At 68.8% G+C, this 55,174-nt stretch carries 55 protein-coding genes and 2 pseudogenes (1 of these 57 cut by a window edge); 32 read left to right on the top strand and 25 right to left on the bottom strand.

Annotated elements, in window-relative coordinates:
• A protein-coding gene (locus tag AB0F41_RS07395; protein WP_357421909.1) for a helix-turn-helix domain-containing protein crosses the window boundary here: on the bottom strand, positions 1-1,165 show its 5' portion. The gene continues 68 nt to the left of window position 1, outside the view; only the first 1,165 of its 1,233 coding nucleotides appear in the window; it begins with the start codon at positions 1,163-1,165; its stop codon lies off the left edge, out of view.
• Positions 1,166-1,305: 140 nt separating this feature from the next.
• On the opposite strand from AB0F41_RS07395, the gene AB0F41_RS07390 reads away from it, so the two are divergent.
• Together AB0F41_RS07390 and AB0F41_RS07385 are read left to right on the top strand one after the other, a co-directional pair.
• Positions 1,306-1,611: a hypothetical protein gene (locus tag AB0F41_RS07390; protein WP_357421907.1), complete on the top strand. Its 306-nt coding sequence runs from the start codon at positions 1,306-1,308 to the stop codon at positions 1,609-1,611.
• Complete coding sequence (locus AB0F41_RS07385) at positions 1,584-1,742, top strand: hypothetical protein (protein WP_357421906.1); 159 nt, start codon at positions 1,584-1,586, stop codon at positions 1,740-1,742. The genes AB0F41_RS07390 and AB0F41_RS07385 overlap by 28 nt, the downstream gene beginning before the upstream one ends.
• Before the next feature lie 26 nt (positions 1,743-1,768).
• Here AB0F41_RS07385 and AB0F41_RS07380 read toward each other — a convergent pair whose 3' ends face one another.
• Both AB0F41_RS07380 and AB0F41_RS07375 read right to left on the bottom strand, forming a co-directional pair.
• The gene (locus AB0F41_RS07380) at positions 1,769-2,554 is read right to left on the bottom strand and encodes a glycerophosphodiester phosphodiesterase family protein (RefSeq protein WP_357421904.1); all 786 of its coding nucleotides are present in this window, start codon (positions 2,552-2,554) and stop codon (positions 1,769-1,771) included.
• Between the two features lie 146 nt (positions 2,555-2,700).
• Complete coding sequence (locus AB0F41_RS07375; protein WP_357421903.1) at positions 2,701-3,999, bottom strand: NtaA/DmoA family FMN-dependent monooxygenase; 1,299 nt, start codon at positions 3,997-3,999, stop codon at positions 2,701-2,703.
• A gap of 331 nt (positions 4,000-4,330) precedes the next feature.
• On the opposite strand from AB0F41_RS07375, the gene AB0F41_RS07370 reads away from it, so the two are divergent.
• Entirely contained in the window at positions 4,331-4,729 is a 399-nt protein-coding gene (locus AB0F41_RS07370; protein ID WP_357421901.1) for a PPOX class F420-dependent oxidoreductase, read from the top strand.
• A 137-nt stretch (positions 4,730-4,866) separates the two neighbouring features.
• Here the strand turns inward: AB0F41_RS07370 and AB0F41_RS07365 are convergent, their stop codons facing one another.
• From AB0F41_RS07365 to AB0F41_RS07340, 6 genes are all read right to left on the bottom strand, one after another.
• Positions 4,867-5,259: a hypothetical protein gene (locus AB0F41_RS07365; protein ID WP_357421900.1), complete on the bottom strand. Its 393-nt coding sequence runs from the start codon at positions 5,257-5,259 to the stop codon at positions 4,867-4,869.
• A gap of 10 nt (positions 5,260-5,269) precedes the next feature.
• Positions 5,270-6,760 (bottom strand): hypothetical protein, encoded by a 1,491-nt coding sequence (locus AB0F41_RS07360; protein ID WP_357421899.1) that lies wholly within the window; start codon positions 6,758-6,760, stop codon positions 5,270-5,272.
• Positions 6,757-7,092, bottom strand: a complete 336-nt coding sequence (locus tag AB0F41_RS07355) for a WXG100 family type VII secretion target (protein WP_357421897.1) — start codon at positions 7,090-7,092, stop codon at positions 6,757-6,759. Before AB0F41_RS07355 ends, AB0F41_RS07360 begins: the two co-directional genes overlap by 4 nt.
• 26 nt (positions 7,093-7,118) lie before the next feature.
• Positions 7,119-7,448: a WXG100 family type VII secretion target gene (locus AB0F41_RS07350; RefSeq protein ID WP_357421896.1), complete on the bottom strand. Its 330-nt coding sequence runs from the start codon at positions 7,446-7,448 to the stop codon at positions 7,119-7,121.
• 228 nt (positions 7,449-7,676) lie between these two features.
• Complete coding sequence (locus AB0F41_RS07345) at positions 7,677-9,329, bottom strand: GMC family oxidoreductase N-terminal domain-containing protein (protein ID WP_357421895.1); 1,653 nt, start codon at positions 9,327-9,329, stop codon at positions 7,677-7,679.
• 96 nt (positions 9,330-9,425) lie between these two features.
• Positions 9,426-9,791 carry an ADP-ribosyltransferase domain-containing protein gene (locus AB0F41_RS07340; RefSeq protein WP_357421894.1) on the bottom strand — a complete coding sequence of 122 codons (366 nt, stop codon included), beginning with the start codon at positions 9,789-9,791 and terminating at the stop codon, positions 9,426-9,428.
• Positions 9,792-9,970: 179 nt separating this feature from the next.
• Between AB0F41_RS07340 and AB0F41_RS07335 the strand changes: the two genes are divergently transcribed.
• Entirely contained in the window at positions 9,971-10,507 is a 537-nt protein-coding gene (locus AB0F41_RS07335) for a hypothetical protein (RefSeq protein WP_357421893.1), read from the top strand.
• Between the two features lie 32 nt (positions 10,508-10,539).
• Here AB0F41_RS07335 and AB0F41_RS07330 read toward each other — a convergent pair whose 3' ends face one another.
• Both AB0F41_RS07330 and AB0F41_RS07325 read right to left on the bottom strand, forming a co-directional pair.
• Positions 10,540-10,935 (bottom strand): nitroreductase family deazaflavin-dependent oxidoreductase, encoded by a 396-nt coding sequence (locus tag AB0F41_RS07330; protein ID WP_357421892.1) that lies wholly within the window; start codon positions 10,933-10,935, stop codon positions 10,540-10,542.
• Complete coding sequence (locus AB0F41_RS07325) at positions 10,932-11,894, bottom strand: LysR substrate-binding domain-containing protein (protein WP_357421890.1); 963 nt, start codon at positions 11,892-11,894, stop codon at positions 10,932-10,934. Before AB0F41_RS07325 ends, AB0F41_RS07330 begins: the two co-directional genes overlap by 4 nt.
• Before the next feature lie 116 nt (positions 11,895-12,010).
• Between AB0F41_RS07325 and kdgD the strand changes: the two genes are divergently transcribed.
• The 9 genes from kdgD to AB0F41_RS07280 all read left to right on the top strand — a co-directional run bounded on the left by kdgD (position 12,011) and on the right by AB0F41_RS07280 (position 22,093).
• Positions 12,011-12,937 (top strand): 5-dehydro-4-deoxyglucarate dehydratase, encoded by a 927-nt coding sequence (gene kdgD / locus AB0F41_RS07320; RefSeq protein WP_357421889.1) that lies wholly within the window; start codon positions 12,011-12,013, stop codon positions 12,935-12,937.
• Positions 12,938-12,981: 44 nt separating this feature from the next.
• Positions 12,982-14,589, top strand: coding sequence for an aldehyde dehydrogenase (NADP(+)) (locus AB0F41_RS07315; RefSeq protein ID WP_357421888.1), 1,608 nt, complete (start codon positions 12,982-12,984; stop codon positions 14,587-14,589).
• Between the two features lie 216 nt (positions 14,590-14,805).
• Positions 14,806-15,657, top strand: coding sequence for an ABC transporter permease (locus AB0F41_RS07310; RefSeq protein WP_357421886.1), 852 nt, complete (start codon positions 14,806-14,808; stop codon positions 15,655-15,657).
• A 20-nt stretch (positions 15,658-15,677) separates the two neighbouring features.
• Positions 15,678-16,706, top strand: a complete 1,029-nt coding sequence (locus AB0F41_RS07305) for an ABC transporter substrate-binding protein (RefSeq protein ID WP_357421885.1) — start codon at positions 15,678-15,680, stop codon at positions 16,704-16,706.
• Between the two features lie 35 nt (positions 16,707-16,741).
• Positions 16,742-17,521 carry an ABC transporter ATP-binding protein gene (locus tag AB0F41_RS07300; RefSeq protein WP_357421883.1) on the top strand — a complete coding sequence of 260 codons (780 nt, stop codon included), beginning with the start codon at positions 16,742-16,744 and terminating at the stop codon, positions 17,519-17,521.
• 61 nt (positions 17,522-17,582) lie between these two features.
• Positions 17,583-19,232 (top strand): aminopeptidase P family N-terminal domain-containing protein, encoded by a 1,650-nt coding sequence (locus AB0F41_RS07295; RefSeq protein WP_357421882.1) that lies wholly within the window; start codon positions 17,583-17,585, stop codon positions 19,230-19,232.
• Positions 19,233-19,340: 108 nt separating this feature from the next.
• Positions 19,341-19,832: a RidA family protein gene (locus AB0F41_RS07290; RefSeq protein WP_357421881.1), complete on the top strand. Its 492-nt coding sequence runs from the start codon at positions 19,341-19,343 to the stop codon at positions 19,830-19,832.
• A gap of 121 nt (positions 19,833-19,953) precedes the next feature.
• Positions 19,954-21,147 (top strand): FAD-dependent oxidoreductase, encoded by a 1,194-nt coding sequence (locus tag AB0F41_RS07285; protein ID WP_357421880.1) that lies wholly within the window; start codon positions 19,954-19,956, stop codon positions 21,145-21,147.
• A gap of 10 nt (positions 21,148-21,157) precedes the next feature.
• On the top strand, positions 21,158-22,093 hold the full coding sequence (locus tag AB0F41_RS07280) for a sigma-70 family RNA polymerase sigma factor (protein WP_357421879.1): 936 nt from the start codon (positions 21,158-21,160) through the stop codon (positions 22,091-22,093).
• Positions 22,094-22,155: 62 nt separating this feature from the next.
• Here the strand turns inward: AB0F41_RS07280 and AB0F41_RS07275 are convergent, their stop codons facing one another.
• The 3 genes from AB0F41_RS07275 to AB0F41_RS07265 all read right to left on the bottom strand — a co-directional run bounded on the left by AB0F41_RS07275 (position 22,156) and on the right by AB0F41_RS07265 (position 23,836).
• Positions 22,156-22,785: a hypothetical protein gene (locus AB0F41_RS07275; protein WP_357421878.1), complete on the bottom strand. Its 630-nt coding sequence runs from the start codon at positions 22,783-22,785 to the stop codon at positions 22,156-22,158.
• A 109-nt stretch (positions 22,786-22,894) separates the two neighbouring features.
• A complete protein-coding gene (locus tag AB0F41_RS07270; RefSeq protein ID WP_357421877.1) occupies positions 22,895-23,260 on the bottom strand; it encodes a hypothetical protein in 366 nt (121 codons plus the stop codon).
• Between the two features lie 147 nt (positions 23,261-23,407).
• Complete coding sequence (locus AB0F41_RS07265; RefSeq protein ID WP_357421876.1) at positions 23,408-23,836, bottom strand: hypothetical protein; 429 nt, start codon at positions 23,834-23,836, stop codon at positions 23,408-23,410.
• A gap of 154 nt (positions 23,837-23,990) precedes the next feature.
• On the opposite strand from AB0F41_RS07265, the gene AB0F41_RS07260 reads away from it, so the two are divergent.
• The 6 genes from AB0F41_RS07260 to AB0F41_RS07235 all read left to right on the top strand — a co-directional run bounded on the left by AB0F41_RS07260 (position 23,991) and on the right by AB0F41_RS07235 (position 27,801).
• On the top strand, positions 23,991-24,650 hold the full coding sequence (locus tag AB0F41_RS07260) for a DUF998 domain-containing protein (protein ID WP_357421875.1): 660 nt from the start codon (positions 23,991-23,993) through the stop codon (positions 24,648-24,650).
• Positions 24,651-24,710: 60 nt separating this feature from the next.
• On the top strand, positions 24,711-25,082 hold the full coding sequence (locus AB0F41_RS07255) for a YciI family protein (protein WP_357421874.1): 372 nt from the start codon (positions 24,711-24,713) through the stop codon (positions 25,080-25,082).
• Positions 25,079-26,344: a sigma-70 family RNA polymerase sigma factor gene (locus AB0F41_RS07250; protein ID WP_357421873.1), complete on the top strand. Its 1,266-nt coding sequence runs from the start codon at positions 25,079-25,081 to the stop codon at positions 26,342-26,344. Before AB0F41_RS07255 ends, AB0F41_RS07250 begins: the two co-directional genes overlap by 4 nt.
• Before the next feature lie 85 nt (positions 26,345-26,429).
• Positions 26,430-26,759, top strand: a complete 330-nt coding sequence (locus tag AB0F41_RS07245; RefSeq protein ID WP_357421872.1) for a metalloregulator ArsR/SmtB family transcription factor — start codon at positions 26,430-26,432, stop codon at positions 26,757-26,759.
• Positions 26,759-27,478 (top strand): cation transporter, encoded by a 720-nt coding sequence (locus AB0F41_RS07240; protein ID WP_357421871.1) that lies wholly within the window; start codon positions 26,759-26,761, stop codon positions 27,476-27,478. Before AB0F41_RS07245 ends, AB0F41_RS07240 begins: the two co-directional genes overlap by 1 nt.
• An 8-nt stretch (positions 27,479-27,486) precedes the next feature.
• A complete protein-coding gene (locus tag AB0F41_RS07235) occupies positions 27,487-27,801 on the top strand; it encodes a hypothetical protein (RefSeq protein ID WP_357421870.1) in 315 nt (104 codons plus the stop codon).
• 7 nt (positions 27,802-27,808) lie between these two features.
• On the opposite strand, the gene AB0F41_RS07230 is transcribed toward AB0F41_RS07235, so the two are convergent.
• Complete coding sequence (locus AB0F41_RS07230; RefSeq protein ID WP_357421868.1) at positions 27,809-28,381, bottom strand: helix-turn-helix domain-containing protein; 573 nt, start codon at positions 28,379-28,381, stop codon at positions 27,809-27,811.
• A 106-nt stretch (positions 28,382-28,487) separates the two neighbouring features.
• Between AB0F41_RS07230 and AB0F41_RS07225 the strand changes: the two genes are divergently transcribed.
• Entirely contained in the window at positions 28,488-29,411 is a 924-nt protein-coding gene (locus tag AB0F41_RS07225; protein WP_357421866.1) for an NmrA family NAD(P)-binding protein, read from the top strand.
• 29 nt (positions 29,412-29,440) lie between these two features.
• Here AB0F41_RS07225 and AB0F41_RS07220 read toward each other — a convergent pair whose 3' ends face one another.
• Positions 29,441-30,370 carry a TIGR03564 family F420-dependent LLM class oxidoreductase gene (locus AB0F41_RS07220; protein WP_357421865.1) on the bottom strand — a complete coding sequence of 310 codons (930 nt, stop codon included), beginning with the start codon at positions 30,368-30,370 and terminating at the stop codon, positions 29,441-29,443.
• Positions 30,371-30,547: 177 nt separating this feature from the next.
• Between AB0F41_RS07220 and AB0F41_RS07215 the strand changes: the two are divergent.
• The 3 genes and pseudogenes from AB0F41_RS07215 to AB0F41_RS07205 form a co-directional block, all read left to right on the top strand.
• Positions 30,548-30,697, top strand: a pseudogene (locus tag AB0F41_RS07215) (amino acid ABC transporter permease); the annotation flags it as partial.
• A gap of 7 nt (positions 30,698-30,704) precedes the next feature.
• Positions 30,705-30,962, top strand: coding sequence for a hypothetical protein (locus tag AB0F41_RS07210; RefSeq protein WP_357422062.1), 258 nt, complete (start codon positions 30,705-30,707; stop codon positions 30,960-30,962).
• 4 nt (positions 30,963-30,966) lie between these two features.
• On the top strand, positions 30,967-31,497 hold the full coding sequence (locus AB0F41_RS07205) for a GNAT family N-acetyltransferase (protein ID WP_357421864.1): 531 nt from the start codon (positions 30,967-30,969) through the stop codon (positions 31,495-31,497).
• Here the strand turns inward: AB0F41_RS07205 and AB0F41_RS07200 are convergent.
• Positions 31,445-32,383, bottom strand: a complete 939-nt coding sequence (locus AB0F41_RS07200; RefSeq protein ID WP_357421863.1) for a hypothetical protein — start codon at positions 32,381-32,383, stop codon at positions 31,445-31,447. The genes AB0F41_RS07205 and AB0F41_RS07200 overlap by 53 nt on opposite strands.
• A gap of 193 nt (positions 32,384-32,576) precedes the next feature.
• A complete protein-coding gene (locus tag AB0F41_RS07195; protein ID WP_357421862.1) occupies positions 32,577-33,743 on the bottom strand; it encodes an FAD-dependent oxidoreductase in 1,167 nt (388 codons plus the stop codon).
• A 196-nt stretch (positions 33,744-33,939) separates the two neighbouring features.
• Between AB0F41_RS07195 and AB0F41_RS07190 the strand changes: the two genes are divergently transcribed.
• From AB0F41_RS07190 to AB0F41_RS07175, 4 genes and pseudogenes are all read left to right on the top strand, one after another.
• Positions 33,940-35,379, top strand: a complete 1,440-nt coding sequence (locus tag AB0F41_RS07190; RefSeq protein ID WP_357421861.1) for a WGR domain-containing protein — start codon at positions 33,940-33,942, stop codon at positions 35,377-35,379.
• 138 nt (positions 35,380-35,517) lie between these two features.
• Entirely contained in the window at positions 35,518-36,834 is a 1,317-nt protein-coding gene (locus tag AB0F41_RS07185; protein WP_357421860.1) for an NtaA/DmoA family FMN-dependent monooxygenase, read from the top strand.
• Between the two features lie 160 nt (positions 36,835-36,994).
• Positions 36,995-38,020 carry a choloylglycine hydrolase family protein gene (locus tag AB0F41_RS07180; protein WP_357421858.1) on the top strand — a complete coding sequence of 342 codons (1,026 nt, stop codon included), beginning with the start codon at positions 36,995-36,997 and terminating at the stop codon, positions 38,018-38,020.
• Positions 38,021-38,137: 117 nt separating this feature from the next.
• Positions 38,138-38,365: pseudogene (locus tag AB0F41_RS07175) on the top strand (response regulator transcription factor); the annotation flags it as partial.
• Here the strand turns inward: AB0F41_RS07175 and AB0F41_RS07170 are convergent.
• Together AB0F41_RS07170 and AB0F41_RS07165 are read right to left on the bottom strand one after the other, a co-directional pair.
• Complete coding sequence (locus tag AB0F41_RS07170; protein ID WP_357421857.1) at positions 38,306-39,625, bottom strand: MFS transporter; 1,320 nt, start codon at positions 39,623-39,625, stop codon at positions 38,306-38,308. The pseudogene AB0F41_RS07175 and the gene AB0F41_RS07170 sit on opposite strands and share 60 nt — an antisense overlap.
• Positions 39,597-41,669: a heavy metal translocating P-type ATPase gene (locus AB0F41_RS07165; RefSeq protein WP_357421855.1), complete on the bottom strand. Its 2,073-nt coding sequence runs from the start codon at positions 41,667-41,669 to the stop codon at positions 39,597-39,599. Before AB0F41_RS07165 ends, AB0F41_RS07170 begins: the two co-directional genes overlap by 29 nt.
• A gap of 106 nt (positions 41,670-41,775) precedes the next feature.
• On the opposite strand from AB0F41_RS07165, the gene AB0F41_RS07160 reads away from it, so the two are divergent.
• Positions 41,776-42,138: a metalloregulator ArsR/SmtB family transcription factor gene (locus AB0F41_RS07160; RefSeq protein ID WP_357421854.1), complete on the top strand. Its 363-nt coding sequence runs from the start codon at positions 41,776-41,778 to the stop codon at positions 42,136-42,138.
• Positions 42,139-42,147: 9 nt separating this feature from the next.
• Here AB0F41_RS07160 and AB0F41_RS07155 read toward each other — a convergent pair whose 3' ends face one another.
• The 5 genes from AB0F41_RS07155 to AB0F41_RS07135 all read right to left on the bottom strand — a co-directional run bounded on the left by AB0F41_RS07155 (position 42,148) and on the right by AB0F41_RS07135 (position 45,209).
• Positions 42,148-42,690, bottom strand: coding sequence for a YaeQ family protein (locus AB0F41_RS07155; protein WP_357421853.1), 543 nt, complete (start codon positions 42,688-42,690; stop codon positions 42,148-42,150).
• A 174-nt stretch (positions 42,691-42,864) separates the two neighbouring features.
• On the bottom strand, positions 42,865-43,299 hold the full coding sequence (locus AB0F41_RS07150; protein ID WP_357421852.1) for a type II toxin-antitoxin system VapC family toxin: 435 nt from the start codon (positions 43,297-43,299) through the stop codon (positions 42,865-42,867).
• Positions 43,299-43,559 (bottom strand): type II toxin-antitoxin system CcdA family antitoxin, encoded by a 261-nt coding sequence (locus AB0F41_RS07145; RefSeq protein ID WP_357421851.1) that lies wholly within the window; start codon positions 43,557-43,559, stop codon positions 43,299-43,301. Before AB0F41_RS07145 ends, AB0F41_RS07150 begins: the two co-directional genes overlap by 1 nt.
• A 276-nt stretch (positions 43,560-43,835) precedes the next feature.
• A complete protein-coding gene (locus tag AB0F41_RS07140; RefSeq protein ID WP_357421849.1) occupies positions 43,836-44,498 on the bottom strand; it encodes an MspA family porin in 663 nt (220 codons plus the stop codon).
• A 66-nt stretch (positions 44,499-44,564) separates the two neighbouring features.
• Positions 44,565-45,209 carry an MspA family porin gene (locus tag AB0F41_RS07135; RefSeq protein WP_357421848.1) on the bottom strand — a complete coding sequence of 215 codons (645 nt, stop codon included), beginning with the start codon at positions 45,207-45,209 and terminating at the stop codon, positions 44,565-44,567.
• Positions 45,210-45,858: 649 nt separating this feature from the next.
• Between AB0F41_RS07135 and AB0F41_RS07130 the strand changes: the two genes are divergently transcribed.
• The 4 genes from AB0F41_RS07130 to AB0F41_RS07115 all read left to right on the top strand — a co-directional run.
• The gene (locus tag AB0F41_RS07130; RefSeq protein ID WP_357421847.1) at positions 45,859-46,836 is read left to right on the top strand and encodes an iron chelate uptake ABC transporter family permease subunit; all 978 of its coding nucleotides are present in this window, start codon (positions 45,859-45,861) and stop codon (positions 46,834-46,836) included.
• A 107-nt stretch (positions 46,837-46,943) separates the two neighbouring features.
• Positions 46,944-47,936 carry an iron chelate uptake ABC transporter family permease subunit gene (locus AB0F41_RS07125; protein ID WP_357422054.1) on the top strand — a complete coding sequence of 331 codons (993 nt, stop codon included), beginning with the start codon at positions 46,944-46,946 and terminating at the stop codon, positions 47,934-47,936.
• Between the two features lie 54 nt (positions 47,937-47,990).
• Positions 47,991-48,821, top strand: a complete 831-nt coding sequence (locus AB0F41_RS07120) for an ABC transporter ATP-binding protein (RefSeq protein ID WP_357422053.1) — start codon at positions 47,991-47,993, stop codon at positions 48,819-48,821.
• A gap of 180 nt (positions 48,822-49,001) precedes the next feature.
• The coding region (locus tag AB0F41_RS07115; protein WP_357421846.1) for an amino acid adenylation domain-containing protein at positions 49,002-55,174 on the top strand (6,173 nt) is incomplete at its 3' end.

Below are 55,174 nucleotides of genomic sequence, written 5' to 3'. Positions count from 1 at the left end.
CCGTGCGCATCATGTGCCCGACCAGTTCGCGGACCGGCGTCAACGTGCGAACGTGCTGTGGGGCCGCGTGCTCGGCCCGCAGTAGCGCGTACAACGCGTCTCTGTGATTTCGCTGCATCGCGTGCGCTCGGCCGATTTCGACGAAGTACTGAGCCCGCCGACCCTCGTTGGGCAGTTCGGATGGGTCGAGGCCCGGGGCGAGTTCGAGCACCTGGCCCGGCTCGCGTCGTTCGATTGCCGCCGACATCCGCCAGAGCGTGACATTGGCCGGGCCGAACGACTCGTTGCGTGCCTCGGAAGTATTCGGGCGGGCTTCGGTGAGACGGCCCGCTTGCTCGGCCGCCTCGGCAAGGTGCGGTTCAGGGTCGCTGCCCATGGTGGCGGCCACCATGGACGCTTGCAGGTGGAGCATTCCATAGGTTTCGATCTCGCCCGCCGTACGGACGTCGGCCGCGATCCGATCGGCCGTTCCCATTGTGGTCGCCAATGCGGCGGGCAGTGCGCCGGGGCGGGACAACATGATCTGTCCCTGGCTGAAGGCAGCTGCGGCGAGTTGGGCCGGAGCGGCGATTCGACGTGCGGCGCGGTCGGCTTCTTCGGCGGCGCTCCAGGCGAGCGCGTGATATCCGCGTGCTCGCAACGCCGAGGCCACGCCGTAGGCCACGGTGCCGAAAACGTCATAGGCCCGCTCGGCGTTGCTGCTGTCCGCCTCGTGAACGTGCCGGTATGCGTCGGTGAGCATCGGCGCGAGCATCGGGCCGATGGCGGCGTAATCACAGTCGTTACGCAGCTTGGTGACTGTGTGCGTGAGCCTGGCCAGTTCATCGAGCGGACGCGGCGGGCGAGTGTCGGTGACATTGCCTCGCGCCCACAGCACGGTCTCGATATCCGGAACAGCCGCGTGGAAACCGGCCGTGGCCGGGTCCAGTTTCTCCTGTTCTTGGCTGCCGGTCAGATCTCCGATGGTTACTCCGAGCGCGGATGCCAGCGCGAGCAAGGTCCTACGGGAGTCGATCGGCCGTAGCCCGGTCTCGAATTTCGCGATGGCACTGCGGGATAGCCCGGCGCGGTCGGCAAGGACTTGTTGTGAGATTCCGCGCCGGGCGCGGATGGTGCGCACCTGACGGCCGACGTAGCGGTCGTCCTCTGGCTGGAAATGGCTCATACCTCCACTGTTCCACAGAGGAACAGGTTGCGGCGGTTGAGCTGTCAAGGTTCCCAACCGCGCCCGCCGCCGGGTGCGTATGCCTCGGCGGCGGGTGCAAGCCAACGAAAACGCAGGGGACAGGGACAGGGGAAAACCTGATGCGATACCGGCCGACCGCACTTGGATATGTGGATCTGGATGCCAGCACGGCTCTGGCTTGGGACCGGGCGCAGGTTCAGCGCTTGGCGCGTCATCTCGGCTATCTGGTGGTCTGGCCCGATCTATCGTCGGTGCTCCCGCTGTTCGATCAGGTTCGCGCTGCCGACGTGGACGCGGTGGTCATGCCCGGTCCGCACCATCTCGGCCCGATCGAGTTGAACAGGGTTATGGACGTCGCCGATGTGGAGACGGTGCTGCCCCGCTTGTCTTTCGCGCGATGGTCACTGGTGAGGCCCGGACAGTGATCGTGCTGGGGTACATCGTCGCGATCGGCGTGCCGTCGGCGGTGCTGGTGTGGGCGCTGGCGTGGCCGGAATCGAAAGCCCGCCAGACCGCCGACAGTCGAGAACAGCACGACGGCCTCGAAGAGCGTTGATGCCGCACCTTCTTGGAGGTTCGGCATCAGCGCAGGATGTCCAGTAGCAGTTCCGGCAGGTCGGTGAGTATGCCTGTCACGCCGATGTCGATGAGTCGCCGGAGATCGTGTTCGGGGGTGTCGGCGCTGATGTCGCCGAGGAGGGTGTCCGCGCAGGTCCATACCGGCACTCCGCGCGCGATGATGTTTTCGACGAGCTGAGCGCCGGTGTGGTGGTCGGTCAGCAGCCAGGCCGGCCAGAGACGGACGAGGTTGACACCGGCGTCGATGAACGCCGCGATATCCGATGGGTCCGGCGGGAGGTCGGTTCGTCCCGGGACGAGCGCCAACGTGCGCAGGCGCGGATCGAGCCGTTTGAATTCGTGCAGGTCGTCGACCGTGCGCGGACCGAGGATCACCCTGTGCGAGGCATCGTAATGATCGGTCAGCGCGACGATTTCCTGCTTGGCTTCCGGTGGGCAGTCCTTGATATCGAGCAGCAGCTGCGTCCGATGTCCTCGCAGCGCCTCGAGTACTTCGCGGTAGGTCGGCACCCGCTCTGCGCTGAAGGCCGAACCGGCGAGCGAGCCTGCGTCGAGAGCCTTGATCTCGGCCGATGTCAGGTCGGCGACTCGGCCGTGACCGTTGGTGGTCCGATCCACCGTGTCGTCGTGCATTACGACGAGATGCCCGTCGGCAGTGACTCGGAGGTCGATCTCGATCGCGTCGACGTCGAGTGCGATCGCGCCGTGGAAGGCTGCCAGTGTGTTCTCCGGGAGGCCGGGCACGAGTCCTCGGTGCGCGACGACGGTTACTCCGGTCGATGTAGGCACTCGCCGAGTCTGACATTTGCCGCCCGATGCTGCCGAACACCGGCGTCCAATTCATGCGGATGGGGCCGACGACCTACACGCTACGAAGTCTGGGCAGCCCGCCATCCCGAGGAACGCTGGGTTCCGGCCCACGCAAAGTAACGGGCTCAGAAGCGTTGGCGTAGGGGGAGGTCGGTGGGGGTGCTGCGGTAGATGCCGCGGTCGATGAGGCGGGGGACCACCTCGTCGATGAATTCTCGGATGGCTGTCGAACCTGCGGAGAACATCAGGTTGAAGCCGCCGACGTTGCCGTCCTCGTGCCAGGTCGCGAAATCTGCGACCAAGTCGTCGTAGGTGCCCACGAATTTGCGGTGGGTCGCGCCGCCCCGGCCGACCGCCTGGGCGACGACATCGCGCACGGTGACGCCCGGGTGTTCCTGGGCCCAGTTGTAGAGGCCGACGTAATTGCCGAAGGTGCTCTTGATCGTCTGCTCGACGTCTTCCGGGCGGGGGAGCAGGTGGGTGGGGAACGGGTCGTCGATATCGCCCAGTGGTAGTTCGATGCCGAACTGCCCCAGTGCGGCTGGTGCGAGGGGTGCCCAGTCGACGTAGCTGTCGAGTTCTCGGAGTTTCTCCTCGGCCTCTTCGGTGGTGCGGCCGAGGTAGGGGATCAGCCCGGGGATGGCGGGGACGGTGCCCGGGGGCCGGCCTTCGTCGATGAGGGCTTTGTCCAGGGTCTGGCGGTAGGTGGCGGCGCTCGCGCGGGTGGAGGAGTTGGTGAACACCATCTCGGCGTGTTTTGCGGCGACCTTGATGCCGGGTCCCGAGCCGCCGGCCTGCGCAATGAGCGGGCGTTGCTGTCGGCTGGGGGCGATGTTGAGAGGTCCGGCGACGTTGAACAGCGGTCCGTGGTGGTTGATCGGTTCGGCGTAGAAGCGGGTGCGGCCGTCGGGATCGGGACGCGCGGATCGGTTGTCCCACAGTGCTCGCAGGACCTGGAGGAACTCGTCGGCGCGGTGATAGCGCGCTTCGCGGGAAAGGTGCTCTTGCAGGCTGTAGTTCTGGGCGAACCGGTCGATCACCGAGGTGACCGCGTTGTATCCGGCGCGGCCGTCGGAGGCCTGGTCGAGCGAGGCCAGCAGGCGGGCCAGGTTGTAGGGGTCGTAGAACGTTGTCGACGCTGTCGCGATGAGGCCGACATGCTTGGTGTGCTGGGAGATCGCGGTCAGGGCGGTGATGGGTTCCGCCGGTCCGCCGTCGAAGGCGGGGGAGCCCTGCATGCCGGGGATGTCGCCGACGAACAAAGCGGTGAACAGGCCCTCGTCGCCGAATGCGCCGTATTCCAGCAGACGCTCGAACGTGCTGCGCTCGGGAACGCCGTGGGCTCGTTCGTATCGATAGGCGCCCTGGTGCAGGTTGAGGTCGTTGGCCACCAGGTTCAGATGCAGATAACGTCGCTCCGCCATCGGGAGGCTCCTGTCGTAGAACTTGCTCCGAGGGTATGCGCACCGTCGGGGTTTCGGGTGGGCTTGCCCTCGGGCCGGCGACTGCTCGGGCGCAGTCCACCCAGCTGTATCCGGCATGTGCGGCTTGCTGATTCGAACACGATCCTGTGGCCGCGATCAGGAGTCTAGCAACGCTAGACAAGATAGCGAGGCAAGTGTTACTGTTGCTCCAGTATCTAGCGACGCTAGAAACGAGGGAAGCCGGAGGTTCGGAAGCCGCGCTTTCCGTACCCATGACTTCCGGCTGATCGCCGGGCGCACCTGATATCGAATCCACCGAGGAGTAATCGACATGACCTTCACCAGCAATGAACAGCAGTTCCTCGCGGCGGCCGGAATCGGGCGGCTGGCCACGGTGTCGCCCGACGGTGTGGTGCAGAACAACCCGACCGGCTACCGGGTGAATGCCGACGGCACGATCGACATCGGGGGCATGCGGATGCGTGGCAGCCGGAAGTACCGCAATGTCGAGGCGGGCAGCCGGGTGTCGTTCGTCATCGACCAGCAGGTTTCCCTGGAGCCCTATGTGATTCGCGGCATCGAGGTACGCGGCACAGCCGTGGCGCTCGACGACGAGGAGCCGCCGTTCCCGCCCCAGGAACGCGCGGTCATCCGCATTCACCCCGAACGGGTCATCTCCTGGGGTATCGACGGCGGATCCTTCGACTTCACCAGTCGCGGCGCGGAGTAGCCGGGCAGCGTGGGCGATTTCAGGAGAACGGCCGGCGCGTTGGCAGTTCGGCTCGCACCGCAGACGCGGGAAGCGATCTCAGGCGGCTCACGCTGTGAGATCGACTCGACCACTCCGCGCCGGTGTCCCGCGGAGGGTTATTGCGGGCCTCCCTCTCGGGTAACCCGGTTGTACACCAGGTCATAGACTCGAGTACCCGCGTTGTCGTACCAGCCGTCCGGGCCCCGCGTGTAGACGATATCGCCGGCGCCGTTGTACCAGTGGTCCGCATCTTGGCGCCAGCCGGTGGTTTCGGGGGTCAGCATTTCCCGGGCGCGGGCCTGGAGCTTCTGCAGCGTTTCGGGGTCGATATCGTCGATCGTGGCGTGGTTCGGGTCTGCGTCGTATGCGGCGCGGCGGTTGCGCTTATCGGCGTTGAACTGGTCGAATATGGCCTGGTTACGAGCGTATTCGTTGCTGTTGAGGTAATCCTCGGCGCCGGACATCGGTGTGCGTCCCTTCTTGATGCGGCCGATAAGTCGTTCGAACAATGGAACCACCCTAGATTTCGGTCATTTGAATGATGACTCTGCCGTCCGGGCCGATGATCTTGTTGTGCACCATGAACGGTGTCCCGGACCCGAACAGAACTTCGTCGTCGAGTCCGGAGTGTTCCCCGACCGGCTTGCCGGTCTTGCTCACGATCTGGAACTCGACATTCTGTCCGTCGGCGAACGCCTTGTTGGTGCCGTCGGGTTTCATCGAGGTGGACATGAACCCGTTTTCGGTGACCGGACTGCCCGGCTCGTAGCGGGCCAGCTCTTCCGGGGACAAGGTGATGTGGCGCACCACCGGACCCTCGTGCGGGGCGATCTTGGCCAACGCCTGGTTGAGCGCGTTGGCCTGCTGCTGTTCCTCCGGGGTCAATCGTTCTCCGCGGTAGAGCAGTTCGTTCAGCGTCGTGCCGTCAGGGCGGGTCTTCATCTGCCCCAGTTGCAGAGCCTTGACGTCTTCGGGGGTCAGTGACCAGTTCGTTCCGGTGGGCCGGTACCCGCCCGGCGCCTTCTTGTTGATCATCTGCCAGATCTGGTCCATCCGCTGTTTGTGGGTGGACCAGTCCGGAAGGTCTTTCATCCCGCGACCCAGCCCGCGCAGCTTGAACAGGGCGATCAGCGGTTTGATCTTCGGGCCGTACTTCGCACACAGGGCGGCCAGCCGGGAGGCGGTGACACCGGCGGCGACCACGCCCGCGGCGCCGAAGGTGACCAGGCTCGCGGCGATGGTGACCGCGGCCCCGACCGCTGCCTCGACAGCGGCGTCGATGGCGAACTGGATCAGGAAGCCCTCGATGTCCTTCCGCATCTGGACCAGTTCGTCGTGGTGTTCACCGGTGGTGGTGGCCATCGCGCCGAATCCGGCCGACGTTTCGGTGGCCGCGGCCGACAGGGCTTTCAGGTCGTCGTCGATATGGTCGAGTTCGGGCGCGGTGATCGGCGCGAACATGGCCGCCACGCGGTCGATTTCGGCCGCGAGCCCGGACACGGCGGGTTCGGCGGCGATCTCGCGCCAGATCGCCGCGACCGTCCACAGTTTGTCCGTGTCGCCGTCGGGGACGGTGATGCCGATTTCGTCGAGTAGCCCGATGCCGTCCTCGATCAGGCCCTCCCCGGGCCCGCCGGACGAGGGCAGCGGCGGCCGGCAGCCCGCCCCGAACGCCAGCCCCGGATACGCCGGTTCGGTGGGCGGTGGGCCGGGATTCATATCGGCGTTGTGGTCGCCGAGGGCATGCAGATAGCCCAGTTCACGCAGGACGTTGCCGTAGCCGTTGACGTTGTTGGCTATCGCCTTGACCTGTACCAGCAGGTCGCCGGCTTTGCTGTCGTAGGCGGCCGCCCAGGTTCGGGCCTCCTCGTAGGAGCCGCACATGGATTCGCCGGAATCGGCCAGTTTCGACCAGTGTTTGTCGACCGCGAGATAGTAGTCGTCGGCCGCTTTCAGCAGTGCGGTCGAGGCTTGCTGGTAGACGTCCGTATCGACGTCGAGCAGCGTCACTGCGTGCTGCCCGCGGGAGCCGGGCCGCGATCGAGGCGGGCCAGGATCACCGCACAGGTGGTGGTGTAGGAGTCGTGGGCGGCTTTGCTCGCGGCCTCCATGGTGGCCAGCCCGTCCCGCATTTTCTGGGCGCCGGCGTTCCAGGTGTCCATGGCGGTGCGGGCGGCCTCGGCGGTTTCGCCGGTCCACGGCCCCGCCGTGCCGTCCCCGTTGTGCAGCGCGTTCATCCGTTCCTGCAGCTGGACCAGCTTGTCCTCGGTGAACCCGAGCAGGCCTCGCAACTGGGCGTTGAGCGCATCCAGCGCGTCGGTGTCCACACGGTGATGTGACATGGGGCGTGTACCTCTTGATTCGCGTATCAGATGTTGAGCGAGCTCGGTCGTGGTTCGTTGGCGGCCAGCTCGTCACGCAGCGACTCGTCGACCTCGGCGAACTCGCCGGACTGCACACCGAGCAGTTCGGCCATTCCCTCCAGCGACGACAGCAGTTGCACCGCGCCGGCGCTGGCTTCCCGCCATCCGTCGGTGAAACTGGCCGCGGCCGGGCCCGACCAGTAGCCGGCCATCCCGTCTATCTCGGCATCCATGCGAATGAACCCGTTGCCGAGTGTGTCGGCAACCTCCGACAGGAAGGTGCCCGCATCGGCCATTGCCTTCGCATCCGTGGAAACCGGAACAGAGTCAGGCATACATCCCCCGTTGTCGTCGTGTCATAGCGCTGCCAATCCTCACAAATAGACCGACGCGCCGCGAGCCGGGTCGGTTCCGCGTATCCGGCGAATACGACAGCGGCCCGCACCGGATCGGTGCGGGCCGCGGGGTATCGGGCCGTTCAGTGCCGGTGCGCCACTGTGCGAATCCTCATGCCGGAGACGCGGAGGCCGGCGCATTCGATCCGGCTCGAATGCGGTCGCCGTTCACCGGTTCGCGCCGCCGAGGATGATCTCCGCGGCCTTCTCGCCGATCATGAAGCACGGCGCGTTGGTGTTGCCGCCGGTGATGCTCGGCATGATCGAGGCATCGACGACGCGCAGCCCCTCGATGCCGCGCACCTTCAGCTCGGGGTCGACGACGGCACGCTCGTCCACTCCCATCCGGCAGGTGCCGACACCGTGGTAGACCGAAGTCGATCGCTCCTTCAAGGCGTTCCGGAGCTCCTTACCGTTCGGGATCGAGGGGCCGGGGTGGATCTCGGCCTGCACACCGCCCCCGAAGATCGGCGACGCCATGATCTCGCGGATCATCTCGGTGCCCTGCGCGAGCACCTCGACGTCGTTCGGATCGGTGAGATACCCGTAGTCGATCAGCGGCGCGGCCGCCGGGTCGGCCGAGGCGAGCCGGATCGTGCCGCGGCTCCTGGGATAGATCATCGTGGAAAAGACCGTCAGCCCCGGACGCGGGTCGGGCGTGTGCCGGATCGGCTCGTCCTGGTTGGGGCTCGGGTAGGTCCACGGCAGGGCGTGCAACTCGATGTCCGGGACGTCGGTGGCCAGGCTGCTGCGCACGAAGCCGACCGATTCGAAGACCGAGTTGTCCAGGAACGAGCCGCCGCGGAAGACGTCGCGGGCGACGCCCTTGGCGAAGGTCCACGCGTTGCCGCGGTAGGCGACGCCGGGGATGTGGAAGGACAGGGGGTGGAAGAGGTGGTCCTGCAAGTTGTCCCCGACCGGCAGGTCCGCGATGGTCTCGATGCCGAGCGCGCCGAGATGGCCGGCGGGCCCGATACCGGAGAGCATCAGCAACTGCGGGCTGTTGATGAAGCCGGCGGAAAGGATGACCTCCTTGCCCGCGGCGACGAAGCGCCGGGTGCCGCCCTTCCTGCCCCGGTCGATCACCTCGACACCGGTCGCGCGGCCGTTCTCGATGACCACCCTGGTCACGTGGACCTCGGTCTGGAACTCCAGGGTGTCCGGGGCGAGGTGGTGCACGTAACCCCGCGTGGAGGAGTAGCGCAGGCCGTCGGCAGCGTTCTGCTGCATCCGGGCGATACCCTCCTGCTCGGCGGCGTTGTAGTCGTCGAGGATCTTGACGCCGAGGGTTTCGGCGGTGGCCTGGATGAACTGCAGGGTCGCTTCCTGCGGCCTCTTGTTGCGGGTGATCTTGATCGGCCCGCCGGCGCCGCGGAACTCGTTCGCACCGTCCTCGAAGTCCTCGTAACGCTTGAACGCCTCGTTGACCTCGTCGGCCGACCAGCCGGTGTTGCCCTCGGCGGCCCAGGAGTCGTAGTTGGCGCGGTTACCGCGGACGTAGACCATGCCGTTGACCGAGGAGGAGCCGCCGCCGACCTTGCCTCGCGGCGCCGGCATGCGGCGCCCGTCCAGACCCGGTTGCGGCACCGAGCGGTAGCCCCAGTCGAAGAACTTCTCGAGCTTGGGCTCGGCGTGCATCGGGCCGATCATGCCGGGCTTCTTGGTGAAGTACCCGTGCATGCCCTTGTCGTCGGACTTACCGGCCTCGAGCAGGATCACGGTCGCGCCCGACCGGGCGAGCCGTCCCGCGACGATCGCTCCGGAGCTGCCGGATCCGACGACGACGTACTCGGCTTCGTTACTGGGCGCACGCTTGGCCATGGTGATTCATCCTTCCCTCGGAGAGGGACCGGGTGTTGGGAACCGGCTGTGGCAACTGTAACGCGTTCTAGTTTCTTGCGGGCGGGGATCGGTGCGTCAGTTCGGGCGTTCGACCATCGTGATATCGGTCCGGCGCCAGTGCTGGTTGTACTTCACCTTGACGACCTCGAATCCGGTGCCGGGTGGGAACAGCACTTCCTTCTCATGTGGTTTCGCCGAGTATCCGCCCAGCCGTTTCCCGGTACTCGACCGGATCTTGAAATGTGTATTTCCTCCGAAGGCCCGGCTCTTGCTGCGGCTGGTGCTGGTGAACGCGGCTTCGGTGACGATGCTGCCCGGCTTGTAGCGCGCGAGCGCGTCGTCGGAGAGGTGGGCGCCGCGGAAAACGGTGCCCGAGTAGTTGCGCAGTTTGGCGATGGCCGATCGGAGATCGTCGGCGAATTGCCTGTCTGCCGGGCTCATCGTCCCCGACCGCAGTCCTCTGTTATTCGCCGGGCGCGGTGTGACCGCGGGTGCGGGTTCGTGGTGCAGAATCGAGCCGATCGTGCCCGATCGCCTGGGCCCCGATCGTGCCCGATCGCCTGGGTTACAGCGGTGGCCGGCCGGATCCGGCGGGGCTGCCCGACCGATGGAAGGGGCCGATGGACGCCGACCCGTACGCGCTGCTGCATCGTCCGCTGTTCTCGCGACGCACACCACTGGATCGCGGTAATGCGGCGAGCCGGATCAGTGCCTATATCTACGGCAATGTCCTGGTGCTCACCGCGCTGGTGCCGGTGGTGACCTCGGAGAAACATGTCGGGATCCTGGTGGTGCTGGGAACGGCGGCGTCGACGTTCGTGGCGCACAGTTTCGCCGAGGCGGTGGGGGACAGTGTGCGAGAAGGCCGGACGCTCACGGTCGCGGACAGGTGGCGGGCACTGCGCAATTCGGTGCCGATCCTCAGTTCCGCGGTGCTTCCGTGCGTGATCCTGGCGACCGGGCTGCCGGGGTGGCTGGACCCGCGGACCGCGCAGGTGTTCGCGGAGGTGGCGGTGCTGTTGCGGATCGGGGGGATCGTGTTCGTGATCCGGCGGCTGAAGGGTGAACCGCCGACCCGGGCGTCGGTGCTGTCGGCGGTACTGCTCACGGTGGGCGCGGCGGCGGTGGTGATTGTGAAGGTCGTGCTCACGCACTGACTTCGCGATCTGTGGCACCCGCCGCGAGGCTGCTATTCCACGTCGAAGACGATGGTCCCCGCGATTCGGTTGCCGATACGCGCGAGGCGTGGCGTCTCGGCGGTGGCTTCGCGGGGTGGTACGACCCGGGGATTGCGGACGGTGACGGTCTTGCCGCGGTAGTGGACGCGGGCCTGCCCCGCGGCGACGATATTTCTCGCCCAGTCGGTCTCGCCGTGCAGCAGTACGACTGCCATCACCCTGTTTCTGTGGAAGAGGCTGACGGGGGTTCGGTAGCGGGTGCCGGATTTCCGGCCGATGTGCTCGACCACCGCGAAGCCGGGCAGGGACGGCGCGAGGCGCCGCATGAGGGGGTTGAGGTATCGGTCGCCGAGGCGATCCGCCCATTTCGGAAAGTAGTGCGGCAGCGAACCTTCGGTGTGCGTCATCTCGATGAGCCTAGAAGTGGGTGGTCGGCGGTACATCCGTCCCTGGGCGGAGATTCGTGATGCCGGATGCCGGCGGCCACCTCCACCACCAGATCGCGCACGGCATGCAGGGCCGGGTTGTCGTCATCGGCCCGCCATGCGGCGACCAGCTCGACCGGCTCGCCCTCGATACCCTCCACCGGGCGCAGCACCACGCCGTCCAGCCCGAACGCCTCGGCGGCACGTGGCACCAGCGCGAGCCCCAGTCCCGCGCGGACCAGGGCCAGGATGGTGTGCACCTGACTCAGATGCTGCACGTACCGGGGCGCGATCCCGGCGCCCCGGAAGACGCCGACGAGTACCTCGTAGAAGTAGCGCGCCTCCGCGGGCGAGTACATGACGAACGGTTCGTCGTCGAAATCCCGGACATGGGGGATCGACTCCCGGGTCGCCAGCGGGTGCCCGGTGGGGATGGCGGCCAGTAGGGGCTCGCGGTGCAGCGGATGGTGCGAGAGTTCGCTACCGCGCACCGGCGGTCGTACCAGGACCAGATCGAGTTCCCCGGCGCGCAGCTCCTCGAGCTGGGTACCCGACACCCGCTCCCGCAGCACCAGGTCGACACCGGGGAGCCGGGTGCGGGCGGCGGCGACGAAGGCGTCGAGGACGGAATGCGCCGACGACGCCGTGAAACCCATTGATACCGTGCCGATTTCACCTTCGGGTACGCGCCGCACCGTGAGCGCCGCCTGCTCCGACAATCCCAGGATTCTCCGGGCGTCGCCGAGGAAGGCCTGCCCGGCGGTGGTGAGCCGGACCGCGCGCCCGGTGCGATCGAACAACTCGACCCGCAGTTCGCGCTCGAGTAGCTGGATCCGCCGGGACAGCGGCGGCTGGCTGATCGAGAGACGTTCCGCGGCCCGTCCGTAGTGCAGGGTCTCGGCGACGGCGACGAAGCTCTCCAGCTGGTTCAACGTAAACACCGATTCATAATAGGTATCGGTAGATGCAGAAACAGTGTTGGACAGGTATCACTCCCGATTCTTACGGTGGTCGCAGTCACAAACGCACAGTTGCCACCCCGCAGGAGGAGAACCCGATGCCCGCCTTCACCCCGACCGAACTCGCTCGGCAGCTCGGCTCCGGTCTGCTGTCGTTCCCGGTCACCCACTTCACCGGGGATCTGGAGTTCGACGAGCCCGCCTACCGGGAGAACATCATCCGCCTCGGCAAATACGAGGTCGCGGGCCTGTTCGCCGCGGGCGGCACGGGTGAGTTCTTCTCGCTGACCCCGAAGGAGGTGGGCCGGGTGGTGCGTGCCGCCGTCGAGAGCGCGCCGAAGGGCACCCCGATTCTCGCGCCGGCCGGATACGGCACCGCGCAGGCGGTGGAGATGGCGCGCGACGCCGAGGCGGCGGGAGCCGACGGCCTGCTGCTGTTCCCGCCCTACCTCACCGAGGCCTCGCCGGGTGGTCTGCGCGACCATGTGCGCGCGGTCTGCGCGGCCACGTCGCTGAGCGTGGTGGTCTACGCGCGGGCCAACGCGGTCTACACCCCGGGCATCCTGGCCGAACTCGCGGACACCTGCCCCAACCTGATCGGATACAAGGACGGTATCGGCGACCTGGAGTCGATCACCCGGATCCACTCCCGCCTCGGCGACCGCTTCGTCTACATCGGCGGGCTGCCCACGGCGGAGACGTTCGCGCTGCCGTATCTGGAGCTGGGGGTCACGACCTACAGCTCGGCGATCTTCAACTTCCTGCCCGAGTTCGCCCTCACCTTCTACGGTGCCGTGCGGGCCGGGGACCGGGCCACCGTGCGCCGCCTGCTCGATGAAATCGTGCTGCCCTACACCGCGATCCGCGATCGCAAGGCCGGCTACGCGGTCAGCGTCGTGAAGGCCGGAATGCGGCTGACCGGCCACGATGCCGGTCCGGTGCGCCCACCGCTGACGGACCTGGACGAGGCCGAGATGACAATGTTGTCGGACGTGGTCGAGAAGTCGCGCTCCGTCACCCGCTGAGCCCGGCCCGATATATCGCCACGATAATGCAGAAGGAGACCCCCGTGTCCGATCGCTCGACGACCCATCCGGCAGGAGCCCTGGTCCTCGGAGCCGAGCCCGTAGCGGGCGTCGGCGAGGAGGTGCGCTCCGCCGATCCCCGTACCGGCGCGCCGCTCGAGCCGGCCTACCGGGCGGCTTCGGTCGAGCAGATCGACCGGGCCTGCGAACTGGCCGAGGAGGCGTTCGCGTCGTTCCGTTCGACGACCGCCGAACAGCGGGCCGGGTTCCTCGAGCGGATCGCCGAACTGCTCGATGACCGCCGGGATCTACTGGTCGAACGCGCTCATCTGGAGACCGCGCTGCCGGTCGCGCGCCTCACCGGTGAGGTCGGCCGTACCAGCGGTCAGCTGCGGTTGTTCGCCGCCGAACTGCGGGCGGGGACCTGGCAGGGCGCCCGGATCGACCCCGGCCGGTCCGGTGCCACCCCGCGGGCCGATATCCGGCAGCGCCGGGTCGCGCTGGGGCCGGTCGTGGTGTTCGGGGCGAGCAACTTCCCCTTGGCCTTTTCCACCGCGGGCGGCGATACCGCCTCGGCGCTGGCCGCGGGCTGCCCGGTGATCGTCAAAGCGCATCCGGCGCATCTGGGTACCGCGGAACTGGTGGCTCGGGCGATCGCGGACGCGGTGGCCGATACCGGTATGCCGGCGGGAACGTTTTCGCAGCTCGTGGGCATCGGGAACGATATCGGCACGCGGCTGGCCGCCGATCCGCGGATTCGCGCGGTCGGGTTCACCGGCTCCCGGCGCGGTGGGCTGGCACTGGCGGCCGTCGCCGCGGCGCGGCCGGTGCCGATCCCGGTGTACGCGGAGATGAGCAGTATCAATCCGGTGCTGCTGCTGCCCGCGGCGCTGGCGGAGCGCGGCGCCGAACTCGGTGCCGGGTTCGCCGGATCGCTGACTCTGGGCGCGGGCCAGTTCTGCACCAACCCCGGGCTGGTGCTCGCCGTCGAGGGTCCGGGCCTGGACGCGTTCGTCGACGCGGCGGCCGGTGCGGTCGCCGCGAACGCGGGTGCAGTCATGCTCACCACCGATATCGCCGGACATTACGACGCCGCGGGTACGGCGCTGGCCGCCCGTGACGGTGTCGGCCAGGTGGCCTGCGGCGCGCGGCCCGACGGCGCGGCCGCCGCGGCGGCGCGGTTGCTGACCGTCGACGGGTCGCGGTTCCTCGCGGAACCGGAGTTGCAGGCGGAGGTGTTCGGCGCGACCTCGCTGCTGGTCCGCTGCGCGGATACCGCCGAGCTCACCGCGGCCGTGGGGATGCTGGAAGGCCAGCTCACCGCGACCGTGCACGCCGCGGACGCCGACCATCCGCTGGCCGCGGCGCTGCTGCCGCTGCTGGAGGAGCGGGCCGGGCGCATCCTGTTCGGCGGCTGGCCCACCGGTGTCGAGGTCGGGCACGCGATGGTGCACGGCGGGCCGTTCCCCGCGACCACCGATGCGCGCACGACGTCGGTCGGGACCCTCGCGATCGAGCGTTTCCTGCGACCGGTCGCCTACCAGGACGTACCGTCCGCGCTGCTGCCCGCCGAGGTGCGTGACGACAATCCGCTCGGTGTGTGGCGGCGGGTCGACGGTGAACCCGGACGCGACGCGCTGCCCGCCGACTGACCGTCGCCCGGGCGGCGCCCACCTGCGCCCGGCCGCTCTTTCCGATCCCGAGGTTTTCATGACACTTCCACCACCACATACGGCTCATCGGCGCACGCTGCGTGAGTTCCCGGGCCGCGTCACGCCGTGCGCTGTCCTCAGCCCGTATTCACCGGTCGCCTGCTTTCGCCCAGGCGCTGTCCGCGCATCGCGCACCTGTTGATCGGAGTCACCACCATGGCCTCGCCCGAAATCACCTCGGACCCGCCGCGTCCGTATTCCGCCGAGCCGGGAGTCCGCACCCAGGCGCCGTCCCGCCCGAAAATGCTGAATCGCGATTCGCTGGTGACCGGCGCGAAAGCGGTCGCCGGGATCGTCGGCCTGTTCGCCGTCTGGCAACTGCTGGTGGTGCTTTTCGATCCGCCGGAATTTCTGCTGGTGGGCCCGATCTCGGCGTTCCAGGAGCTGTTCGCGCGGCCCGAGTACTTCGCGACCAACACCTTCGTCACCCTGCAGGAAGCCCTGGCCGGATTCGCGCTGGGTACCGCACTCGGTGTGCTGTGCGGGGCGACGCTGCACTATTCGCCGACGATCCGCAGCTTCCTGTATCCCGCGCTCGTCGCCATCGACACGATCCCCAAGGTCGCGCTGGCGCCGCTGTTCATCGTGTGGTTCGGATTCGGATTCGAGTCCAAGGCGTTCGTCGCCATGGCGATCGCGTTCTTCCCCTTGGTGATCAACACCTATGACGGCCTGAGCTCGGTACCGCACGAACTGCAGGAGCTCGCGCGGATCAACCGGGCGTCGCAGTGGAAGAAGATGTCGAAGATCGAGATGATCTACGCGCTTCCCGCGATCTTCTCCGGCGCGAAGATCTCCATCTCTCTCGCCGTCGGCGGCGCGGTGGTCGGTGAATTCATCGCCGGGTCCAAGGGCCTGGGCTATGTCATCCTCCTCGCCAACAGCCAGGTCGACCTGCCGTCGATGTTCGCGGCGTTCATCGTGCTGGCCGCCATCGCGCTGGCACTGTTCTTCCTGGTCGATCTGGCGGGACGCAAATTGATTCCGTGGAAGAACCACGCGAAATGAGCACGGGATCGGAGATTCGGATGCGCACACCCAAGCGCAGACTGGCCGCGATCATCGGGGCGCTGGTATTGGCGGTGGCGCTGCCGGGCTGCGGGACCGGCGGCGGCGAGAACTCGATGACCCTCATGATGGACGTCGGGTACCTGCCCAAACACGCGCCGTTCTTCGCGGCGGTGGACCGCGGCTTCTTCGCCGCCGAAGGTATCGACCTCACCATCATGCCGGGGTCGGGCTCCACCAACACCGTCACCTCCGTCGAGACCGGCCGGGTCGATGCCGGATTCGCGGACTTCGGTACCACGGTCATCAACCAGGGCCGGGGCGCCGCGGTGAAACAGATCAACCTGCTGCAGGCCCGGTCCGCCTACGCGGTCGTGGGTCTCGCGGACAGTGGGATCAAGGACTGGGACGATCTGCGGGGCCGCACGCTGGCCACCGAGGGCGCCGGCGCGATGACCGCGATGTGGCCGCTGGCGCTGAGCCGGCTGGGGCTCACCGACAAGGATGTGAACCTCGTCCATGCCTCCAGCGGTTCGAAGATTCCGGGTCTGATGGCCGGGCAGTGGGATGCCAATCTCGCTCTCTACATCTCCGACGAACCCGCCATCGACGCACTGGATCGGGAGGCCGTGGTGCTGAAATGGTCCGATCTCGGTATCGACCTCTACGGCAACGGGATCGTCGTCTCCGACGACAAGCTCCGCGGCGACCCCGACCGGGTGCGCCGGTTCAACCGGGCCATGCAGAAGGGTTTCCTCTGGTCGTGTGCCCATCCCGAGGAGGCGGCGCAGGACTTCCAGCGGGAGGTCACCGGCTACGAGATTCCGACCATCGCGCTGGCGATCCGCGAACAATGCTCGCTGAATTGGCACGCCGACGAATCGGTGGACGAATTCGGAGTCATGGACGACGCGGGCGTCGGGAAGGTACTCGACGTGGCCCAGCAGTTCCTCGGCCTGAAACCCAACAGCGGACTCACCCCGCACGACATCTACAGCAACGATTTCCTCGAACCGCTGCATCGCGGCGTGGAAATCGCAGCCCCGTAACGATCCAAGCCCCATAACAGGCGGTGGAGGGCCCCATGAACAACGAATACGCCATCTCGGTCAACGGTGTCGGAATGACCTACCGGTCCCGGGACGGTCACGACAACACAGTGCTCGAAGGACTGGACTTCCATGTGAAGCCGGGACAGTTCGTCTCCATCGTCGGCCAGTCGGGCAGCGGGAAGACCACGCTGCTCAAGACGATCTCCGGGCTCCAGCAGCCCACCGCGGGCGAGATCCTGGTCAAGGGCCGGCCGATCAACGACGGGGTCGAGGACATCGCGATGGTGTTCCAGAGCCCGGTCCTGCTGCCGTGGCGCAACAACATCGACAATGTGCTGCTGCCGCTGGAGTTCCGGGGCACCCGGACCGAGGATTCGCGCCGCTACGCCCAGGAACTGCTGGAGATGGTCGGGCTCGGCGACCGCGCCAAGCGGTACTCCTACGAGCTCAGCGGCGGGATGCAGCAGCGGGTCGCGATCTGCCGCGCCCTGGTGTCGCGGCCGGAACTGCTGCTCATGGACGAACCGTTCGGCGCGCTCGACGCGATGACCCGCGATTCGATGAACTTCGAGATCCAGCGCATCTGGCAGGCCGCGGGATGCAGCGTCCTGTTCGTCACCCACAGCATTCCCGAGGCGGTCTGGCTCGGCGACCGGGTGGTCGTCGTGGGCGGGCGGCCGGGCCGGATCGTCGCCGATATCACCATCGACCTGCCGCGGCCCCGGGGCAAGGAACACCGGTTCTCGAAGCAGTTCTCCGACTACACGACAGAGATCGAATCCCATATCGGAGTGATCGCCGGCATCAGCTGATATCCCGACGCCCGACTCCGACACCGATTCCCGTATCGAATCCCGACACCGAAGGCACGAAATGCTGAGTATCACCGCCGACGCCGGCCAGGTAGTCCAGACCTACGGGCTGGACGCGCGTAAGAGCCTGCTCTTCTCCGCGATCCGCCTCGACTCCTATCCGCTCGTGGCGCCGCTGATCGCGCGGACCGGCGAGCAGGAGTATCTGCTGGTCCGCCAGCAGGAGCAGGGCAACGCGCTCTCGGCCGGGGTTCCGAAGGACAAGATCAAGTTCTATGCGCCGTGGGTGACGATCGATCCCCGGGTCGTCGCCGACACCCCGGCCTCGCCGTCGCTGACGACCCTGGTTCAGGAAATCGCCGAGGGCGAGACCGTGAATCTGGCGGCCGACGTCGCGTACTGCCACTATCGTGCGCTGGCCGGAGCTGTCGACCTGATCGCCGCCGACCAGGCGCCCACGCCGGTGATCGCATACGAGATCGACCAGGACGAGGTCCGGGCACGGTTCGCCGGATGGCGTGCGACGGGTATCGCCACCGCGCGGCGAGTGATCGAGGGCGTCGCGCACCTCACCGGCCTGGAAGCGGAGTTCACCGCCGCCGAGGACACCCGCTACACCGCCCTGCGCGCGCTGGTCGCCGACCGTTCGCTCGACGCGCTGCTGCTCGCGGCGCCCCCGAACTTCACCGAGGTGACCGGGTTCGCGCAGCCGGAGGGCGCCGTCGCGCTGTGGCTCGCCGAATCCGGGAAGCTGCTGGTGCTGGCGCCGGAGAACACCGCCGGTATCGACGGCGTCCGGGACGGTCGTTACCCGTCGGTGGGTGCCGCCGTCCGCGAACTCGCCGCCGGCCTCCGGGTGGGTGTCGAGGACGAATGGATCAGTGTCGGTCTGGCCCGTGAACTCGAACGCGAAAATGCCGAGCTGGTACCGGTTTCCCACGATCTCGGGCACTGGCGCGATATCCGCGACCACGAGGATCTCGGCTTCCAGGTGGTGGCCGCGCGGGCCAGCGTGTTCGCCATCGAAGAGGCGCTGGCCTGGGCGGAGGCGGGGCTCGAGGCCGGTCGCGAGTTCACCGAACTCGATATCTACGCGGTGTATCTCGACAAGATCGAGGAATTCCGGACGGCCAACGAGGTCCCGTTCGGTGTCGAGGCGTACTTCACCAACCTGCATTCCTCCAACCGGATGCTCTTCCCCGGACCGCCGGTCGATTTCCCGATCAACGCCGAGACCACCTGTATCCAGCTGGACGCCGGGGTCCGGGTGGTCGTGGACGGGGTCGTCGTCGCCACCTCCGATATGGCCCGCTCGCTGCCCCGTACTCCCGCGGCGAAGGAGGCCTACGCCTTCTTCTTCGATGTGGTGCGGGAGGGCATCATCGGGCAACTCGCGCCGGGCGTGCTGTGCGAGGACGTGCACGAGGGCACACTGCGGTATCTCGCGCCGCATCTCGACCGGATGGTCGAGATCGGCATGCTCGGCACCGATATCGACTTCGATACCGAATACCGCAAGCGCAATGTCGGGCACCTCATGGGCAAACAGGAATCGTTCGCCAATGAACTGCGGCCCGGATACAAGCATGTCCTGCACGTCGGTTCGTACGGGGCGGCCGAGATCCCGTGGCGCTACGAGAACGCCGCCATCGGCACCGAGGACCTCTGGTACATCGGCCGGGATCGCACCTACATCGTCAGCAAGCGCTGAAAATCTGTGTCCGACCGGCCTTTCCGGCGGCGGCGACATGACCCGTGCGTGGCCGTGTCACCGCCGCCGGTCCAAGCCGTGCCCCAGAACTACCGGAGCGGAGCAACAATGACCGAAACCACGACGACCGTCGGCACCGGGTCCGATATCCGAGACCGTCTCGCGGCATCGAACCTGGAACTACCCCGCCTCGGCGCACCCAGGTACGCCTACGAGGCGACCACCCGATGGGGTGATCAGCTCTGGGTGTCCGGGCAGATCTCGCGGACCGCGTCCGGGGAGATCCTGGGCGGCCGGGTGGGGGAGACCGCGACCGTCGAGGAGGGTATCGCCGCCGCCGAGATCTGCGCGCTCAACCTGCTGGGACGTATCGACGACGCGGTCGGCCTGGAGAACGTGGCCCGGGTGCTGAAGCTGAACATCTGGGTGGCCGGTGCGGCGGATTTCGTGGACCAGCCGACGGTGGCCGACGGTGCGTCGCGGCTGCTGCGCGCCGTGTTCGGGGAGGCGGGTGGACATGCCCGGACCGCCCTGCCCACCCAGGTGCTGCCGCAGGGCGCGCTCGTGGAACTGGACGCCACGGTGGCCCTTCGCGAGTGACTCACGTCACATAATGCTCCTGTCATGGATTCGGCTGCCATCTCGTTCAGAGTGCACGCGAAGAGTTCAGAGGGCACGTGAACAGCGTTCAGAGTGCACGCGAACAGACAGGAGCAACGTCATGAGGCACCGCATCATCGTTCTCGGAGCCGGATACGCCGGGGCCTTCGCCGCCGGTAACCTCGCCCGCCGCCTGCACCCCGGCGAGGTGGAGATCACCGTCGTCGACGCCGAAACCGATTTCGTCGAGCGGCTGCGCCTGCACCAACTCGCGGCCGGTCAGCAGTTGCGGCGCTACGCACTGGCGGACATGTTCGCCGGGACCGGGATCCGGCTGCGGACCGCGTACGTCACCGGGGTCGACGCCACCGACCGGACCGTCACCGTGACGGACAGCGGACGGACCGAGAAGCTCGAATACGACACCCTCCTCTACGCGCTGGGCAGCACCGTCGCCGACCACGGCGTCCCGGGGGTGGCCGAGCACGCCTTCCATGTGACGGGCCGGCCCGCGGCGCTGCGGCTGCGAGCGCGACTGGACGAACTGGACGAGCACGGGACGGTGCTGGTCGTGGGCGGGAACCTGACCGCGATCGAGGCCGCCACCGAATTCGCCGAATCCCGGCCCGGCCTGCGGGTCGAACTGGCCACCAGCGGTGAGCTGGGCGGTTGGCTGAGCCCGCGGGCGCGGCGGCATCTGCTGGGGGCGTTCGATCGGTTCGGGATCACGGTGCACGAGCACGCGACCGTGACGCGCGTCGACGCGGCCGGTGTGGTGACCGCCGACGGAACCGTGATCACCGGCGATGCCACGGTGTGGGCGGCGGGGTTCGGCGCCCATCCGCTGGCCGCCGCGAGCGGGCTCGCCGTCGAGGAAACCGGGCGGATCACCGTCGACCGGATGATGCGGTCGGTATCGCATCCGGAGGTCTACGCGGCGGGCGACAGCGCCTTTGTGGTCGGTGAGAACGGCCTGCCGCTGCCGATGTCGTGCGCGTCGGCGGGGTTCACCAGTATGCAGGCGTCGGCCGCGATCATCGGTGACCTGACCGGACGGACGATAGGCCGTACCGCCCTGCTCTATGTGGGTAACCACATCAGCCTCGGCCGCAAGGACGCTGTTGTCCAGGCGGTCGGCAAGGACGCGCGGTCGACATCGTGGTCGCTGCGTGGCCGGCCCGCCGCGCGGTTCAAGGCGGCCGTACTGGGCACCGGCCCCTGGAGTCTCGCCCACCCGACCTGGGGTCTGCCGGTGCGCAGGCATCGTCTGACCGCCGCGTCGGCCCGCACCGGCCAGGCGGTCGTGGCGGTTTAGGGTTACGCATATGGACACCGCCACCGTGGCGCGTTTCGAGGCCGGCCGGGCCCGGCTGGCCTCGTTGGCGTACCGCCTGCTCGGGTCGGCCGCCGACGCCGAAGATGTGGTGCAGGACGCGTTCCTGCGCTGGCAGGCGGCCGACCGGGAGTACATCGAGACCCCGGAGGCGTGGCTGACCAAGGTGGTCACCAACCTGTCGCTGGACCGGTTGCGTTCCGCGCAGGCGCGGCGGGAACGGGCGGCCGGCGCCTGGCTGCCGGAGCCGCTGCTCGACGGCGACCCGATGCTGGGTCCGGCCGAAACCGCCGAACAGCGCGAATCGGTGACATTCGCGGTGTTGCGGTTGCTCGAGACGCTCGGACCGGTGGAGCGGGCGGTGTATGTGCTGCGGGAAGCCTTCTCGCACAGTCATGCCGAGATCGCCGAAATCCTCGAGATCACCGAATCGGCGAGCCAGCAGCACGCCCACCGCGCCCGCCGCCGGATCGCCGCCGGACGCGACACCGCCGAGATCGACCGCGCGGCCGCGCGCCGGATCGTCGAAGCATTCGTCGCCGCGGCCGCCTCGGGGCGCACCGAACAGTTGGTGGCGTTGCTGACCGACGACGCCACCGCGCTCTCCGATGGTGCCGGTCTCGCCGAGACGCTGCGCCGGATCCCGACGCCGGAAAAGATCGCCGCGGTCACCCGCGCGGGATTCGTGCCGACCCCGGCGAAACGACGGCTGGTCGGTGCCCCGCTGTCGATCTACGCCGCCGTGGTCAACGGGGCACCCGCCGTGATCGCCGCCACCGCGCAGGGGGTCGCGGGGGTGGTGGTGCTGGAGGTTCGGGACGGCAAGATCGCCTCGATATCCGGGATGGCCTCCCCGTCCCGGACCGGCCGCGTCAACGAACAATGGCTGCGCGGCGAACATCCCGATCCCGTCGTCGAATCCTGGTGACGCGGGTCGCGGCGCACCGCCCCCTCGGCGCCGGCATGTCATGGATCGGTGGTGGGACCGATCTATGCGGCGCAGCCGATTTCGCGGCCCGCGGCAGCGGGAACGCCGTGCCTGTTCACGCAGTCGAGACCCTCCCCGACATCGATCACGCGCCAGTGCGTGTGCCCGTCCTGCTCGGAGTACTCGAAGAGATACATGACCGGGTGGAGAGTGCCTTCCGGATAGGACATCGCCGAGGCGAAGGTGCCGCTGCACCGGGCCTGTTGGAGATCGGCCAGGGGATACCGGGGCATCCCGGTCATCCGCAACGTGGTGATCAGATACTCGCGGGTCACCTCGGCACAGGGATCGGTCACCGGCGCCGTGGCCGGTGGTTCGGCTGCGGCGGGTGGTTCGGGCGCGGCGGGTGGTTCGGGCGCCGGTGCCGCGGCCGGTGGTGCGGGTGCGGCGGGTTGGCCGGGCGCCGGTGCGGCGGCCGGTGCTTCGGGCGCCGGCGCGGCAACGGGTCCGGCGCCCTCGGCGGCGGGTACCGGGGCCGGCGCTGCGGAGGCCGCGCTTTCGGCCCGGGTAGCTGTGGCCGCAACGGTGCCCGGCACCGACGTCTCCGGGTCGGATTCGCCTTCACCGCCACATGCGGAGACGGATAACACGAGGGTGGCCGCCACGGCGGCGAGTAGAGCGGTTCGGTTCACAGTATCTCCCTGATAGGGCCCAACCTCGGGGCAGCGGCAACGAGAGCGACTGTGCGAGTGCCGGATTCGAATGAGTCGTGCGGTTGCGGGCGGATGCCGCGGGGGTGCTTCAGTCCCGATAGACCCGCACGTAGGCGTTCGTCGCCGTCCCGATGCTCATCGGGCCCAGGCACGAGGCCGTGCCGTGTCCGGAGGGGCCGAAGGAACCGCTCCACGAACCCTGGTACGGGCCGACGGCCATGAGCGGAAACGCATTGGGCACGCCGTGTAGGCCGAAACATTCGACGATCAGGGTGTACTCCCGTCCCGGGGGTCCTTCGTCGTGGCAGGTCGCCGCCGCGCCGACCAGGTCCCGCGTGACAGCACAGTCCTGCGGTGCGGCGTGGGCGGCCCCGGCGCCGGCAACCGTGGCGAAACCCGATACCACGGCGGCGGCAAGAACGGTCCGTGCGGCGACTGTTGTCGTCCTTCTCATACGAAATCCCATCTCCCACTTTGCTTCACTGTCGCTGGACCATCGATCGCCCATCGTCCGGCGTTACGAACCGAGGGCCGATATGGCTTGCGCCACTTGCCCGGGCCCGACGGCTCATGGCCGCCGGTGGCCCGGGACGGGCATTGCTCAGAGACGGGTCATGGTCGAGGAGTAGCCACCGCCGCCGGGGTAGACCCATTCGCCGGTGACAGTGGTGCCGGCGGCATCGAAGGTGCCCCGGTAGTAGGCGGGGCCGCCTTTGGCGCCGGCCCAGATGGTGAGGGTGTCGCCGGTGAGTTCGTAGACGTAGTCGAAGGTGTTGCCGGTCGAGTCGTAGTACCGGGAAGCCACATCGGGGCCGGTGGGTTCGCCGAACGGGCGCAGGTTGCCGATCACTTCCATACCGGTGACGGGTTCGCCGTACTGGGTGAGGTCGATGTGCTGGAGCAGGAAGAACCGGCCGGGCATCCATTCGTAGCGCACGGTTCCTTCCGCGCCGCCGCTGACCCTCCAAGTGCCGGTCAGGCGGTCGAGGGCCTTCAGTTCGGGGGTGGGCTGCTGCGGGGTGTCGTTCATTTCGTCCTCCTGTGGGGGTTGGTCACTGTGACCTCGGAACCGGCGGGCGGCCTTCGACCGGATTCATATGTGATCTGAATCACTGATCAGAGTGTCGAGATCTGCGCGGTGGCTCCGAGGTAGCGGTGCGAACCATTTCCGAGGAAGGAATCCGATGACCAGATCAGCCACTACCCTGGCCGCCACCGCCACCGCCCGTGCTCCCTACCGGGCCACCGAGGGCCTACTGCTCGCGGGCGCTGCCGCCGGGCCGGTGTTCTTCGCCTCGGCGATCACTCAGATGCTCACCCGCGAGGGCTTCGACATCACCCGGCACCCGATCAGTCAGCTCGCCACCGGCGACCTCGGCTGGATCCAGATCCTCACTTTCGTCACCGCGGGGGTGGGCGCACTGGCCCTGGCCGCTGGTATCGGCCGCACGCTCACGGAAGGAACCGGGCGGCGGGCGCTGCCCGTTCTGGTGGGAATCTTCGGAATCGGGCTCATCGCGGCCGGGGTGTTCACCATGGACCCGGAGAACGGGTTTCCGGCCGGCACCCCCGACGGGCCGGTGGCCCAGATGTCCTGGCACAGCGTCGCGCACTCGGCCGCCGCTGCCGTGGCCTTCACCGCGCTCGCGATCGCGGCCCTGGTGCTGTGTGTGCGGTGCGCTCGCCGGCGACTGGTGGTACCCGCCGTGGGGAGTGCGGTGGCCGGGCTCGTCCTGCTGGTGCCGATAACACCCGAATACATGAGTGTCCAGATCGCGATCAACGGTCTGGTCGCCTTCACGTGGACCACTGTGCTGGCGCTGACGTGCCGCCGCGCCGTCTGAGCGGACCCCGGCCGGACACCGGTTACCGTAACGACAACCCCCACCACCTCGGAGGACACAGTGAAATATCTGCTGCTCGGCTACACACCGGCCACCGGGTGGGACGCCGCGACCGCCGATACGCCCTCGGCGGAGGCGCTTGCGGCGTTCGCCACCTATCAGCAGCTGGAACAGGAGCTGACCGCTTCCGGCGAGCTGGTTTCCACCGAGGGCCTGGGCCACCCGGCCGTCAGTACGACCGTCCGCAAGACCGCCGACGGCGTGGTGGCGACCGACGGGCCTTTCGCGGAACTGAAGGAGGTACTGGCCAGCTTCGCCGTGATCGATGTCGCGGGACATGAACGGGCCGTGGAGATCACTGCCCGCATCGTCGAGGCGCTCGGTGAACCGATCGAGATCCGCCCGATCATGGGCGCGGACTTCACCGCGTGACATCGCAGATCGAGGATCTGCTGCGCGCCGAAGCGCCGCAGGTCCTCGGTGCGCTGGTCCGCCGGTTCGGGCGCTTCGATATCGCCGAGGACGCGGTGCAGGAAGCGTTGCTGGTCGCCGCCGGCAGGTGGGAGGCCGAAGGTGTCCCCGACGACCCGCGCAGTTGGCTCATCCGTGTCGGCTACCGGCGAATGGTCGATCTGCTGCGCTCCGACCGGGCTCGTCGCCGCCGTGAGCTCGAAACCGGCGCCGCCGAGCTCGCCATGGCCGAACCCGCGCGTGCCGTGCAGGGCGACGGAATCGACGACAGTCTCACCCTGCTCCTGCTGTGCTGCCACCCCGCACTCGGCCACACCTCCCAGGTGGCACTGACCCTCCGCGCGGTCGGCGGTCTGACCACCGCCGAGATCGCGCACGCCTACGGCACGTCCGAGGCCACCATGGGCACTCGGATCAGCCGCGCCAAACAACAACTCGCCAAGGCGGGCGCCCGGTTCACCCTTCCCACCGATACCGACCGCGACAGCCGGACAACAGCGGTCCTGCGCGTGCTCTACCTCATCTTCAACGAGGGGTACACCGCCACCACCGGCGTCGATCTCACGCGCGTGGACCTCACCGCCGAAGCCATCCGGCTGACCAGAATGCTGCACGCCACCCTTCCGGGCGACGCCGAAGTGACCGGCCTGCTCGCCCTGATGCTGCTCACCGAATCCCGCCGCGCGGCGCGTACCGACGCGGGCGGACTCATTCCCCTCGCCGAACAGGATCCGAGCCGGTGGAACCGTGAAATGATCGATGAGGGAACCACGCTCATCGACAGTGTCTGGAACCGGGCCCCGGCCGGTCCCTATCAACTCCACGCGGCGATCGCCGCGGTACACGCCGCCGCCGGGCCGGGTCACACCGACTGGCCCCAGATCGCGATGCTGTATCTGTGGCTCGAACGCCTCACGCCCACACCGCCCGTTCAGCTCGCCCGCGTGGTCGCCGTCGCCCACGCCCACGGCCCCGCCCGGGGCCTGGCCCTGCTCGACGACCTCAACCGGCGCCATCACCTCGATCGAGACCCCCTCACCCGGCAACGCGAACATGCCGTCCGCGCCCACCTCCTGCAGCAAACCGGTGACCAGGCCACGGCGGCCGAACTCTTCCGCCGCGCCGCCGACCTCACCGGGAATCAGGTCGAACAGCGCTACCTGCACCGCAAAGCCGATCAACTCGACCGGCCACAGCCGCCGACTGCCCGGCGAACTCGATAACCGGCCACCGGAGGTGTATCCGGCCCGGCCCGGGTCTTGAATGTTCATCATTTTCTGAATACAGATTCTGATGTACTGTCTGGGTATGGAGACCGCTGTCCACACCGACGCACTCGCCCGATTCGGCCACGCCCTGTCCGACCCGACCCGGACCCGGATCTTGCTGAGCCTGCGGCGGGCTCCGGGGTATCCGTCGGAGCTGGCCGCCGAGATCGGCGTGACCCGGCAGATCCTGTCCAACCACCTCGCGTGCCTGCGCGGTTGCGGACTCGTGGTCGCGATACCCGAAGGCCGGCGCAGCCGCTACGAACTCGCCGACGCCCGGATCGCCGCGGCGCTGGGGGATCTGCTGGGGTTGGTGCTGGCGGTGGATCCGGCGTGCTGCCCGGATGCCGGAACCGAAGGCTGCTGCTGATGGCGGCGCCGCTCGGTATGCCCGCTGCGGTGGCGGCCGGCCCCGGCCCGGCCCGGAAGTCGGTGCTGACGCGGCGGATCCGCTGGTTCGTCGCCGCGACCATCACCTACAACGTCATCGAGGCGGTCATCGCGCTCACCGAAGGGGCCCGGGTCTCCTCGACCGCGTTGATCGGGTTCGGCCTGGACTCGGTGATCGAGGTGTCCTCGGCGGCCGCGGTGGCGTGGCAGTTCGCCGGCCGCGACCCGGAGGCGCGGGAGAAGGCCGCACTGCGGATCATCGCGTTCTCCTTCTTCGCGCTCGCCCTGTACGTCACCGTCGACTCGATCCGGGCCCTGTCCGGGCTCGGCGAAGCCCGGCACTCGGCGATCGGTATCGGGTTGGCCGCGGCGAGTCTGGTGATCATGCCGGTGCTCTCGGCCGCCCAGCGCCGGGCCGGACGTGAACTCGGATCCGCCTCCGCGGTGGCCGATTCCAAACAGACCCTGCTGTGCACCTACCTCTCGGCGGTGCTGCTGACCGGCTTGTTGCTCAACAGCCTGTTCGGGTGGTCATGGGCCGATCCGCTCGCCGCACTGGTGATCGCCGCGATCGCGGTCCGCGAAGGAATCAACGCCTGGCGCGGGGACTCCTGCTGCCCTCCTCCGGCCGCGTTCAGCCGGGACAATTCCACCGCCGACGACTGCGACTGCTGCGAACCGGCGGGCCGTCTTGATTGACTGGGGGTATGAGTGAGAAGCGTTCGAGTGCGGTGCGATCGACCGTGCTCGCTACCACCCTGTTCGGATTCGTCTGCGGGATCGCGGTGCTGGCCGTGGCCGCCGTCTGGTGGAAAACCGGTCCGGATTCGGTGAGTTGCTACTACGCGACCTATGACCCGGACCCGGCGTTCGACCCGTTCGACGGGATGGTCGGGAAGATGTGGCCGACCCGGTGGTTCTGGGCCGGGCTGATCGTGGCGCCCACGGTGGTGGGCGCGCTGTCCGGTCTGGCCGCGACCCGCTTCGGTATCCGCCTGCACCGGGTGCCGCACGCGGCGTGAGTGAAATCTACGAGCGGCCGAGCGGGGCCAAGCCTGATACCGCCAGCTGGAAGAGCCGGTCCGCCCGGCCGGAATGGTCGGGGTAGGGCTCGGTGGCCAGGGTGATTCCGACGATCAGCGTGATGAGATCCGCGACGGTGAGGTCCGGTGCGACGGCGCCGTGGCGTACGGCGCGCCGCAGAAGTGGGGCGGCGGCTTCCTCCAGGGCCGCCGAGCAGGCGTTGTCGTGGACCGATTCGGGATCGGCGCCGTCGTAGCTCAACGCGGCGGCGAGACCGCGGGCCGCGACGCAATAGGCGACGAGCTCGTTCAGCCAGGTCAACAGCGCGCCACGGCTGTCGCTGTCATCGCACAATTCGCGAGCCCGGCCGGCCAGGGCCTCGATCCGCTGCCGGGATACCGCTTCCAGCAATGCGCGACGGCTCGGGAAGTGGCGGCGCACGGTCGCCGAGCCGACTCCCGCGGTACGGGCGATCTGTTCCAGGGAGGCGTCGGCGCCGTGCGCGGCCACTTCGGCCTCGGCCACCGCGAGGATGCGGGCGTAGTTGCGCCGGGCGTCGGCGCGCTGGGTATCGGGCATGGCGTCCTCTCCGGGGTTGCTAAATGGCGGGCCCCGCCATATCGTAGCGTGGACGTAAACGGCGGGCCCCGCCGTTTATGGCCGATCGAATCAGAGGAGCGACGTTATGCCCGGACAATCCGAAGCGGTACTGGTCACCGGTGCCACCGGCAAACAGGGCGGGGCCACCGTGCGCGCCCTGCGTGCGGCGGGAGTGCCCGTGCGCGCACTGGTGCGTGACCCGGACGGGGAACGGGCACGGGCCGTCGCGGCGCTCGGCGCCGAACTGGTCACCGGCGACCTCGGCGACCGCGATTCGGTGACCCGGGCCGCGAAGGGCGCCCGCGCCGTCTTTTCCGTGCAGATGCCCCCGCTGACGGCGGCGGGTTTCGATTTCGACGGTGAAGTGGTCCAGGGAATCAACCTCATCGAGGCGGCGAAGGCTGCCGGGGTCGAGCAGTTCGTGCACACCTCCGTCAGCGGCGCGGGGCAGCACACCGAACTCCCGGGCTGGGCCGAAGGCCGCTGGGCGGCAATGGCGCCCAGTATGGGGGCCAAGGCCGCGATCCAGGATCGGCTCCGGGCGGCGGGATTCCGCTACTGGACGCTGCTCAAACCGGGCTTCTTCATGGAGAACTTCCTGCCGTCCATGTCCTATCTTTTTCCCCGTGGTGTGGAGGGCGGCCTGGTGGGGGTGCTGAAGTCCGATACCCGGCTGTCACTGGCGGCGGTGGACGATATCGGAGCGGCGGCTGCCGCGGCCGTGCTCGCGCCGGAACGGTTCGACCGGGTCGAACTGGAGCTGGCCAGTGATTACCTGTCGATGTCCGAGATCGCCGAGGTGCTCACCCGGGTTCTCGATACACCCGTGGCCGCTCCGGATATGACCGAGGAACAGGCCTTCGCCGCCGGTATGCCGCCCATGGGCGCCGGACTCGAATTCATCAATGTGGTCGGCCAGCCCGGCCGGCCGGAGTATGCGCGAGCCCTGGGCCTATCGCTCACCGGCTTCGAGGAGTGGGCGGCCCGCTATATGCGGGCCGACGCCTGAAACCGGTGTGATCGAAACCGGGCGCCGCCCTACAGCGCGCCGAGGAACCGCCAGGTGTTCAGTTCGTCCTCGGCGCCGCCCAGTTCGGTCTGGGTGACCAGCAGCTCGGTCGCGCCGGCGTCGGCGTAGCGGCGTAGTTCCGCTTCGACCTCGGCTTCGGTGCCGATCACCGCCAGCTCGGCCGCACGGGCGACGCCTTCGCGTTCGAGGACCGAGCGATAGGAGGGAATCCCGTCGTAGAAGCCCAGCTGTTCGGCGGCGCGGGCGCGCACCCGGTCGGGATCGGCGGTCACCACAACGACCACGCCCGCGATCACCCGGGGTGCCGGGCGGCCGGCGGCCTGCGCGGCGGCCTGGATCCGGGGCACGATGTGCTCGCTCAGGGTGCGCGGGCCCGCCAGGAACGGGACGGTTCCGTCGGCGAGTTCCCCGGTCACCGCCAACGCTTGCCGGCCCATGGCGGCGACGACGATATCGGGCCCCTCGCCGCCGGCGACCGCGGCGGGCAGCGCGGGCGCGGCCGTCAGGGTTTCCCCGGCGAAATCGGCGGTACCGGTGTCGAGCAGGGAACGCAGGACGGTCAGGTACTCGCGCAGCCGGCGGATCGGGCGTTCGGTGACAATGCCGAACGCGGGCTCCTCCAGGGCCGCGGCACCGAGACCGAGGCCGAGAGTGAACCGGCGATGCGAGGCCGCGTGGGCGGTCTGGGCCTGACTCGCGACCACCAGCGGATGCCGTGGATTGATGGGCACCACCGACGTCCCGACCCGGAGTCCCGGGACGGCGGCCCCGACCACCGCGGCGACCGAGAGCGCGTCGGTGTCGAAGCGCTGCGCGAACCAGGCCCGGTCTATTCCGGCCCGCTGCACGGTCCGGGCCCGGTCGACGACATCGTCGACGGCGTTGACCGCGGCGGGACGCGGTTGGAGGGCAATTCCTACGGGTGCGGTGAACGACATGCCCGCCGCAACGCCCCGCCGGCCGGGAAGTATTCCGGCGCCATCCCATTGGACTCACCCTGAATATGAACGGCGACAACGTGCTACGGCCTCCATACGGTAGGCCTCACTACCCGGGTCGCCGGTCGATCGCGACGGAACCCGGTGTCGATGATGTCGGCGGAGGATCGGTTTCCCATGAGCGCAGTCGCATCGGTCGGCGACACCGGGACCACCGGGGCGCCGGTGACCAACGACGAGTCCACCCTGCCGGTGGCGCGGACCCGGCACCCCTGGCGCTGGGTGGTGTCGGCGGTGGCCCTGGTGCTGGTCGCGCAGTTCGTGCACGAACCCGGTGGCCGTCTACCATTTGGCGACCTCCGGCGATACGAAGATCGCGGCGGCCTTCTCGGGGGCCGGGGAGGCGCTGCAGGCCGAGATCGCGGTGGCGACCAACAAGGACAACGGCCTGATCGCCGCGGTGCACGCGGCGCTGCAGCACGCCATCGACAACGGCACCTATCAGCGGGTCATCGACCGGTGGGGCCTGCACAGTGAGGTGGTGTCCCAGTCGCGGATCAACCCGCCCGGGTTGCCGAAACCGGAGGGATGAGCCGATGCGCCGTATCGTGCACGTCGGACAGCACGATCCGCTGGCCGCGCCGCTGCTGGCCGAACTGGCGGTCGAATACAGCAGCCGCTACGGCAGCACCGTCGACGAGGTCCGCCACGATCTGACGACCTATCCCGCCGACGAATTCGCCCCGCCCGGCGGCGATCTGCTGGTCGTCGTCGAGGACGACCGGCCGGTGGCGGGCGGGGCCTTCCGCCGCTACGACTCCGATACCGCGGAACTGAAACGGATCTGGACAGCGCGGACACACCGCCGCCGGGGCCTCGCCCGGCTGGTGCTGGCCGAACTGGAGGCCGAGATCGCCCGCCGCGGTTACCGGCGGATCTTCCTCACCACCGGACCCCGTCAGCCCGAAGCCGCAGCGCTCTACAATGCGGCCGGATACACCCCGCTACCGCGTGACATCCAGCACGAGATCGGTCCGCTGCACCCGTTCGAGAAGTACCTGGCGGTCGCGGGAGTCACGCGCCGGTCGACGGCCACACCGGCACACCGTAGACATTCAGTTTCGTAATCCCTCCGGCCGCGGCGGCGCTCAATCCCACCGCGGAGAATCGCCAGTCCGCCCCCGAGACGTGTGCGCAGTCCGCGAGCGTGTCCACCGCGCGTGTCGTGCCGTGGTGGCGGCTCGCCAATTCCCGTACCTGTGCGGTGATATCCCGCCGGCCCGCGATCAGATGCAGCGTCGTGACAGGGCCCTCCACGCCGCGTGCGCAGCACACGAAGAAGGTGTGGCCGTACAGCAGAGCCGGATCGAACCCGCAGTCCACGAGTTCGGAGATCACCTGCCACGCGGTGTCGCCGAAGTGGCGGATCAGTTTCATCGGCGCGGCGAGGTCACGGGGGGTCTTCAGATACATCTTGTGGGTGATCCCCCCACGATCGTCCACCTCGATCGCCGCGAACGAGGGCTTGAGGTACGCCTCGTCCCCGGGCACCGAGAACAACCCGGCGAATTCGGGAAAGGCGCCCGCCAGCCGGTCCAGTCTGCCGCGCGTATCCGCCCTGCCGTAGACCTTGAGGCGGGCCGGGTGGTCCGGCGCGGACGCATGGTGGGCGATACCCGTCCACGCCGCGGACCGGACCCGGACCGGGGACCGGGGGTAGAGCGTTTCGATGAACGATCTGAGGAGCCCCCTGTGGCCTCGGCCGCCGTCCGGCAGTTGTGCGGTGAGGTCGTCGATGGCGTCGGTCTGGGCCATAACCCGGGTGTCGAGCATCGTTTCCTGAGAAGCGGTCTCGGTGACGTAGCGGATCGCGGGCGCGAATGCCGCCTGCCCGCCGGTGACGCTGACCTCGAACGGCGTTCCCGAGGCGGTGAGGGTGCTGGCGCGGCGACCGTCCGGCCGCCGCGCTCTCGGCTCCCCTCCGCAGGCGCGTCCGAATACGGTTCGGATCATCACCGGATCACAGGCCGGGGCGAGCTGTTCCGCGATAGCGACAAGGTATTCCGCGGCCGCGACAGTGGGCAGTGTTCCGGGAACCGGTGCCGAAGGGTCGTGGATCGCATCGGCGTCGATGGGTGCTCCTCTGCTCGCCGGTGCCGACGAGTTCGGCGATGCGCACGCTCGTATGGGGCCTGAGCCTGTGATGCTAGCGGGGACTCGGAGCGGCGGTGTGGGTGTCGCGGCCTCCTTTCAGCCAGAAGAAGGAACCCGGGCGGGCCGCTTCGCGGCGGAGTTGCCACAGCGTGCTCCGGCAGACCGCTTCCTTGATCCCGGCCGCGACCCGTCCGCCGACGAAGAGGTTCACCGGAGTGTCGTCGCGGCGGGCCGTCTGGATGATCGCGTCGCCGCGGCCCAGGCTGACGCAGGAACCGACGAATGCCTGATCGATCGAGTCCGGCGGGGCGCCGGCGAGCCGGGCGAGGACGGTATCGGCGGCCTGCGCGCCGAGCGGGTTCGCGGCCTGACAGCTCATTCGCAGGGGTTGGCCCGAGGGCGCGGCGGCGTCGCCGGCGGCCACCACCCGGTCGTCGTCGACGCTGGTCAGGGTTTCGTCGGTGCGTAGCCGGCCCAGCTCGTCGGTATCGAGGCCGCTGGCCCGGGCCAGTGCGGGCACGCCGAATCCGGCGGTCCAGATGGTCACCGCGCTGGGCAGCCCGGTGCCGTCGGCGAGGACGACCGAATCGGACCGCACCTCGGCGACCGATGCGGTTACGAGTACCTCGACATGGTGCCGTGCCAGCCGTTTCGCCACCGACCGGCGCCCGGCCGCGCTCAGTGCCGGCGCCAGCGTGCCTCCGCAGACCAGCCGGACGGCGCGCCCGCGGTCCGCGAGTTCGACGGCCGTCTCGAGCCCGGTGAGGCCGGCGCCGACCACTGTCACCGGCGCGTCCACCGGCAGCCGCCCGAGGGCCGCGCGCAGTCGCTCGGCCTGTTCGAGTTCGGCGATCGGGTAGGCGAGCTCGGTGGCACCCGGTACCGCGGCGAGATCGGCGGCGGTACTGCCCACGGCATAGACGAGATAGTCGTAGACCAGGGTGTCGCCGGCGGCGAGATGGACGGTGCGGGCGGCGGTATCGATACGGGTCGCGGTGTCGACGACCAGGGCGATACCGTCGCCCAGCAGTGAGTCGTAGTCCGCGACGGCCGTACCGGTACCCGCGGCGAGCTGGTGCAGCCGGATCCGCTGCACGAAATCCGGTCGCGGGTTCACCAGGGTGATATCGATATCGGTACGTCCGCGCAGGCGGTTGGCCGCCAGCGTGCCGGCGTAACCGCCGCCGATCACGACGACGTGGGTGCGCTGCTGGGACATGGTGGCTCCGTTCTCTCGGGTCTTCGTTCGGTAGACGAGGTCGAACGGCCGGCCGTGACGGGCTGTGACCGTTGTCATCATCGGGCACCCGGCCGCCGTACCGATGTTCCGCGCGCCGGATCCGGTCGTCACGCGGATGTCGGTGCCCGTTGCTAACTTTCGCGTCGACGCGCAACGACGACGAGCGGGACCGAGCATGACCACATCGACCACCACCCCGGCGACCACCACCTATCTGGAACTCTCCGAAGACGGAGGTTCGGCGCACAAGTTCTACGAGGTCGTCGTGGACGGCACCCGGGTCTCCATCCGCTACGGCCGTATCGGTGACCACGGGCAGAGCAAGGTCAGCTCCTTCGCGGACGCGCGGAAGGCGCAGGCGGCGGCGCAGAAGAAGATCGGCGAGAAGATGCGTAAGGGTTACGCGCCTGCGGTGCCGGGCGCGCGGGCGGCCCGGCCGGTCACCCGGCGGACCATCACCAGCCGGACCTCCACCGCCCGCACCGCACCGGTGCTGTGGAGTTTCGATTCCGGAGCCGCGGCGTTCGGTATCTTCATCGACTCGCAGCGCTGCTGGGTCGGCAACGAGAACGGTGATGTCTTCACCCTTACCCCGGAGGGCGCGGTCACCGGCCGCTTCCGGCTGCCGGACGCGGTGAAATGCATTGTCGCCGACGATTTCTGGATCTACGCGGGTTGTGACGACGGCCGGGTCTACGATCTGTCCGGCAAGGTGCCGCGGGCCGCCTACGATATCGCCACCGATGTCGATATCTACTGGCTCGATATCCACGACGGAATCCTCGGGGTCTCCGATGTCCAGGGTGGTCTCACCGTGATCGACCACGAGGAGGAATCGCTGTGGACCCGCCGCAGCGACGGGAACTCCGGCTGGATGGTGCGTATCGATGCCGACGGCGTCTACCACGGCCACTCCGGCGGGGTGACGAAATATGAGCTGATCAGCGGTAATCATCGCTGGCACCGGAGCACCGGCGGCGCTGTCCTGTTCGGCTGGCGGGAGGCGGACGCGGTGTACGCGGGCACCACCCACAACCAGGTGCGGATGCTGGACAAGAGTGGGAGCGCCGACCGGGCGTTCCAGTGTGATGCCGCGGTGTATTCGTGCGCGGCCTCCCCGGACGGACGCTACGTCTTCGCCGGTGACAACTACTCGTCGGTCTACTGCTTCGATGCCGAGGGCCGGCGGGTATGGAAGCTCGGTACCGGCTGCGGTTCGGCGTATTCGATGCAGTACCACGACGGAAAGCTGTATCTGGTCACCACGAACGGCACCCTGGCCTGCCTCGATGTGAGTGAGACGGCGGTCCGCGACGCCGAACAGGGCGTGGTGCCGCAGGCCGTGTCGATCAAGGCGCCGGAACTGGCGCCGGTGGTGCCCAGCAGCACCGTGGAGGTGGTCGCCGATGCCGGTGGGGGGATCGTCGTCGAATGTATCGATGTGCAGGGACGGTTGCGGGTGCATATCGTCTCGCCGGGCTACCGCCGGGAATGGAATGTGCAGTTCCCCAGGGATATCCGGCAGGCCGGTGTCCGCTATGTGGTCGACGGTGTCGCGGAGTCGGCGCGCGGCGGGTTCTACCGGGTGCGCGGCGATATCCGCCGGTTGACCTGAGCCCGGCCGGGATGCATGGGCCGGGGCCGTGGTCCACGGGCAGCGGTTTCGAACACGGAGCGGGCGGATCGGAACGCCCCACCGATCACGCTGAGCGCAACGCTGTCCGGCGGGCCGTGCGGGTCATACCGTCGAAAGGTGGTATCGCACAACGGCCCCCGGCGCCGGCATCTGAAGACGGTCACCGGCGTCAGCGGCGGCGCCGATATCTACGCGGCGGCCGTCGACCCGCGAATTTCCACCCTCGATCGCGCGCTGGAGGTCGCCAGGACGGCCGAGCAGCACCGGTTCGACGCGCTCTTCGCGGCCGATCTGCTGGCCTTCGGCGCGCAGGGCGCGATCGGCGCCCAGGAACCGCTGATCTATCTCTCGGCGCTCAGCGCGGTGACCTCGCGGATCGGACTGATCGCGACCGTCACCACCACCTTCCATCACCCGTACAACCTGGCCCGGCTCTTCGGCACGCTCGACCATGTGAGCAACGGCCGCGCGGCCTGGAACGCCGTGACCTCCTCGCTGGGGGAGGAGAACTACGGCAGCGGGGAACTGCCGGGCCCCGAGGAGCGCTACGCGCGGGCCGCCGAATCGCTGGAGGTGGTGAACGCGCTCTACGACTCGTGGCACGAAGGCGCGTTACGCGCGGACGGACACGGTGGCGCGGCACTGGATCCGTCGCGGGTGCGTCCGATCGACCACAAGGGCCGGTACTTCACCGTGCGCGGGCCGTTGAACATCCCGCCACTGCCGCAGCGACGGCCGGTGCAGTTCCAGGCCGGCCAGTCGGCGGGCGGGGTGGAACTCGGCGCCCGCTTCGCCGAAGTCGTGTTCACCTCGCTCACCACCCTCGACGACGCCCTCGCCTACACCGGCGCCATCCGCGGCCGGGCCCGGGAACTGGGTCGTGCGGAGGGGTTGCCCTATATCTTCAGTTCCTTCCACGCCACCTACGGCGCGTCCGAGGCCGAGGTCGCGCGCCTGGTGCGTGACGAAGAGGAGTCCTTCGATCTCGAGGCGGGCCGCGGGGTGCTCGAGGATATGCTCGGCGGCGGCGTGGATCTCTCGGAACTGCCACTGGACCGGCCGCTTCCGGAAGCCCTGCTGCCCGAACCGGGTTCGGTGCACCGCCGGCGCGGGCGGGTCGAGATCTTCCGCCGGCTCGCCTCGGGGCGCACGCTGCGGGAACTGATCCTGGAAGCCCGGCACACCGGGCACTGGTCGGCCGCGGGCACCCCGGAGCAATTGGCCGACGTGATCGAGGAGCGTTATCGCGCCGGTGTACTCGACGTGATCTCCCTGGGCGGGCTCGATAATCCCCGCACCCGCGATTTCGTCGTCAACGGGCTGCTGCCCGAACTCCGCCGGCGCGATATCGCCGGCAGCGACTATCTGGGCGCCACTTTCCGCGAAAACCTCGAGCTGCCGCCGCTGCCCGAGCCGGCGGCGCCCGGCCGGTAACCCCGCAACACGCAAACACGCTGGTCACCGGATAGACGCCGGTCGAGACGTATCGTTGACCCACACGCGGCCCAGGCCGTGCCGCTCGTACGTATTCGAGGACCCGGCACAGATCCGGCCGTCAGCGAGCCGGTGACCACCATCAGAAGGGGCGACCGGTATGTGCACCACATTCAGGATCGAAACCGCCGAGCGTGATGTGATCGCGGGCCGCACCATGGAATTCGGCCTGGACCTGCAATCCCGGCTGATGGTCGTGCCGCGGGGGTTCGAGTTCCAGGGGCGCAGCCCGGACCCGTCGATACCCGGTCTGACCTGGACCGGTGCCTACGGGATCGTGGGTATGGACCTGTTCGGCCAGGACTGCCTGGTGGACGGACTCAACGAGGCCGGTCTGTATTTCGGCGCCCTCTACCTGCCGGGATTCTCGCGGTACCAGGAGGTTCCGGCGGGCCGGGAACTCGATTCGCTGTCCCAGCTCCACGATGTGGGCAACTATCTGCTGTCCACCTGCGCGTCGGTGACCGACGCGAAACGCGCCATCGGGGAGGTGCTGGTGTGGGGAGCGCCGGCGCCCGGCCGGGACGAGCCGGTCGGCCTGCACTACGCGCTGCACGACAGCGGTGGCGATTCGCTGGTGATCGAATACGTCGGCGGGCAGCTGCGCGTCCACGACAACCCGCTGGGAGTGATGACCAACTCCCCGCCCTTCGATTGGCATCTGCTGAACCTCGGCAACTACGTCAATCTGTCGGCGACCAATGTCCCGGACCTCGACCTCACCGGATACGACGTGCGGGCACTCGGGCAGGGCAGCGGGCTGCTAGGGCTGCCCGGCGATTTCACGCCGCCGTCGCGGTTCGTCCGGGCCGTCGCGCTGAGCCGGTCCGCGAAGACCACCGCGGACGCCGCCGAAGGTGCGGTACTGGCCTCACATATCGTCAACAGCTTCGATATCACCAAGGGCCTGGTACGCGGGGAGGAGTCCGACGAGTACACCGAGTGGTCCGTCCTGGCCGATCTCGGCGGCCGGCACTATTTCGTCCGCTACTACGAGCATCCGGCCTGGTACCGGGTGGATTTCTCGGCGATCGACTTCCGGCAGGGCGATATCACCCGGCTGGATACCTCCGACGCCGGCTGGTTCGTCGACGTGCGCATGCCGTCGAATGCCGCCGCGCGATAGTCCGCGAGCACCCTCAGAAGTAGCGGACCGCGATATACGCCCAGGCCAGAACGCAACTGAGCACGGTGACCACGACGCCGTACCGGGTGAACTGCCAGAAGGTGATCCGGTGACCCGCGCGCCGATCAGGGCGAGCCCCTGCCGCAAACCCTGCTCACGCCCCGGGAAGAGGAGATCGTGAAACTGGTCGCCGAGGGTTACTCCTCCCGGGAGATCGCGACCGATCTGTTCATCAGCGTGAAAACGGTGGACCGCCACCGTGCGAATGTGCTGCAGAAACTGGGATTACGTGACCGGCTCGCCCTCACCCGCTACGCGATCCGCGCGGGTCTCATCGAACCCTGATCCCGTATCGCCCGCCCGCCACGGCAGCAGCACCGAACTGGCGAGCAGGACAACGGCGGCGGCTCCGATGGCCGCGCGCACACCGACGGCGGCCGCGAGAACGCCGCCGAGCGCGATGAAGGCGGGCTGGAAGCATTTCGCGCTGACCGACCAGGTGGTGCGCACCCGGGCCAGGTAGCCGTCGGCGGTGCGATTCATCCGGTAGGTGGCGAAAATCGGATTGAACACCCCGGCGCAGAAGAGAAGAAGAGTTTCGCCGACAATGATGAGAGCCAGACCAAAGGTGCCTGGACTTGCCAGGTAAAGGGTGCCGAGCCAGCAGGTTCGCAAGGTGCCGAATCCGAGCAGGATCGTTCTGGCGCCGAACAGGCCGGCCAGCTTCGGAGCGCAGAGTGCGCCGAGGAGGCCGCCCGCCCCCGCCACCCCGAGGGCGAGCCCGTACTGCCAGGGGGCGAAGCCGAGTTCGCGGAGCATGAGCAGGGCCAGCAGCGGTGAGACCAGTGTGACGCACCCGCCGAAAACCATGCCGTTCCAGAACAGCCGGTGCAGGACCGGGTCGCGGAAGATATGGACCCAGCCGGTGTGGACCTCCGACAGGACCCGGCCTGTTCGGGGTCTGCGCGCCGGGGGCGGTTCGGGGACTCCGGTCCCGCGAATCGTCAGGGCCGAGAGTAAATGGCTCGCGGCATCGGCCGCCAGGGTCACCGTGAGACCGAACGCCGAGACCAGCGCCCCGCCGACCGGTGTGCCGATGGTGATCCCGGTCCACAGGGATGTCTCCATCCGCCCATTGGCCCGGATTCGCTGCGCTTCGGGCACAAGGGCTTTCAGATAGGCGTCGTTGGCGGCATGGAACACGATGGCACATACCGTTTGCACGGTGGCCGCCACGCACAGCTGGACATAGGTCAGGACCCCCAACGCGGCAGCGACCGGAATACCGGCCAGCGCCGTACACGCCGCGAGGTCCGCGCAAACCATGACCCCACGTTTGCGTCGTCGCTCGATGAACGAGCCGAGCGGCAGCGCGAGGGCGGCCGCGGCCACGCCCGATACCGCCGACAACAGCGTGACCTGCAGATCGGACGATTCGAGAAGGAGAATCGCGGCCAGCGGCAGTGCGCCCGCACCGAGCGCGCTGCCGAACTGGTTCATGGTGAACGCGGCCCAGACCCGCTGGAACTCGCCGGGTAGCCCGGTGAGCCGATCCTGACGGGCCACCGCAGGTGCATCACCCGAATCGTTTGTGCCGGTGCGCATCACCCGATCGTGCAGTAGTACCCGCCACCTCGCTGCGCGGGCCGGTCAGGACGGTTCGTGATGGGTATCCGCGACGGAACGGTGACCGGGGTGCGCCCGGATCCACTGCGCGTTCCCAAGCGGAATTGCGCAGCAGGCGTAACCCGTTGAGCGCCACGATCACCGTGGAACCCTCGTGCCCCGCCACTCCCAGCGGCAGCGGCAGGGTACCGACCAGGTCCCAGACGACGAGTACGGCGATGAAACCGGCGGCGATGGCCAGATTGGCGAGCACCACCCGCCGGGCCCGGCGGGCGAGGGCGATCACGGCGGGCACCGTCCGGAGATCGTCGCGGACCACGATCGCATCGGCGGTGCGCAGAGTGAGGTCGGCGCCGATACCGCCCATCGCGATACCGGTATACGCGGCGGCGAGCGCGGGGGCGTCGTTGATACCGTCGCCGACCAGGGCGATTCGGTCGCCGTCGGCTTCCAGGCGCCGGACCGCCGCCACCTTGCCGGCGGGTAGGAGCCCGGCCTGGATATCGGTGATACCGGCCTGGGCGGCGATCAGTTCGGTCGCGGCCCGGTTGTCTCCGGTGAGGATCGCAGGCGGGATACCGGTGAGCCGCGTGGCGGCGGTGACCGCGGCCGGTGCTTCCGGGCGGAGGCGGTCGGTGAGGGCGAGGACGCCGACGGGGCGCTCCTCGTAGGTGACCACGACGGCGGTGTGGCCGCGTTCCTGGAAGTGCCGGACGGCCGCCGCGGTGGATTCGTCGAGGGCCGTGCCGAAGAGAGCGCCGGGGGAGAAGACGCCGACGCTGCGGCCGTCCACCCGCGCCGTGACACCGCGGCCCGGATGTGCCGTGAATTCGGCGGCGACCGGCAGCCGCGAGTGGCGGGTCCGTGCGGCCCGCACGATCGCCGCCGCGAGGGGGTGCTCGCTGGGGAGTTCGGCGCCGCCGGCCGATCGGAGCAGAGCGTCTTCGCTGATCTCGGCGTCGAGGCAGCAGATCTCGGCGACCTCCGGTGTTCCCCGTGTCAGGGTGCCGGTTTTGTCGAACACGATTCGCGTGGTGGCACCGAGCCGTTCCATCGCCACGGCCGATTTCACCAGGACACCGTGGCGCCCGGCGTTGGCGAGGGCGGCCAGCAGCGGCGGCATGGTCGACAGGACCACCGCGCAGGGTGAGGCGACGATCATGAAGGTCATGGCCCGCAGGAGTGCCTGCCGCAGCGGGTCGCCGAACAGCAGCGGTAGCGCGAATACCGCGAGCGTGGCCGCCACCATCACCAGCGAATAGCGTTGCTCGATCTTCTCGATGAACCGCTGGGTGCCGGCCTTGGTGCGGACGGCCTCCTCGACCAGCGTCGCGATCCGGGCGACCACCGAATCGCCGGCGCGCCGCGTGACCCGGATACGCAGCGCGCCGGTGCCGTTCACCGTTCCCGCGAAGACCTCGTCGCCGGCCGTCCGGTCGACCGGCAGCGGTTCACCGGTGATGGTGGCCTGATCGACCTCGCTCGCACCCGAGATCACCGTCGCGTCGGCGGCGATCCGCTCGCCCGGCCGGACCGCGAGGATATCCCCGACCCGCAGTTCGGCGGCCCGGACCGTTTCCTCGCTGTCGTCGGGCAGGACCCGGGTGGCGGTATCGGGGGCGAGGTCGAGCAGCCCGCGCACCGAATCCTCGGTCCGGGCGGTCGCCAGGGCTTCGAGGGCGCCGGAGCCGGCGAAGATGACGATCAGCAGTGCGCCGTCGGTGATCTGGCCGATCGCGGCCGCGCCGAGGGCCGCCGCCACCATGAGCAGATCGACGTCGAGGGTGCCGTGCCGCAACGCCCGCAGCCCGGTGAGCGCGGGTTCCCGCCCGCCGGCCGCGTAGCACCCCAGGTACAGGACCCACCAGGTCCAAGACGGGGCGCCGGTGAGCTGCGCCGCCAGTCCGATGACGAACAGGCCGAATGCGACGGCCGCCCAACGGACTTCCGGCAGTTCGAACAGGGCCGTGCGGCGAACCGGCGGCGCCGGGGCGGGGCTCGGGGCGTGGGTCGGTGCGACCAACGGGGTCACCTCCGGAGAGCGAGGGGGTGGGACCCGGCGACAATATCAGAAAGAATGAACATGTCTTCATGTATATGATGTATCCGGCCGAGTAAGCTTCCGGAGCATGGGACACGGAGTCGAGGGGCGCGATCGCCCGGCCCCGCGGCTGGACGCCGACGCCGCGGCCCATGTCGCGAATACCCTGCAGGCCCTGGCCACGCCGAGTCGGCTGCTGATCCTCACCGAGTTGCGGCAGGGCCCCTGCCCGGTGAGCGAACTGGCCGCGGCGATCGGTATGGAGCAGTCGGCGGTCTCACATCAGCTGCGGCTGCTGCGTAATCTGGGGCTCGTCGTCGGAGTCCGCACCGGGCGATCCATCGTCTACCGGCTCTACGACGACCACGTCGCGCAGCTACTGGACGAGGCCGTCTACCACAGCGAACACCTCAGGCTCGGGCTCTCGGACGGGTCCGGGGCCACCGGCTGAACGCGGCCCCTACCCGAGCAGGGTTTCCACGACCGGTGTACTCAGTGTGGTGCCGTTGATCTCCAGGTACAGTTGGCCCTCGGTGATCGAGACGCCGGCGGTGTTGCGGCGTTCCAGGGTCGCGGCGGCCGCCTCGATGAACGCCCGGTCGAAGGCGCGCAGCGGGATCGTCTCCGCGTGGTGGATGCGCTTACCGCTGAGCGGGGCCAGCACCTTGGCCGGGTCGCGGTGGGTGTAGACGGCGACCCGGCCGGCGAGTTTGCTACCGCGATGCACCCGGTCGGCGTCGGGGGCGCCCACCTCGATCCAGGCGGTGATCCGGCCGGTGAGATCGCGGACCAGCACCGCGGGTTCCCCGGTGGAGGACACGCCGCCATCGCTGAACGTGATGCCCTCCTCGTATTCGAGGCAGTAGGCCAGCAGACGCGTGATCAGGAATTCGGCCGTTTCGGAGGGGTGGCGGGCCAGCCGGAGGTCGAACTCCTCGTACACCCCGCGATCGATATCGGAGAGGTTCAGGGTGAAGGTGTGCACAGTCGCGCCGATAGCCATAGGACGGCAAGCCTAACCCGCGCCCGCCGCTACTCCCCGCTGCATCAGCTCAACCGTCATGCATCGCCGTCACATGAGCGCGGAACTCCCGGCCAATCGAGTGGCGCGACCTGGGTTTTCCTGATCAGCGATCTCTCGAGCCTGCTGCCGGCGCCGCACGACCATGCTCACGTGTCAGTCCGGGCTGCGGGTGATAATCCGGGCAGCCGGCACCGCTGTCGCGAGATGCATGATGTCGTCGGGATCCGACGTGATCACCAGGCCACCACCGAACTGGGCGCACACCGCGACCACATGCGCATCCGCCAGATACCGGCTGCCTGCCTTCGCGCCGTTGAGAATCGCACCGACCTGACGGGCGACATCGAAATCGGTGGGTACTATCCGCACCGGCCGATGCGCCGCGGCGTCGCGTAGCGTGCGGGCAACCAGCGTCTCGACCTGCCGCGTGCGGGCGACGCCACGGCACACCTCGGCGCAGACAACGGCCGGTACCAAAACCTCACTTCCGCGGCGGTACGCCTCCGCGAGGAGTGCCTGCACCCGTTTCGGCGGCTTCGGCTCGGCGGCCGCGGAGAGACCGGCGGAATCGAGGACTACCGGCAGCATCAGGCGATCTCGCGTCCGTACCCGATACCCTCGAGCTCGTCGAAGGCGGCAGCCGCATCACTCGCATCGTCGTCCCCGACCGGGCCGACGGACCGCTCCCAGCCCTCGAGCAGATCACGAAGCGCGTCTCGTCGCACCATCCGATCCACGTGCTCGACGAGAGCCGCATTCACTACGGTGGACAAGTGCGCGTCACCCAGTTGACGTGCCTTGGCCAAGACCTCTTCATCGATGGTCACTGTTATCTTACGTTTGGCCATACAACCATCTTACTCTGCCGTCGGGCAAACAGGTTCGCCCCGCGGGACCCAGCCTCCGGCAATACGGCTCGATCGGTGGCGGGCACTACTGAGGTCGCTGGCCGTGGGGCGATCGGCCCGAGCGCCGCGGTTCGGGATCGCGCCGAACCGGGCAACATCCTCGGAAAACGACACGGTCGCCGCAACCTCTCATATCGAGAGGATTGCGACGACCGCGTGAACCCAAGTCATGGGCCGGGGCCTCCCGTGCGTCAACTGTCGCGCGGGGTCCCGCGATCAGCCGAGGCTGAAGGGCTGGCCCCAGACGCGGAACTCGGAGGTGCCCTGATCGGTGGCGACCTCGACCCGGACGAAGGACCGGGCCTGCGCGTAGCCGGCGCAGCCGTTGAGGCCGATCGTGGAGTCGGACCAGGTCACCGAGCCGCTCTGGCCGGTGAACTTGGTGGCGAACTGGTGGCCCTCGTTGCCGTAGACATCCGGCTTCTCGATATCGAGCAGCAGGAACGAGGTGGCCTGGCCGGGGCCGAGGGTCAGGTTGCCGCCGGTGCTGGCGTTACCGGTGACCTTCTCGCCCGCGACGCTGGCGCCGAGTCCGTTGGTGGTGCTGCCACCGCTGATATCGACCTGGCAGCCCACGGTGTAGCCGGGGGTGATCTTGGTGCCCTTGTGGCTGCCGTGCACCTCGATCTGCGCGCTACCCGACACCCAGGTGTTGCGGTGCAGCGGGGTCGAACCCATCGAGGGGTTGATCAGCGCCGACTCGTTGGCGATGCGGGCGGTGACCTGCAGCCCGTTGGGCAGGGTGTGGTGCAGTTCGGCCCCGGGCAGCGGGATGAAGGTATCGGCGTCGGCCGCGCCGGCCGAGAACAGGCCGATGGTGGCGGCGGTCGCGGCGGCGAGGCTCGCGGCGCGCACCGCGCTCTTCTTGATAACAGACATTGCTATTTCCCTCTCGGAAGAGAATTCCGTTCAGCGACGGATTTGATCGACCAGATACGACGTGCGTCAGCCGATGCTGAACGGAGCTCCGTACAGGGTGGTCTTCGAATAGTGGTCACCGATGATTTCGACGACGGCGTAGGAACGGGCCTGCGCGTATCCGGCGCAGCCCTCGATGGTCATTTCGACATCCTTGTAGTCGACCCAGTAGACACCGGGCTTCGGGATATCGACACCTTCGACGTGGACGAATTTGACCTCACCCGGGCCGAGTTTCAGGCCGACCGATCCGCTGATGCCGCCGCCGCTGGAGTTGACACTGACGGAGGCGCCGGCGGAGATGGCGTCGTCGCCGATGCTGACCTGGCAACCCACGATGTAGCCGGCGCTCACCCGCGAAGTGCCGTGGGTGGAGGAGTTGTTCGTACCCGGGGCGTTGGTCGGGCCCTTCCAGGGGCCGGGGGTGCCCTCCGGGGTCTCCGTGACGTCGGCGTAGACCTGGCCGGTGAGCCAGGCGGTCCGGCCCGCTCCGTTGGCCGACAGCGACGGCGAGATGAGCGCGCTCTCGTTCACGCGGCTCAGTTTCACGCCGGGGCCGAGCTTCTCACCCCCGGGCAGCGGAACGAAGGTGTCGGCGTTCGCGGTACCACCGGCAACGCCGAGAACGGCCGCCGTCATCGCCGCGGTGGCAGCAATCGACTTGATATTCATCGTGTGTCCCTCATTGTTTTGCGGATTGCCGCCGGGCATGGCTGTAGCGCCGATATCCGGCGAAAACGGCAGCGGAATACGCCCCGGCAGCGCCACGTGACGAATCACGTTCGGCTCTACGGGGTTATCTGCCCAATCGCAGGTGAAATCCGGTGGGCGGAGAATCCACCGGTGGTGTCAGATCGTCGTCCTGGGCGATCAGGTGACGAAATGCTGCTTCATGAATCCCTCATCCCTGTCGATCTTCTTGCAGCCCGGCCGGTTCCGGCCGGAGATATGCGCCGCCCGTGCGCAGGAGAGGGGAAAGGGAATATGCGCTACCAGGATTCAGCGGAACCGGTGTACGCATCCCATCACCTCTTGCTCGTGTCCCGTACGGTCGGTGGCCGGTCGCGCGTCCCCTGGGGGGCCGGCTTCCTGCCGCGACTGCCGCGGGAGCGGTTGTCGGCACAGTCTGTTGCTAGCCTGGTCACAGTTAGGTTAGCCTGCGCTCACTATAAAGGGTTGGTAACTAATTTTGTGAGTTACCACCGTGACTTATGTCATAGATACCGGAAGGGGCAGGTCAGATGCGCAGTAGGTGCGGCACCGTCTCATGACCGCCGGTTCGTCCTATGAATATCACACGCGAGCGTCCTTTCGCAGGTGGATGGGGTGGTTGCTTGCCGCAGTCTGTCTCATTTCGGCCTGCGCGCTCAGTATTGCGATCGGCACGAAGAATATTCCCGTCACCGATCTGCTGGACGCGCTCTGGCAGCCGGACGGGTCTCCGGACGACCTGATCGTCAGTGAGTACCGGCTGCCGCGTACAATCCTCGGCCTTCTGGCGGGAACCGCCCTCGGCGTCGCGGGCTGTCTGATGCAGGGACTGACCCGGAACCCACTGGCGGATCCCGGTCTGCTGGGGGTCAACGCCGGCGCCGCGTTCGCCATCGCGGTGGCCGTCGCGTACCTCGGCGTCGACAGTATCGGCGAGTACGTCTGGTTCGGATTCGCCGGTGCCGCAGTAGTGTCGGTGGTGGTGTTCCGGTTGGGCACCGTGGGCCGCGGCGGTACCGATCCGATCCGGCTCACGCTCGCGGGTGTCGCGGTCACCGCGGTGCTCACCGGCGTCACCAAGGGGCTGATCCTGTTGAACTCCGTCGCCTTCGACAAGATGCGGCAGTGGGACGCGGGCGCGCTCACCGGGCGGGGTTACGACGTCATCGCCGGGGCGGCGCCCTTCATCGTCGCCGGGATGATCCTCGCCGCGATCGCCGCCCGGTCGCTCAACGCCGTGGCCCTCGGTGACGACCTCGCCCGGGCGCTCGGCGTAAATGTGACGCGCACCCGGGTGTGCACCGCGCTGGCGCTGATCCTGCTGTGCGGTACCGCCACCGCCGCGGTCGGGCCCATCACCTTCGTCGGGCTGGCGGTTCCGCATATCGCCCGCTGGATCGTGGGTCCGGATCACCGCTGGATCGTGGCGTATTCGCTGGTCCTGGCTCCGACGCTGGTTCTGGTGGCGGATGTGGTGGGCAGAATCGCCATCCCGCCGGACGAATTGGCGGCCGGTGTGGTGACGGCGTTCCTGGGCGCGCCGGTGCTCATCTGGCTCGCCCGCCGTACGGAATTGAGGCAGTCGTGACGACCTCGTCCGAGGCGCCCGGAACCGCGCCGGGAAAGACGCCGCGCCTGGGCCGGGCGTCGGCCATCGATTTCGGCCGGACCGTCCGCGTCGTGCGCACGCGGGGTATGACCGCCCGGTTCGGGGTGCGCGGCGTGGCGGTGTCGGCGGTGCTGCTGCTCGCGGCCGGTGTGGTGGCGGTACTGGCGCTGAGTACGGGTGATTTCGTGATCCCGCCCGACCGCGTGCTGCGGGCGCTGTTCGGCGCCGGGGTCGGCAGCGACGATCTGGTCATCTGGGAATGGCGGGCGCCCCGGGTGGTGATGGCGCTGGTCCTCGGCGCCGCGCTCGGGCTCAGCGGCGCGATCCTGCAATCGGTGACCCGCAATCCGCTGGGCAGCCCGGATATCGTCGGGTTCAACTCCGGCGCCTACACCGGTGCGCTCCTGGTCATCCTGGCCGGGGGCGGCTACTACGCGACGGCGGCCGGTGCGATCGGTGGCGGGCTGCTCACCGCGCTGGCGATCTTCGTGCTCGCGTTCCGGCAGAACGTCAAGGGATTCCGGCTGATCATCGTCGGTATCGGTCTCTCGGCCATGCTGGGCGCGGTCAACACCTGGCTGATCCTGCGGGCCGATCTCGACGAGGCGATGTCGGCGGCCGCCTGGGGGGTGGGCACCCTGGACGGCCTGACCTGGCCGGAGATCACCCCGGCACTGATCGTGCTGGCTCTGCTGGCGCTGGCGGTGGTTCCGGCGTCCTATCGATTGCAGATCATGGAACTGGGCGACGATACGGCTCAGGCGCTCGGAATCCGCGCGAGCCGGGCGCGGCTGCTGCTGATCGTGCTGAGTGTCGCGTTCACCGCCGTCGGGACGGCCGTGGCCGGGCCGATCGCCTTCGTCGCGCTGGCGGCGCCGCAGCTGGGTCGCCGGCTGGCGCGGACGCCGACGACGGCGCTGCTGCCGGCGGCGGCGATGGGTGCGCTGCTGCTGGTGCTCTCCGACTGGATCTCGCGGCGTGCCTTCGCGCCGACCACGGTGCCGGTCGGGGTGGTGACCGCGTCGGTCGGCGGGGCGTATCTGGCCTACCTGCTGGTGGTCGAGGCTCGGAAGAACTGAGGAATCATCGTGGAAAAGCAAGTTGCCGACGGCGGGCCGGTCGGGCACGACACCGTGGCGGGCGAGCCGGGCGCGGAAACCGGCCCGGCGGCTCGGCTGCGCGCCGACCGGCTACGGCTCGGCTACCGCAACCGGGTCATCAGCGAAGAACTCACCGTCGATGTCCCAGATGGGACATTCACGGTCATCATCGGGCCGAACGCCTGCGGGAAGTCCACCCTGCTGCGCGCACTGTCGCGGCTGCTCGCTCCCGAATCGGGTGCGGTACTGCTCGACGGTAAGCAGATCGGTTCCTACCCGGCCAAGGAGGTGGCCCGGCGGATCGGCCTGCTGCCGCAGACCTCGACCGCGCCGGAGGGTATCCGGGTCGCCGATCTGGTCGCCCGCGGCCGGTATCCGCACCAGTCGCTGATCCGGCAGTGGTCCCATGCGGACGAGGAGGCCGTGGCCGCAGCCATGACGGCCACCGGGGTGGACGAGTTGTCCGGGCGGCTGGTGGACGAGCTGTCCGGCGGGCAGCGGCAACGGGTGTGGATCGCCATGGTGCTCGCCCAGGAGACCCCGATCGTGCTGCTGGACGAGCCCACCACCTTCCTCGATATCGCTCATCAGATCCAGCTGCTGGACCTGTGCCGGGATCTGAACCGCGAAACCGGCCGGACCGTGGTGGCGGTTCTGCATGATCTGAACCACGCGTTCCGTTACGCCGATCACTTGATCGCCATGCGCGACGGCGCCGTGGTCGCCACCGGAGCGCCCCGCGACATCGTCACCGCGGAATTGGTCCAGAAGGTCTTCGACCTGGGATGCCGGGTGATCGAGGACCCGGAAACGGGGGCGCCGCTGGTGGTTCCGCTGGCCGCGAAAGCGGTCCGCGTGAGCTGACCGGCCGGGCCTGGCGCCTTAAGGACTAATTCGCGAAAGGTGTTTACTTTAGTAAAGGTTAGGCTAACCTCAACTGTGGTCGTGTGTCCCGTTGCCGGGTCGTGAGGGGGTCGGCAGGGCAGGCGAGAGTGGTTCACAGCGAAGGGAGTTGCCGTGTCGGCGGCAGTGCAGAATGCCTCGATGGTCAGCGGTCCCGGATTACCGCTCACCGGCCCCCAGCTGGGAATTTGGAATGCGCAGCAGTTCGATCCGGAATCCGGCCGCTACCTGGTGGGGGAGGTCCTCGAGATCACCGGCGAGGATCCGATCGATGTGGGCCTGCTGGCCGAGGCGATCAGGCTGACCGTCGCCGAAGCAGAGAACATGCGCCTGCGCTTCCGCGATACCGACGCCGGTCCACGGCAATTCGTCAGCGACGAACCGGCCGTCCTGCAGCCGATGATCGATCTGCGCGGTGCGGCCGAACCGCTGTCGCTCGCCCACGAAGCGGTGGCACTCGAGCGCCACCAGGCCGCCCAGCGGTGCCGGGGCATGGTCGACCGGCGGCTCTACAACTACACCCTGATCCGGCTCTCCGAACGTGAGGTGTGGTGCGTCCAGCTCTACCACCACCTGATCGTCGACGGCTACAGCGCCGCGCTGCTCTCGCGCCGGGTGGCCGCGCACTACACCGCGCTGCGGCGCGATACCGAACCGCCGAAGGCGACCTTCGGGACCATCGCGGCGCTGGTCGCCGACGAGCAGACCTACCGCGACAGCGACCAGTTCGCCGATGATCAGCGGTACTGGCGCGACCAGCTCAGTCCCGCACCCTCGCTCGACGGCCGCGGGACCGCGCTGGGCGGCGCGGTGGAACGCACCATTCGCGCCGAGGCGATCCTGCCGGTCGCCACCCTGGACAAGTTGCGTGCCTGCACCGAGCGCTATCGGATCACCTGGGCGGACGGGCTCATCGCCTGCTACGCGGCGTACCTACAGCGACTGCTGGGCACCTCCGATGTGGTGCTGTCGATGCTGATGATGGGCCGGGTCGGCCGGGTCGCGCTGAGCACACCGTCGATGGCGGTGAACGTGCTGCCGCTGCGGCTGGCCGTGCACGCGCACGAAACGGTCGGCGAACTCGGTGTCCGCGTGGCCGAAACGTTGCGTGAGATGCGCCGGCACCAGCGCTACAGCGGCGCCGACCTGGCTCGCGACCTGCGCGGTTTCGGAGCCGGTGAACTACTGCACGGAATCGGGATCAACCTGAAGGTTTTCGATTTCGCGCTCGACTTCGACGGGGCCAGGGGCGTCCTGCGCAATGTGGCCGGCGGTCCGCCGGAAGACCTGGGCCTGGTGGTGACCCCGCTGCCCGATAAATCGGTGCTGCTGAATTTCGAATGCGACGCCCGCACCAACGAACCGGAGATCGCCTACCGCCGGGTGGCGGGTCTGGTCCGGGTGATCGAGGCGTTCACCGAACTGGACAAGGTGCCGGTCGGGGCACTGGAACTGCTCGACCGGGAGGAACGGGCCGGATTGCTGACCGCCCGCACCGGCCCGGCGGCCGCCGCGGGGACCGAACTGGTGCCCGCGGCCCTGGACCGGATGGTGCGCGGCTACGCCGGAGAGACGGTCCTGGTGGCGGGAACCGAGCGCTACACCGGCGGCGAACTCGGGGCCCGGGTTGCTCGCCTGACGCGCTATCTGCGCGACCGCGGTGTGCGCGCGGGTGATCTCGTGGGTGTCGCGTTGCCCCGGACCGCCGATCTCGTGATCGCGCTGCTGGCGGTATGGCGCGCGGGCGGGACCTATCTGCCGCTGGATCCGGAACATCCGGTGCCGCGCCTGCTGACGATGGTCGCCGATGCCGCACCGGTACTGATCGTCACCGACGGTGAATCGGCCGGGCATTTCCCCGGGCAGGTGGTCGCGGTGGACGACGAGTCGGTGCGTGCGGCGGTACGGGAATATCCGGACGGTCCGCTCACCACGTCCGAAACCGGGGCCGTGCGTGGCGATCATCCGGCCTACGTGCTCTACACCTCGGGCTCGACCGGCACACCCAAGGGCGTGGTGATCGACCACACCGCGCTAGCGCAGCTGGTCGCCGGACATCGCGGTGGTCTCTACGCCGAGGCGGTCGAACGGGCCGGGGGCCGGCGGCTGGCGGTCGCGCACACCACCTCGTTCGCCTTCGACGCCGCACTCGACCCGCTGCTGTGGCTGCTCGACGGCCACCGGATCCACCTGTACGACAGCACTGTCCGGCGCGACCCCGCCGCGCTGATCGCGGCGTTCGTGGCCGACGGTATCGAGGTCGTGGACGGCACCCCGACCTTGGCGTCCGCGCTGTTCGCGCACGGCCTGACGGAGGTGGCGCCGCGCCTGCTGGTACTCGGCGGCGAGGCGTGCCCGCCGGACCTGTGGCGGGGTGTGCAGCGGGCCGGTATCACCGCGGTCAACCTGTACGGCCCGACGGAGGCCACCGTCGACGCCGTCGGTGCCGCCGTACGCGGCGACGATCCGCATATCGGCCTGCCGCTGCCCGGGGTGCGGGCGTATCTGCTGGACAACGGTTTACAGGTGGTCGCCGACGGACAGACCGGGGAGTTGTATCTCGCGGGTGACGGGATCGCCCAGGGATATCTGGGCCGTCCGGGTGCGAGCGCCCAGAACTTCGTGCCCGACCCGTTCGGCCCGCCGGGGGCCCGGATGTACCGCACCGGCGATCTGGCGCGCTGGGTTACCGGCAGCGGCTACTTCTATTCCGGCCGGGCCGACGCACAGGTCAAGATTCGTGGTCACCGCATCGAAATCGGTGAGGTGGAGGCCGCGTTGAGCGGGCTGCCGGAGGTCACCGCCGCGGCCGCGGATATCCGCGAACTCGGGGGACGGCCGAGCCTGATCGGCTATGTGGTCGCCGCGCCCGGCGCCGCGGATCAGGTGGCCGACGGGGCCGCCGATCTCGGTGCCCGGCTGCGCAACCGGCTGGCCGAACTGGTGCCCGATCCGATGGTGCCGTCCCGTATCACCGTGCTCGGCGAACTGCCGTGGACGGTCAACGGCAAAGTGGACCGGCCCGCCCTGCCCGATCCGGTGGAGTCCGCGGGTGGTGGCCGCGCCCCGGCGACCGCGGCCGAGCACACCGTCGGCGCGGTGGTGGCCGAACTGCTCGGGCGCGACGCGGTCGATATCGACGACGATTTCTTCGGTGCCGGCGGGGACAGCATCACCGCCATCGGCGTGTGCAGCCGGTTGCGGGAACGCGGTCTGGTCCTCGCGCCCCAGGATCTGCTCACCCGGCGCAGCCTCGGCGATCTGGCGGCCACGGCCGAACCGGTGCAGGCGGATCCGGTGCGCGAGCGGGTCGTCGCGACCCGTGAGAACTCGGTATCGATCACGTTGCCGTCCGGAACGGTCGACGAGCTCACCGCCGCGCACGGCCCGATCGCCGATGTGCTGCCGCTGTCGCCGCTGCAGGAGGGCCTGCTGTTCCACGCGCTGCGCGACGGCGCCGCCGATGTCTACACCCTCACCGCGCGGTTCGAACTCGCCGGGCCGCTGGACGCCTCGCGCTGGGAAGCGGCCTTCGCCGAGGTGCTGCGCCGGCATCCGAATCTGGGCGCGGCGTTCCACTACGAGCAGGCCGATCAGCCGGTCCAGGTGGTACCCGCCTCGCCCCGGGTGGCCTGGCGCTTCGAGGATCTGGGGGATCGGCCGCGCGCCGAGGCCGAGGCCGAAGCGCTGGCGCTGGAAACCCGGGCCGGAGCCGAACTCTTCGATATCGGCGATCCGCCGTTGCTGCGCGCACTGCTGATCCGGCTCACCGATTCGGTGCACCGGCTGGTGCTCACCGCCCACCATCTGCTGGCCGACGGCTGGTCGGTGCCGATCCTGCTGCGCGAGATGCTCGCGCTGTATCACGGCGAACAGCTCGCCGAACCCGGTTACTACGGTGACTATCTGGCATGGCTGGCCCGGCGCGATATCGACGGCGCCACCGGCCGCTGGCGCGACTACCTCGCCGGTCTGGCGGCGCCGAGTCTCGTCGCCACCGGAAGCGGCCGATCGACCGCGGTCGGGCTGCGGGTGCCGGTGGCCGCGGAGACCGCCGCCGCGCTGGAGGCATTCGGGCGGGAGCACCGGCTGACCATGAACACCCTGCTGCAGGGCGCCTGGTCGATGGTGCTGGCCGAACAGCTCGGCCGCACCGATGTGGTGTTCGGGGCCGTGGTGTCGGGGCGGCCGGCGGATCTGCCGGGCGTCGCGGGGATGGTCGGCCTGTTCAGCAATACCGTTCCGGTCCGGATGACCCTGGACCCGCATCGCCCGGCCGCCGACCAGCTCGCCGGATTCCAGCAGACCACACTCGATATGCAGAACCAGGGCTTCCTGGGGCTGGCCACGGTGGAACGGGCCGCCGGAGTCGGGCGGCTGTTCGACAGCCTCGTCGTATACGAGAACTTCCCGAAAACCGGTGTGCAGGGCAACGATTCGCACGAGGTCGGGGTGGCCGGGGTCGCGGTGCACAGTCTCACCCACTTCCCGGTGGTCGTCACGGCGCTGCCGGGCGAGGCGTTCCGGCTCATGCTGCACCACGATCCGGCCGCGGTCGAACGGGCACCTGCGCAGCGGATGGCCGAACGGCTCGGCGCCGTGCTGACCACACTGGTCCAGGACCCGACCGCCACCGTCGAGACGGTGCTGCGGGCCACCCGCCACCCCGGCACCCACGGTGACACACTGGCCACCTGGGGTCCGGTGGCCGGAATCGACCCGGAAGCCGCGGCGCTCACCGCCGACGGCATCACCCTCACGTACGCCGAGTTCCACACCCGGGTCAACCGGCTGGCCCGCTGGCTGATCTCGCGCGATATCGGCCCGGAGGTACCGGTGGCGGTCGCGATGGGGCGCAGCCCGGAATCGGTGATCGCGGCGCACGCGATCTGCCGCGCGGGCGGGGTCTACCTGCCCGTGGACCCCGCCCAGCCCTCCGAGCGGGTGGACACCATTCTCGGCACCGCGGCCGCGGCCCTGGTGCTGACCAGGACCGCCGACGGTTTCGGCACCGGCCGCGCGCCGGTCGTCGCGGTCGACACCCTCGATCTCTCGGCGCTGCCGGGCGACCCGCTCACCGATACCGGGCGCCGGGCGCCGCTGCGTCCGGACAATGCCGCGTATCTGCTGTTCACCTCGGGCTCCACCGGTGTGCCGAAGGGGGTTACGGTCGCACACGAGTCCATCGTCAACACCTTCGCCTGGTTGCAGGAACAGCAGGGGTTCGGTGCCGGGGACACGATGCTCTACCGCACTCCGGCGACCTTCGACGCCTCGCTGCTGGAGATCTTCCTGCCGCTGCTGGTGGGCGCCCGGATCGTCCTGGCCCGGCCGAACGGTCACCGCGATCCCTACTATCAGGCGCGCCTGATGGCCGAGGAACAGGTGAGCGCGGTCCAGATGACCTCCTCCATGCTCACCACCATGACCGAGGAAAGCGATCTGTCCGGCTGTACCGCGCTGCGCTGTGTGTTCACCGGTGGTGAACCCTTGCCCCCGGCCACCGCCCGCCGATTCGCCGAACTCACCGGGGCCCGGGTGAACAACCTGTACGGGCCCACCGAGGCCGCGGTCTGCATCACCTATCACGCCGCCACCGATGCCGATACCGTGACGGTTCCGATCGGGCGTCCGGCCGGCGGCGCGGGTGTGCGGGTGCTCGACGAAGCGCTGCGCCCGGTGGGAGCGGGAGTGGTGGGGGAGCTGTACCTGACCGGTGTCCAGCTGGCCCGGGGCTATATCCACCGGCCGGAACGCACCTCGCATGTCTTCGTCGCCGACCCCGAGGGCCGCGGCGAACGGATGTACCGTACCGGCGATCTGGTGCGCTGGGGGCCGCACGGCGAACTGGAATACGTGGGCCGCTCCGACAGCCAGGTGAAACTGCGCGGGCAGCGGATCGAACTCGGCGATATCGAATCGGCCGTCCTGCGCCGGCCCGAGATCGCCCAGGCCGTGGTGATCCTGCGCGAGGACATCCCCGGAGACCAGCGGCTGGTCGCCTACCTGCGGCCGCGGGCCGGTGCCGCGGTGGACGCCGACGCAGTACGCGCCACGGTACGAGAGGTACTGCCCGAGTACATGATTCCGTCGGCATTCGTGGAGCTCGACGAGATCCCGATGACCGTCAGCGAGAAGTTGGATCGCAAGGCGCTGCCGGTGCCGGAGTATCCGGTGGAGGCGGGGCCCGCTGCGGCTCCGGCGCCCGCCGGTGCGCCTGCCGCCGGTGCGGCGGCCGGAACCGTGGCGGCCGGAACCGTGGCGGCCGGAACCGTGGCGGCCGGAACCGTGGCGGCCGGAACCGTGGCGGCCGG

The sequence above is a fragment of the Nocardia sp. NPDC024068 genome, assembly GCF_040638875.1.
Taxonomy (GTDB): domain Bacteria; phylum Actinomycetota; class Actinomycetes; order Mycobacteriales; family Mycobacteriaceae; genus Nocardia.
The sequence above is the reverse complement of the archived record's forward strand: the minus strand, read 5'-3'. Positions and strand labels throughout refer to the sequence as shown.

Excerpts from the sequence above, each read along its gene's own strand:
- AB0F41_RS07245 (WP_357421872.1), top strand. The coding sequence starts at position 26,430 with ATGGAGACCGCTGTCCACACCGACGCACTCGCCCGATTCGGCCACGCC.
- AB0F41_RS07240 (WP_357421871.1), top strand. The coding sequence starts at position 26,759 with ATGGCGGCGCCGCTCGGTATGCCCGCTGCGGTGGCGGCCGGCCCCGGC.
- AB0F41_RS07235 (WP_357421870.1), top strand. The coding sequence starts at position 27,487 with ATGAGTGAGAAGCGTTCGAGTGCGGTGCGATCGACCGTGCTCGCTACC.
- AB0F41_RS07355 (WP_357421897.1), bottom strand. The coding sequence starts at position 7,092 with ATGTCACATCACCGTGTGGACACCGACGCGCTGGATGCGCTCAACGCC.
- AB0F41_RS07300 (WP_357421883.1), top strand. The coding sequence starts at position 16,742 with ATGAACAACGAATACGCCATCTCGGTCAACGGTGTCGGAATGACCTAC.
- AB0F41_RS07385 (WP_357421906.1), top strand. The coding sequence starts at position 1,584 with ATGGTCACTGGTGAGGCCCGGACAGTGATCGTGCTGGGGTACATCGTC.
- AB0F41_RS07200 (WP_357421863.1), bottom strand. The coding sequence starts at position 32,383 with ATGATCCGAACCGTATTCGGACGCGCCTGCGGAGGGGAGCCGAGAGCG.
- AB0F41_RS07335 (WP_357421893.1), top strand. The coding sequence starts at position 9,971 with ATGGACGCCGACCCGTACGCGCTGCTGCATCGTCCGCTGTTCTCGCGA.
- AB0F41_RS07140 (WP_357421849.1), bottom strand. The coding sequence starts at position 44,498 with ATGTCTGTTATCAAGAAGAGCGCGGTGCGCGCCGCGAGCCTCGCCGCC.
- AB0F41_RS07225 (WP_357421866.1), top strand. The coding sequence starts at position 28,488 with ATGCCCGGACAATCCGAAGCGGTACTGGTCACCGGTGCCACCGGCAAA.
- AB0F41_RS07190 (WP_357421861.1), top strand. The coding sequence starts at position 33,940 with ATGACCACATCGACCACCACCCCGGCGACCACCACCTATCTGGAACTC.
- AB0F41_RS07205 (WP_357421864.1), top strand. The coding sequence starts at position 30,967 with ATGCGCCGTATCGTGCACGTCGGACAGCACGATCCGCTGGCCGCGCCG.
- AB0F41_RS07350 (WP_357421896.1), bottom strand. The coding sequence starts at position 7,448 with ATGCCTGACTCTGTTCCGGTTTCCACGGATGCGAAGGCAATGGCCGAT.
- AB0F41_RS07180 (WP_357421858.1), top strand. The coding sequence starts at position 36,995 with ATGTGCACCACATTCAGGATCGAAACCGCCGAGCGTGATGTGATCGCG.
- AB0F41_RS07265 (WP_357421876.1), bottom strand. The coding sequence starts at position 23,836 with ATGAACGACACCCCGCAGCAGCCCACCCCCGAACTGAAGGCCCTCGAC.
- AB0F41_RS07160 (WP_357421854.1), top strand. The coding sequence starts at position 41,776 with ATGGGACACGGAGTCGAGGGGCGCGATCGCCCGGCCCCGCGGCTGGAC.
- AB0F41_RS07280 (WP_357421879.1), top strand. The coding sequence starts at position 21,158 with ATGGACACCGCCACCGTGGCGCGTTTCGAGGCCGGCCGGGCCCGGCTG.
- AB0F41_RS07145 (WP_357421851.1), bottom strand. The coding sequence starts at position 43,559 with ATGGCCAAACGTAAGATAACAGTGACCATCGATGAAGAGGTCTTGGCC.
- AB0F41_RS07130 (WP_357421847.1), top strand. The coding sequence starts at position 45,859 with ATGGGGTGGTTGCTTGCCGCAGTCTGTCTCATTTCGGCCTGCGCGCTC.
- AB0F41_RS07150 (WP_357421852.1), bottom strand. The coding sequence starts at position 43,299 with ATGCTGCCGGTAGTCCTCGATTCCGCCGGTCTCTCCGCGGCCGCCGAG.
- AB0F41_RS07340 (WP_357421894.1), bottom strand. The coding sequence starts at position 9,791 with ATGAGCCCGGCAGACAGGCAATTCGCCGACGATCTCCGATCGGCCATC.
- AB0F41_RS07310 (WP_357421886.1), top strand. The coding sequence starts at position 14,806 with ATGGCCTCGCCCGAAATCACCTCGGACCCGCCGCGTCCGTATTCCGCC.
- AB0F41_RS07285 (WP_357421880.1), top strand. The coding sequence starts at position 19,954 with ATGAGGCACCGCATCATCGTTCTCGGAGCCGGATACGCCGGGGCCTTC.
- AB0F41_RS07260 (WP_357421875.1), top strand. The coding sequence starts at position 23,991 with ATGACCAGATCAGCCACTACCCTGGCCGCCACCGCCACCGCCCGTGCT.
- AB0F41_RS07370 (WP_357421901.1), top strand. The coding sequence starts at position 4,331 with ATGACCTTCACCAGCAATGAACAGCAGTTCCTCGCGGCGGCCGGAATC.
- AB0F41_RS07345 (WP_357421895.1), bottom strand. The coding sequence starts at position 9,329 with ATGGCCAAGCGTGCGCCCAGTAACGAAGCCGAGTACGTCGTCGTCGGA.
- AB0F41_RS07220 (WP_357421865.1), bottom strand. The coding sequence starts at position 30,370 with ATGTCGTTCACCGCACCCGTAGGAATTGCCCTCCAACCGCGTCCCGCC.
- AB0F41_RS07170 (WP_357421857.1), bottom strand. The coding sequence starts at position 39,625 with ATGCGCACCGGCACAAACGATTCGGGTGATGCACCTGCGGTGGCCCGT.
- kdgD (WP_357421889.1), top strand. The coding sequence starts at position 12,011 with ATGCCCGCCTTCACCCCGACCGAACTCGCTCGGCAGCTCGGCTCCGGT.
- AB0F41_RS07155 (WP_357421853.1), bottom strand. The coding sequence starts at position 42,690 with ATGGCTATCGGCGCGACTGTGCACACCTTCACCCTGAACCTCTCCGAT.
- AB0F41_RS07290 (WP_357421881.1), top strand. The coding sequence starts at position 19,341 with ATGACCGAAACCACGACGACCGTCGGCACCGGGTCCGATATCCGAGAC.
- AB0F41_RS07195 (WP_357421862.1), bottom strand. The coding sequence starts at position 33,743 with ATGTCCCAGCAGCGCACCCACGTCGTCGTGATCGGCGGCGGTTACGCC.
- AB0F41_RS07270 (WP_357421877.1), bottom strand. The coding sequence starts at position 23,260 with ATGAGAAGGACGACAACAGTCGCCGCACGGACCGTTCTTGCCGCCGCC.
- AB0F41_RS07125 (WP_357422054.1), top strand. The coding sequence starts at position 46,944 with ATGACCGCCCGGTTCGGGGTGCGCGGCGTGGCGGTGTCGGCGGTGCTG.
- AB0F41_RS07305 (WP_357421885.1), top strand. The coding sequence starts at position 15,678 with ATGCGCACACCCAAGCGCAGACTGGCCGCGATCATCGGGGCGCTGGTA.
- AB0F41_RS07135 (WP_357421848.1), bottom strand. The coding sequence starts at position 45,209 with ATGAATATCAAGTCGATTGCTGCCACCGCGGCGATGACGGCGGCCGTT.
- AB0F41_RS07330 (WP_357421892.1), bottom strand. The coding sequence starts at position 10,935 with ATGACGCACACCGAAGGTTCGCTGCCGCACTACTTTCCGAAATGGGCG.
- AB0F41_RS07230 (WP_357421868.1), bottom strand. The coding sequence starts at position 28,381 with ATGCCCGATACCCAGCGCGCCGACGCCCGGCGCAACTACGCCCGCATC.
- AB0F41_RS07375 (WP_357421903.1), bottom strand. The coding sequence starts at position 3,999 with ATGGCGGAGCGACGTTATCTGCATCTGAACCTGGTGGCCAACGACCTC.
- AB0F41_RS07295 (WP_357421882.1), top strand. The coding sequence starts at position 17,583 with ATGCTGAGTATCACCGCCGACGCCGGCCAGGTAGTCCAGACCTACGGG.
- AB0F41_RS07390 (WP_357421907.1), top strand. The coding sequence starts at position 1,306 with ATGCGATACCGGCCGACCGCACTTGGATATGTGGATCTGGATGCCAGC.